Annotated in this window: 42 protein-coding genes (2 of these 42 running past the window's edge); 36 read left to right on the forward strand and 6 right to left on the reverse strand. The window is 33.7% G+C overall.

What is annotated here, in order from left to right; all coding sequences use genetic code 11:
• Positions 1 to 928: the 5' portion of a glycoside hydrolase family 32 protein gene (locus Q1W72_RS10545; RefSeq protein ID WP_099714300.1), read on the reverse strand. The gene continues 662 nt to the left of window position 1, outside the view; only the first 928 of its 1590 coding nucleotides appear in the window; it begins with the start codon at positions 926 to 928; the stop codon falls past the left edge of the window.
• A gap of 196 nt (positions 929 to 1124) precedes the next feature.
• On the opposite strand from Q1W72_RS10545, the gene Q1W72_RS10550 reads away from it, so the two are divergent.
• The 28 genes from Q1W72_RS10550 (at position 1125) to Q1W72_RS10685 (ending at position 43989) form a co-directional block, all read left to right on the forward strand.
• Positions 1125 to 3131, forward strand: coding sequence for a glycoside hydrolase family 65 protein (locus tag Q1W72_RS10550; RefSeq protein ID WP_099714301.1), 2007 nt, complete (start codon positions 1125 to 1127; stop codon positions 3129 to 3131).
• Positions 3132 to 3725: 594 nt separating this feature from the next.
• Positions 3726 to 6695 carry a SusC/RagA family TonB-linked outer membrane protein gene (locus tag Q1W72_RS10555; RefSeq protein ID WP_233206861.1) on the forward strand — a complete coding sequence of 990 codons (2970 nt, stop codon included), beginning with the start codon at positions 3726 to 3728 and terminating at the stop codon, positions 6693 to 6695.
• Between the two features lie 11 nt (positions 6696 to 6706).
• Positions 6707 to 8290, forward strand: coding sequence for a RagB/SusD family nutrient uptake outer membrane protein (locus Q1W72_RS10560; RefSeq protein ID WP_099714303.1), 1584 nt, complete (start codon positions 6707 to 6709; stop codon positions 8288 to 8290).
• A 159-nt stretch (positions 8291 to 8449) separates the two neighbouring features.
• Entirely contained in the window at positions 8450 to 11767 is a 3318-nt protein-coding gene (locus Q1W72_RS10565) for a VCBS repeat-containing protein (RefSeq protein WP_302135147.1), read from the forward strand.
• Positions 11760 to 15020: a VCBS repeat-containing protein gene (locus Q1W72_RS10570; protein ID WP_302135149.1), complete on the forward strand. Its 3261-nt coding sequence runs from the start codon at positions 11760 to 11762 to the stop codon at positions 15018 to 15020. Before Q1W72_RS10565 ends, Q1W72_RS10570 begins: the two co-directional genes overlap by 8 nt.
• Positions 15021 to 15054: 34 nt before the next feature.
• Positions 15055 to 16410, forward strand: coding sequence for a vanadium-dependent haloperoxidase (locus tag Q1W72_RS10575; RefSeq protein ID WP_302137937.1), 1356 nt, complete (start codon positions 15055 to 15057; stop codon positions 16408 to 16410).
• On the forward strand, positions 16410 to 17327 hold the full coding sequence (locus Q1W72_RS10580; RefSeq protein ID WP_302135151.1) for a hypothetical protein: 918 nt from the start codon (positions 16410 to 16412) through the stop codon (positions 17325 to 17327). The genes Q1W72_RS10575 and Q1W72_RS10580 overlap by 1 nt, the downstream gene beginning before the upstream one ends.
• A 134-nt stretch (positions 17328 to 17461) precedes the next feature.
• Positions 17462 to 18763 carry an MFS transporter gene (locus tag Q1W72_RS10585; protein WP_302135153.1) on the forward strand — a complete coding sequence of 434 codons (1302 nt, stop codon included), beginning with the start codon at positions 17462 to 17464 and terminating at the stop codon, positions 18761 to 18763.
• Between the two features lies 1 nt (position 18764).
• Complete coding sequence (locus Q1W72_RS10590) at positions 18765 to 19943, forward strand: glycoside hydrolase 100 family protein (protein WP_302135155.1); 1179 nt, start codon at positions 18765 to 18767, stop codon at positions 19941 to 19943.
• Complete coding sequence (locus Q1W72_RS10595) at positions 19944 to 20882, forward strand: carbohydrate kinase family protein (RefSeq protein ID WP_099714309.1); 939 nt, start codon at positions 19944 to 19946, stop codon at positions 20880 to 20882.
• 42 nt (positions 20883 to 20924) lie between these two features.
• On the forward strand, positions 20925 to 22139 hold the full coding sequence (locus Q1W72_RS10600; protein WP_099714310.1) for a sugar MFS transporter: 1215 nt from the start codon (positions 20925 to 20927) through the stop codon (positions 22137 to 22139).
• Positions 22136 to 24001 (forward strand): trehalase family glycosidase, encoded by a 1866-nt coding sequence (locus Q1W72_RS10605; RefSeq protein WP_099714311.1) that lies wholly within the window; start codon positions 22136 to 22138, stop codon positions 23999 to 24001. The genes Q1W72_RS10600 and Q1W72_RS10605 overlap by 4 nt, the downstream gene beginning before the upstream one ends.
• Before the next feature lie 70 nt (positions 24002 to 24071).
• Positions 24072 to 24497 carry a CBS domain-containing protein gene (locus tag Q1W72_RS10610; protein WP_099714312.1) on the forward strand — a complete coding sequence of 142 codons (426 nt, stop codon included), beginning with the start codon at positions 24072 to 24074 and terminating at the stop codon, positions 24495 to 24497.
• Positions 24498 to 24656: 159 nt separating this feature from the next.
• Positions 24657 to 26945, forward strand: a complete 2289-nt coding sequence (locus Q1W72_RS10615; protein WP_099714313.1) for an NADP-dependent malic enzyme — start codon at positions 24657 to 24659, stop codon at positions 26943 to 26945.
• A gap of 95 nt (positions 26946 to 27040) precedes the next feature.
• Positions 27041 to 27622, forward strand: a complete 582-nt coding sequence (gene ruvA, locus Q1W72_RS10620) for a Holliday junction branch migration protein RuvA (RefSeq protein WP_302135160.1) — start codon at positions 27041 to 27043, stop codon at positions 27620 to 27622.
• Between the two features lie 24 nt (positions 27623 to 27646).
• Positions 27647 to 34795: a cell surface protein SprA gene (gene sprA / locus Q1W72_RS10625; RefSeq protein ID WP_302135162.1), complete on the forward strand. Its 7149-nt coding sequence runs from the start codon at positions 27647 to 27649 to the stop codon at positions 34793 to 34795.
• Between the two features lie 92 nt (positions 34796 to 34887).
• Positions 34888 to 35268 carry a glycine cleavage system protein GcvH gene (gene gcvH, locus Q1W72_RS10630; protein ID WP_099714316.1) on the forward strand — a complete coding sequence of 127 codons (381 nt, stop codon included), beginning with the start codon at positions 34888 to 34890 and terminating at the stop codon, positions 35266 to 35268.
• Positions 35261 to 35638 (forward strand): VanZ family protein, encoded by a 378-nt coding sequence (locus Q1W72_RS10635; protein WP_302135165.1) that lies wholly within the window; start codon positions 35261 to 35263, stop codon positions 35636 to 35638. The genes gcvH and Q1W72_RS10635 overlap by 8 nt, the downstream gene beginning before the upstream one ends.
• 223 nt (positions 35639 to 35861) lie before the next feature.
• Positions 35862 to 36605, forward strand: coding sequence for a deoxyribose-phosphate aldolase (deoC, locus tag Q1W72_RS10640; RefSeq protein ID WP_302135167.1), 744 nt, complete (start codon positions 35862 to 35864; stop codon positions 36603 to 36605).
• 19 nt (positions 36606 to 36624) lie between these two features.
• A complete protein-coding gene (locus tag Q1W72_RS10645; protein WP_302137938.1) occupies positions 36625 to 38748 on the forward strand; it encodes a gliding motility protein RemB in 2124 nt (707 codons plus the stop codon).
• Positions 38749 to 38830: 82 nt separating this feature from the next.
• Positions 38831 to 39733 carry a heme o synthase gene (cyoE, locus tag Q1W72_RS10650; protein ID WP_302135168.1) on the forward strand — a complete coding sequence of 301 codons (903 nt, stop codon included), beginning with the start codon at positions 38831 to 38833 and terminating at the stop codon, positions 39731 to 39733.
• Positions 39734 to 39735: 2 nt separating this feature from the next.
• Entirely contained in the window at positions 39736 to 40323 is a 588-nt protein-coding gene (locus Q1W72_RS10655; RefSeq protein WP_099714319.1) for a cytochrome c oxidase subunit 3, read from the forward strand.
• 42 nt (positions 40324 to 40365) lie between these two features.
• Complete coding sequence (locus Q1W72_RS10660; RefSeq protein WP_099714320.1) at positions 40366 to 41343, forward strand: cytochrome c oxidase subunit 3; 978 nt, start codon at positions 40366 to 40368, stop codon at positions 41341 to 41343.
• Between the two features lie 18 nt (positions 41344 to 41361).
• Positions 41362 to 41712 (forward strand): cytochrome C oxidase subunit IV family protein, encoded by a 351-nt coding sequence (locus Q1W72_RS10665; protein WP_099714321.1) that lies wholly within the window; start codon positions 41362 to 41364, stop codon positions 41710 to 41712.
• A 75-nt stretch (positions 41713 to 41787) separates the two neighbouring features.
• Positions 41788 to 42429, forward strand: coding sequence for a hypothetical protein (locus tag Q1W72_RS10670; RefSeq protein ID WP_302135169.1), 642 nt, complete (start codon positions 41788 to 41790; stop codon positions 42427 to 42429).
• A gap of 6 nt (positions 42430 to 42435) precedes the next feature.
• Positions 42436 to 43122, forward strand: a complete 687-nt coding sequence (locus tag Q1W72_RS10675; protein WP_099714323.1) for an SCO family protein — start codon at positions 42436 to 42438, stop codon at positions 43120 to 43122.
• 2 nt (positions 43123 to 43124) lie between these two features.
• Positions 43125 to 43709, forward strand: a complete 585-nt coding sequence (locus Q1W72_RS10680) for a DUF420 domain-containing protein (RefSeq protein WP_099714324.1) — start codon at positions 43125 to 43127, stop codon at positions 43707 to 43709.
• The gene (locus Q1W72_RS10685; protein WP_099714325.1) at positions 43699 to 43989 is read left to right on the forward strand and encodes a hypothetical protein; all 291 of its coding nucleotides are present in this window, start codon (positions 43699 to 43701) and stop codon (positions 43987 to 43989) included. The genes Q1W72_RS10680 and Q1W72_RS10685 overlap by 11 nt, the downstream gene beginning before the upstream one ends.
• A 97-nt stretch (positions 43990 to 44086) precedes the next feature.
• Here Q1W72_RS10685 and Q1W72_RS10690 read toward each other — a convergent pair whose 3' ends face one another.
• Complete coding sequence (locus Q1W72_RS10690) at positions 44087 to 45496, reverse strand: DUF4403 family protein (protein WP_099714326.1); 1410 nt, start codon at positions 45494 to 45496, stop codon at positions 44087 to 44089.
• Positions 45497 to 45669: 173 nt separating this feature from the next.
• Here Q1W72_RS10690 and Q1W72_RS10695 point away from each other — a divergent pair, with 173 nt between their 5' ends.
• The 7 genes from Q1W72_RS10695 (at position 45670) to tsaB (ending at position 53550) form a co-directional block, all read left to right on the forward strand.
• Positions 45670 to 46371 carry an ABC transporter ATP-binding protein gene (locus Q1W72_RS10695; RefSeq protein ID WP_099714327.1) on the forward strand — a complete coding sequence of 234 codons (702 nt, stop codon included), beginning with the start codon at positions 45670 to 45672 and terminating at the stop codon, positions 46369 to 46371.
• Entirely contained in the window at positions 46364 to 47608 is a 1245-nt protein-coding gene (locus Q1W72_RS10700; protein ID WP_099714328.1) for an ABC transporter permease, read from the forward strand. Before Q1W72_RS10695 ends, Q1W72_RS10700 begins: the two co-directional genes overlap by 8 nt.
• Positions 47609 to 47610: 2 nt before the next feature.
• Positions 47611 to 48876: an ABC transporter permease gene (locus Q1W72_RS10705; RefSeq protein ID WP_099714329.1), complete on the forward strand. Its 1266-nt coding sequence runs from the start codon at positions 47611 to 47613 to the stop codon at positions 48874 to 48876.
• Positions 48877 to 48918: 42 nt separating this feature from the next.
• A complete protein-coding gene (locus Q1W72_RS10710; RefSeq protein ID WP_099714330.1) occupies positions 48919 to 50034 on the forward strand; it encodes an efflux RND transporter periplasmic adaptor subunit in 1116 nt (371 codons plus the stop codon).
• Between the two features lie 82 nt (positions 50035 to 50116).
• Positions 50117 to 51487, forward strand: a complete 1371-nt coding sequence (locus Q1W72_RS10715; protein WP_099714331.1) for a TolC family protein — start codon at positions 50117 to 50119, stop codon at positions 51485 to 51487.
• 6 nt (positions 51488 to 51493) lie between these two features.
• Complete coding sequence (locus Q1W72_RS10720) at positions 51494 to 52798, forward strand: efflux RND transporter periplasmic adaptor subunit (protein ID WP_302135178.1); 1305 nt, start codon at positions 51494 to 51496, stop codon at positions 52796 to 52798.
• Between the two features lie 83 nt (positions 52799 to 52881).
• Positions 52882 to 53550, forward strand: a complete 669-nt coding sequence (gene tsaB / locus Q1W72_RS10725) for a tRNA (adenosine(37)-N6)-threonylcarbamoyltransferase complex dimerization subunit type 1 TsaB (RefSeq protein ID WP_302135180.1) — start codon at positions 52882 to 52884, stop codon at positions 53548 to 53550.
• 7 nt (positions 53551 to 53557) lie between these two features.
• Here the strand turns inward: tsaB and Q1W72_RS10730 are convergent, their stop codons facing one another.
• From Q1W72_RS10730 to Q1W72_RS10745, 4 genes are all read right to left on the reverse strand, one after another.
• A complete protein-coding gene (locus Q1W72_RS10730) occupies positions 53558 to 54385 on the reverse strand; it encodes a mechanosensitive ion channel family protein (RefSeq protein WP_302135181.1) in 828 nt (275 codons plus the stop codon).
• An 81-nt stretch (positions 54386 to 54466) separates the two neighbouring features.
• Complete coding sequence (locus tag Q1W72_RS10735; RefSeq protein ID WP_199716385.1) at positions 54467 to 54976, reverse strand: YtxH domain-containing protein; 510 nt, start codon at positions 54974 to 54976, stop codon at positions 54467 to 54469.
• Positions 54977 to 55297: 321 nt separating this feature from the next.
• Positions 55298 to 55498 carry a dodecin family protein gene (locus Q1W72_RS10740; RefSeq protein WP_282714950.1) on the reverse strand — a complete coding sequence of 67 codons (201 nt, stop codon included), beginning with the start codon at positions 55496 to 55498 and terminating at the stop codon, positions 55298 to 55300.
• Positions 55499 to 55620: 122 nt separating this feature from the next.
• Positions 55621 to 56520: a NifU family protein gene (locus Q1W72_RS10745; RefSeq protein ID WP_099714336.1), complete on the reverse strand. Its 900-nt coding sequence runs from the start codon at positions 56518 to 56520 to the stop codon at positions 55621 to 55623.
• Between the two features lie 169 nt (positions 56521 to 56689).
• Here Q1W72_RS10745 and Q1W72_RS10750 point away from each other — a divergent pair, with 169 nt between their 5' ends.
• Positions 56690 to 57671, forward strand: partial view of a type IX secretion system membrane protein PorP/SprF gene (locus Q1W72_RS10750; protein WP_099714337.1) — the 5' portion only. 17 nt of this gene lie beyond the right edge of the window; the window shows 982 of its 999 coding nt (coding positions 1-982); it begins with the start codon at positions 56690 to 56692; its stop codon lies off the right edge, out of view.

The following is a 57671-nucleotide window of genomic DNA, read 5'->3' on the forward strand; positions in this document are numbered from 1 at the left end:
CGGTGCCGTTGTCAATCCATTTAATGTCTTTTTGGGTAGTTTTAAAACTTTTTCCATCATAATCACCTACAAAATATTGTGTTCCGGAACCACCATTAGGTGCGCCAGGATTGATACTGATGAGTAAAACCCATTTTTCTTCTTTAGAACTGGCAACTTTTAATTTGAAAATATCTGGGCATTCCCAAACACCGCCATGAGCACCTATTTTTTTACCAAATTCACTTTCGAATTTCCAATTAATTAAATTTTCTGAAGTGTAAAATTGAGCATGATCTCCGGCTACTAATACCATATTCCAAAGATTAGTTTCGCTGTTCCAAAAAACTTTTGGGTCCCTGAAATCCTTTAAAACAGAATTTTTGACAATAGGATTTTTTTCATATTTCAACCAAGTTTCGCCTTCATCTAGACTATAAGCTAATCCTTGCGTTTGATAATCCGTTCTGCCCGCTTTTTCGCCTGCCATGTCGTGATAGGTGAAAATCGCAATCATCGGTGGGTTTTCTTTAGTTCCTAAACCGGAGGTATTATTTAGATCCACCACTGCACTTCCTGAAAATATCATACCTAGTTTATCAGGAAATAAAGCAATTTTTTTGTGGGTCCAATGAATTAAATCGGTACTTGTGGCATGTCCCCAATGCATCGGTCCCCAAACAATATCATCTGGGTAATATTGATAAAATAAATGATAAATACCTTTATAGTACACCATACCGTTTGGGTCATTCATCCATTTTTTTTCTGGAGAAAAATGAAATTGTGGTCTAAACGGTTCTTTGTATTTCTCTGAAGAATCAATTTTTATTTTTTCAGAAGAGGTTATGGCAATAATTGCATTGCTTTCTTCTTTTTTACAAGAAAACAAGAATAATGTGCTGCCAAATAAGAAGAAAATCGATGCGATGTTATTTGCGAACTTCATTAAAAAAAGAATTTATTATTATATTATCTTCATAAAAATAGAATTCTATTTTTTAATTATTCAAAATAGTCTAATTAAAAACGTTTTCGATATGTCGAAAACGTTTTCGATTTGGATTCAATGTACTATATGGAACTATTCAATTTTTTAAGAAATAAATTATATAAGTTTGAAAATATTATTAAAAAATATAAATATGATTTCAACATTTAAGAGTCTAGTCTTCCTGCTTTTAACAGGTCCAATTGTTTTTGGACAAACTAAATCAGACGAATGGCATTTACAGGCAAATTCCAGAGAAAATTATTTTGGCGTAGCCATGGCAAATGGACAAATAGGAATTGTTACGGATGATACTCCTTTAAAAACAAAAGAAATTATTCTGAACGGAGTTTATGATGGTAGTCCTGAAAATGGAATTAGCAGAATTGTACGAGGAATTGAGTTTTTGAATCTGCATTTGAATATAAACAATCAAGAAATCAAATCAGATAATATTGATAATTGGAGTCAAGTAGTTTCTATGAAAGAAGGGACAAGTACCACTTCATTTTCATTTAAAGATTTAGCAACTATCAATTATACGATTTTGGCTAATAGAGCTGTTCCTTTTTCAGCAATGGCAATTGTCGAAATTACTCCAATTAAGGATATCGAAATTACCGCTAATAATTATATGGTGGTTCCTGATGAATTGAAAGGGGCTAAAAGTCAGTTTCGTGTTTTAAAAGACAATCAATATTTAATGCCAGTTTTTGGTACCGTCGCTAAAACGCTTACGGGGAAATATACGGTTGCGGCCTCAACAACATTTCTTTTTGACGGACAAGGTGAAACCTTAAAACAAACCAGAAATGAAGTTGGCTTTACTAAAAAATTAATGAAGGGTAAAAAATACCGTTTTGCAGTTGCAGGTGGAATTTGCACTTCAAAAGATGTTACTGATCCTTTGAATGAATCCGAAAGACAGCCAATATATGCTTTACAGGAAGGAATTGATAAATTATTGAACCGTCACAAACAAGCTTGGGCTGAATTATGGAATACCGGTGATGTTCAAATTGAAGGAGATCTTGATGCGCAACAACGGGTACGTTTTGCGTTGTACAACTTGTATTCATATATACGCCCGGAAACGAGGCAAAGTGTAGCTCCAATGGGATTATCATCGCAGGGATATAATGGTCATATTTTTTGGGACACGGAACTTTGGATGTATCCAACACTATTGGCTTTACAACCTGATATGGCAAAATCATGTTTAGATTATCGTTCAGACCGTTTGCAAAAAGCAAAACAAAAAGCTTTTATCTATGGATATAAAGGAGCAATGTATCCTTGGGAATCTGATGATACAGGAGAAGAAGCAACTCCAACTTGGGCATTGACAGGGATTTTTGAGCAACACATCACGGCGGATGTTTCGATTGCATTTTGGAATTACTACAGTTATACACAAGATAAATCTTGGTTGAGAAAAGAATGGGCGGTTCTGAAAGAAACAGCAGATTTTTGGGTAAGCCGTGTAGTTAAAAATCAAGATGAAAGTTATTCTATTTTAAATGTAGTTGGTGCCGATGAATATGCCCAACACGTAGATGATAATGCCTTTACAAATGCATCAGCTATTGAGTCTTTGAAAAACACGATTAAAGCGGCAACAATTTTGAATGAGCCAATCAATCCAAAATGGGCGGCAGTATCAGAGAAATTACTTATTCATAGAGAGAATGGGATTACTCAAAATTATAAAGGATATCAAGGACAAATGATAAAACAAGCCGATGTGAATTTGTTAGCGTATCCTTTACATATAATTACAGACAAAGCCCAAATTGAAAAAGATTTGGAATACTATGCAGAGAAAATAGATAAAAAAGATGGTCCAGCGATGGCTTCCGGAGTTTTATCTGTTTTGTATTCACGATTAGGAGACAGAGAAAAAGCGTATAGTTATTTTGTAAAATCCTATTTGCCAAATAGCCGTCCGCCTTTTGGAGTGTTTTCGGAATCTGCAAATAGTAACAATCCATATTTTGCCACGGGAGCAGGAGCAATGCTTCAAGCCGTTATTTATGGTTTTGGCGGAGTGGAACAAACGGATATGGGATTGAAATACAATAAAGGATTGTTACCCAAACAATGGAAATCGTTAAAGATTATTGGTATTGGAGTTGACAATAAAACAATTGTTATCAAATAATTAAGTTAAAGTTTTTTTTGCCACGAATACATGATTCAATCTGTTTGTAATGGATTTAATTACTGTATTCGTGGCTTTTTTATTTCTATTTTTTTTAGGGATTTAATCAAGTAATGTTCTTAAACTCTAAACGTATTTATCTAATGAATTTTATGTGTTTTTGTTACATTACTATTTTTTTAGGGTTATGAAATGGGAAATAAAGCATATGTGGTTTTTTTAGCCAAATGTTTTGAGGTATATTTATTTAACCAAATTCAGATTGTTGATTTATAGCAAAAAATGACATTGCTTTAAATAATTCGCAATGTTCTTTCTTAATAGACGTTTTTTTTGATTAAAACGCAATGATTTTTCGATGTAAAAGCGAAAATAATACAAGAATGATTTTTTTAGTACCTTTTTTTTATGTTTATTATAATTTTAGTATTAATTTTTTAAAGGATTAATTTTAAAATCGAAAACGTTTTCGGCACAACGAAAACGTTATAGTTTAGTAAAATCTTAATATTATCATAAATTTATAATTATGTTTGAACTTAATATTTAAAACAAACCATTAAAACAAATTATTAACCAACTTATTTATTACGTATGAAAAATAGTCTAATTAAAGGCTTGATGGTGTTTCTAACGATGCTATGTACAAGTTTGACATATTCGCAAGATGTGTCTGGAACTGTATCTGATGCTAGCGGTCCGCTTCCAGGGGCTTCTATCTTAGTAAAAGGAACAACAAATGGAGCGCAAACTGATTTCGATGGAAAATTTACTATCAAGAATGTTGGCTCAAACGCAGTTTTAGTTTTTAGTTACATTGGTCTTAAAACTCAAGAGGTAAATGTAGCAGGAAAAAGCACAGTTAATGTAGTGTTAAAAGAAGACTCAGCTGAATTAAAAGAAGTTGTAGTTATAGGCTACGGTTCAGTTAGAAAGAAAGATGCAACTGGTGCAGTTGATCAAATTGGTGCAAAAGATTTTGATAATGTATCTTCTCCTTCGCCTGCTCAATTATTGAGAGGTAAAGTTGCAGGTGTTCAAGTTACACAATCTAGTGGTGAGCCAGGTGCTGGTGTTGCTATTAGAGTTCGTGGTAACTCATCTATTCGTTCAGGAAACGGACCATTAATCGTTATTGATGGTGTGCCTTTGGATGGTGGAAATGTTTCTGGTGGAGGAGCTGATTTATTAGGAACTTCATCTGCAAGAAACCCATTAAACTTTATCAATCAAAATGATATCGAAAGTATGTCTGTGTTGAAAGATGCTTCATCTACGGCTATCTATGGTTCTCGTGGAGCTAATGGTGTTATTGTGATTACTACTAAAAAAGGTAAATCTAAAGAACCACAATTAACATATAGTACTTCATTTCAATTTAGTAAATTGTCAGGTAAACTGGATGTAATGACTGGTGATCAATTTGCAGAAGCAGGTGGAGATGATAAAGGATCAAGATCTTACAACTGGAAAGATGCAGTTTTAAGAAGTGGATTCTCAATGAATCATGATTTATCTTTTAGTAAGACTACAGAAAATTCTAATACAAGAATATCTTTTGGAGCTTCTAATACAGATGGAATTGTTAAAAACACAGGTTTAGACAAATACAGCGCATCATTTTATAACTCTAACGACTTTTTTGGAGGAGCTGTAAAAGTAGAGTCAAGAATTATTTATGCTTCATTGAAAGATCAAGCGACTCTTTTGTCTAATAATGCAGGTTTTATTGGTAACGTAATTGGTACTGCTTTATATTGGAACCCAACTTTGCCAATTTATAATGCTAATGGTTCATACAATGTAGTAGGAGATGATTATTTAAATCCAGTACAATTATTAAATTCATATACAGATTATACGAATACTAATAAATTATTAGGAAGTATCAATACTACATGGAAAATCAATAGTAAATTGAAATATCAATTCTTATTTGGTGTTGAGAGTTCTACTTCTAGCAGAAAAAGCCAGTTGTTGCCAACTATGGAAATTTCAGGAGCGGCATTTCAAGCAACAGTTCCTGGTTCAAGCGAAGTTAAATTTGGTACAGCTTTTATCAATAATCAAAATAAGTTTAATAAAACGTTTGAACATACGTTGAATTATAATAATGATTTTGGTGATAACTTTAATTTAGACGCGTTAGTTGGTTATTCTTATTATGATTATACTGCCGATGGAAATTTTGCAAGTGGTAAAGGATATGATGTTAACCAAACTAATTTGATTGATAACATTGAAGGAGGTCTTCAAAATGAGTACAGAGTATCTTCTTATAGAAACAGAGTGGAATTACAATCTTATTTTGGTAGAGTAAATGCTACTTTATTTAAAAAATTGATTCTTACTGCTACATTGAGATCTGATGGATCAACAAAATTAGGAATTAATAACAAATACGATTATTTTCCTTCTGCAGGTATAGCTTACAAAGTTATAGAAGATAAAGAAGGTTTGTTGAATAGCTTCAAAATTAGAGGGAATTATGGTATCACAGGAAACCAGGAATTTGCGCCAAACTCTGCAATTGCTAGAGCTTCTTATGGTAACAATGGTAATTTAAATGTTGATACAAACTCTAACGCTGATTTGAAATGGGAAACTACTAAATCATATGGTGTAGGAGCTGATTTTGAATTGATCAATAATAGATTAACAGGTTCGTTAGATTATTTCCAAAGAGATACTAAGGATTTAATTTTCCCGGTACCGGCAGCTGCAACTCAGCCTGGACCACCATCTCCACGTTTTAAAAACTTACCTGGAAACTTAATCAATAAAGGTGTTGAGGTATCTTTGAACTATAAAGTAATTGACACTGAAGATTTAACTTGGGATGTTTCAGGGAATGCATCATTCTTAAGTAATGAAGTTAAAAACTTCGCTGGTTTTATCTCTACTGGTGGATTGAATGGTCAAGGGTTAACAGATGCTTATGCTCAGGTAATTACAAACAATCAACCAGCATATACTTATTATTTGTATGAGTGGAGAGGATATGATGCAACAGGTAATTCAATTTATGCTGATGCAGCAGGTAATGATACAGGTTTAGGAACTGCAGCTAAAAAATTATTGGACAAACAACCTTTGCCAAAAATTAATGTTGGTTTTACTACTAATGTAGCTTACAAAGGATTTGATGCAAGTGCTTCTTTCTATGGTGCTTTTGGTCACTACATTTATAATAACACAACAAATGCTTATTTCTTTAAAGGAGCTTTCCTAGGAGGTAGAAATACAACTTTAGAAGCTGCAACTTCTCCTCAAGCACAAGGAGATCCGAACTCTCCATCTACTAAGTATTTAGAAAAAGGAGATTTCTTGAGAATGGGTAATCTAACGTTTGGTTATACTGTAAATTCTTTAGAAAGATTTAGAATTAAATCGGCTCGTTTCTTTGTAAATGCATCTAATTTATTTATTATTACTAGTTATTCAGGATCTGACCCAGAGGTTGATACTGATAAATCATTAAACGGAGTGCCTTCGGCGGGGATGGAGTATTTATCTTATCCTAGAGATAAAAGTGTATCAGTTGGACTTAACGTAACATTTTAATTAAAAAAACAATGAAAAGAATAAATATTATAAAAAGCATCTTGTTTACTAGTACTATTATTCTAGGAGTAAGTTGTACTAATCTAGATGAGGAAGTATTAGATGGTGTAGTCATTAGCAGTACTGGAGGTTCAACAGTTAATTCTGCTTCATTATTGGTTAGTGCTTATGAAGGATTAAGAGGTTTTCAAGATCAAGATAAAATGTTTGCCTTAGATGAAATGTCTACGGATGCATTAGTTGGACCTACAAGAGGTGGTGACTGGGATGATAATGCTAAATGGAGACAATTACATACGCATACTTGGGCACCAGATAATATTGAGATTAGAAATGCTTGGAACTCATTATTGTCACAAGTTTACAATTGTAACTTGGTTATAGAAAATGGTACTGCTACGCAAATATCTCAAGCTCGTTTTTTGAGAGCGTTTTACTATTATAATGTAATTGATTTATATGGTCAGGCACCTTACAGAGAAGCTGGTAGCTCTCTGGAAGCAGATCCTAAAGTTTGGACAAGACAAGAAGCTACAGCTTTTGTTATTAGCGAACTTGAAGCAATTATAGGAAGCTTGCCTGCTCGTGTTGCTGGCGATGCCAGTATTGTTAATGTAGATGCAGCTCACTTTTTATTGGCTAAATTATACTTGAACAAAGGGGTTTTTAATGCTGCTGATGCTGCAGGACCTTATACTTTTGATCCTGCTGATATGACTAAAGTTGTAACTCATGTAGATGCAATTAATAGTTCTTTAGCAACTGATTATTGGGATAATTTCAAACCAACAAATAATACATCTCCAGAAATTCTTTTCTCTTCTAAAAATATTAGAGGTGGTCAAGGTGGAGGTATTCAATCAAGATGGAGAATGGGTATGCATTACCAACAGACACCTGATGGTTGGAATGGTTTTGCAACTGTAGCTGAATACTACAATAAGTTTAATCCTAATGATAGACGTATTAAAAATTCAGATCAATATATTATTGACGCTTTTGGTAATAATGTTGGATTTCAAGTAGGTCAAATGAAAAATGGTAAAAACCGTGATGAATTTGGTAGAGATAAAGATGCGAGTGGAGCATTATACACTAACATACCAGCTGGTACTGTAAATTTAAAGGATAGAAAAGGTAATCCTTTAGTGTTTACTGCAGCCTTGACATTGATTACTGGAGGTGCTACACTTGAAACTGCAGGGATCAGAAGTCAAAAATACATTCCGGATGAAGCTAATGTTGGTACTCCTGAAAATGATTATGCGTTGATGCGTTATTCAGATGCGTTATTGATGAAAGCAGAAGCAATTCTAAGAGGTGGTACTGGAGTTAATGACTTAACAAAATTTGCTCAATTAGTATCTAGAACTAATGTAGCAGGTACAGTTCCAACTACTTTAGATGCTATATACACAGAAAGAGGTAAAGAGTTATGGTATGAAGGATGGAGAAGAAATGATATGATTCGTTTTGGAAAATTCTTGGAAGCTAGAGAGTTGAAACCTTATGTGTCTGATAATAGATATGTGTTATTCCCAATTCCAGCGGATGCTTTATTCAATGCAAATTTGAAACAAAATCCAGGTTACTAAAAAAATGTTTACAATTAATTATTTTTTGAGTTAGTTATAAAGAGGGTATTTATTACCCTCTTTATTTTATATCTATTTTATTCTTTTTTATTATCAATATTATATAAATTAGGCAATTCTAATCAACTGAAATTACCTAACTAAATTCTACAATATAATATGTCAAATCGTTTTGTCTTATTACCACTTATTATTCTCTTTTTTTCCAATTGTTCCAAAGAAAATTCAGAAAATAAAGACGCCTTATTCTCCAAGTTAGATGCTTCACAAACCGGAATTAATTTTCTAAATGAAGTTAAAAATGGCGCAGACATGAACATATTCAAATACAGAAATTTTTACAATGGTGGCGGTGTAGCTATTGGAGACATCAATAACGATGGTCTTTCCGATGTATATTTTACTTCAAATCTAGGGACGAACAAACTGTACTTAAATAAAGGAAATTTTAAATTCGAGGATATTTCTAAAAAAGCGGGTGTTGAAGGAACCAAAACCTGGTCTACGGGTGTTGTGATGGTTGATTTGAATGCCGATGGTTTACTCGATATTTATGTGTGTAACGCAGGAAATAGTTTGGGTGATAAACAAAAAAACGAACTTTTTATTAATAACGGCAATAATACTTTTACTGAAAAAGCAGCCGAATACAATCTAGCTGACACAGGAATTACTACGCATGCTGCTTTTTTTGATTATGATAAAGATGGTGATTTAGATGTTTATATTCTAAATAACAGTTTTATACCGGTAAGCAGTCTTAATTATTCTAACAAAAGAGATTTAAGGGATAAAGATTGGGATGTCGCTGAAATTCTAAAAGGAGGTGGTGACAAGTTGTTGCGCAATGACAACGGAAAATTCGTTGATGTAAGTGAGAAATCAGGAATCTATGGTAGTTTGATAGGCTTTGGCCTTGGAGTTACGGTAGGAGATGTAAATGGAGATTTGTATCCGGATATTTATATTTCGAATGATTTTTATGAAAGAGACTATTTATACATAAATAATAAAAACGGAACCTTTACCGAACAAATTCAGGGATGGACATCACACATCAGCCAATCTTCAATGGGAGCTGACATGGCCGATGTAAACAATGACGGGAAAGCCGATATTTTTGTAACGGATATGTTACCGGAACCGGACGAACGCTTAAAAACGACTACAAATTTTGAAAACTATGATTTATTTACAAGGAAAGTAAATCTGGATTTCTACTATCAATACATGCAAAATACGTTGCAAATAAACAATGGCGACAATCAATTTCTTGAAATAGCAAATCATGCCGGCGTTGCCAAAACCGATTGGAGTTGGGGAGCTTTATTATTTGATATGGATAATGATGGTTACAAAGATATTTATGTTTGTAACGGAATTTATAACGATTTAACCAATCAGGATTTTGTTGATTTTTTTGCTAATGAGTTTATGCAAAAAATGGTGGTTACAGGTAAAAAAGAAGAAATTCAGACTATTATCAGTAAAATGCCAAGCACGCCGATACCAAATTACGCCTTCAAGAATAACAAAAACCTGACCTTTAGCAATGAAGCTATGAAATGGGGATTAGATACTCCAAGTTTTTCTAACGGTGCCGCTTACGGGGATTTAGATAATGATGGTGATTTAGATTTGATTGTCAATAATGTCAATATGGAATCTTTCGTATATCGAAATAATTCAGAGAAAAACAAGAAAAATCATTACGTTAAAGTAAAACTAAAAGGAGATAATCAAAACAAATTTGGTGTTGGGAGTGTTGTTGAGTTATTCTCTGGTAAAGAAATTCTTAGACAAGAATTAATTCCTTCCAGAGGTTTTCAATCGTCTATTGATTATGTAATGACTTTTGGAATTGGAACTAAAAAAATTGATTCATTGCAAGTGATTTGGCCAAATGGTAAATCTGAGACGATTAAAAAAATTGCCAATAATTGTACTTTAAATTTGAATATTACAAATGCCAAAGTAGATTATGTTACTAAAAATGACAAGCCAAAACCATTGTTTGCTGAAAAGAAAAATCAATTTTTAGCACACAAAGAAAATAATTATGTCGATTTTGATCATGAAGGTTTAATTTCTAAAATGCTTTCTCAAGAAGGGCCGTCATTAGCAGTTGCTGATATTAACGGTGATGGGAATGAGGATGTTTTTATTGGCGGAGCCAAAGGGCAAGCCGGTAAAATATATTTAAATAAAGGGAATGGTAATTATTCAGTTACTGATCAGAAGGATTTAGATGCAGATGCTATTTTTGAAGATACTGCGGCCAGTTTTTTTGATGCTGATAATGATGGAGACATCGATTTACTTGTAGGTTCTGGCGGAAATGAAAAAGCGGATCAGGCGAATTATAAAAACCGTCTGTATTTGAATAACGGAAAAGGAGTTTTTGTGAAAAGCAAAACCAATATGCCAACAACAAACAATAATGTTTCGGTAATCGCTTCAAATGATTTTGATAATGATGGCGATACCGACGTATTTATAGGAAGTCGAAGCGTTCCGGGTGTTTATGGAATTGATCCTAAGCATTTGTTATTGGAAAACGACGGAAAAGGAAACTTTACAAACGTAACAGATAAAAAAGCATTCAAAATTAACTCGGTTGGAATGATAACCGATGCAATTTGGGAAGATATTGATAACGATTCCAAAAAAGATTTAATTTTAGTCGGGGATTGGACAGCGCCAATGATTTTCAAAAATAATGGACGCCGATTGGTGGAATATAAATCTAATCTTACTGGGTATCTTGGTTTCTGGAATGCTGTTAGCTGTGTTGACTTGAACAATGACGGTAAAAAAGATTTGATTTTAGGTAATAAAGGAACAAATACAAACTACAAAGCAACCAATACAAATCCGATGAAATTGTTTACCAATGATTTTGATAATAATGGAACCATTGAACAAATAGCAACCAGATCAATTGAAGGTAGAGATTTACCAATAAACCTAAAACAGGAATTGGCTAAACAGATTCCTTCGATTAAGAAGAAAAATTTAAGCTATGCGGATTATTCTAAGAAAACATTTCAGGAATTATTTGCTAAAGAAGTAGTCGATAATTCGATTCAGAAGACAGTAAATATTCAAGAAAGTGTAATCGCAATCAACAAAGGAAATGGTAAGTTTGAGATAAAAGCGCTTCCAAAAGAAGTTCAGTTTTCTTGTGTAAACACCATTAGTACTATGGATGTTAATAATGATGGAATTTTGGATTTAATCTTGGGTGGAAATCAATACGAGTTCAAACCACAATTCTCCAGATTGGATGCTAATTATGGCAGCATACTTTTAGGAAGCAAAAACGGAACTTTTTCATGGTTGCCTTATAATAAATCAGGTTTCTTCATAAAAGGGGAAGTAAAACAGGTTAAAATAATAAAAGATAAAAATAAAACGGTTTCAATTATAGCTGTTGTAAATGATAATACCCCTAAAATATTTAGACGCCATGAATAATTTTTTCAGAATAGGACTGGCTTCATTGCTATTTATTGGTTGTTCCAAAAAAGAGGGGCAATTATTTGAGAAATTGTCTTCAGAGGAAAGCAATATTACATTCAATAACCAATTATTAGAATCCAAAAACATTTCCATTTTAGATTACCTCTATTATTATAATGGTGGAGGCGTTTCCCTTGGCGATATCAATAATGACGGTTTGGTAGATATTTATTTCACTTCCAATCAAGGAAAAAATAAATTGTATTTGAATAAAGGGAAAAATAAATTTGAAGATATTTCAGTAAAAGCTGGTGTAGAAAGTCAAAGTGACTGGAATGCCGGGACTGTTATGGCTGATGTAAATGGAGATGGATATCTTGATATTTATGTTTGTGCAGTTGTTGGAATTAATGGTTTTGAAGGTCAAAACGAATTATTCATCAACAACAAGGACAACACATTTACTGAAAGTGCAGCAGAGTACGGATTAGATCTTGATAATTACAGTTCTTCAGCAGCATTTTTTGATTATGATTTGGATGGGGATTTAGACATGTATTTATTGAATCATGCCGTTCACTCTGAATTATCTTTCGGAAATGCTGCTATTAGGACTAAAAGAAGTTATGAATGTGGGGATAAGTTATTTCGCAATGATAATGGAAAATTTGTTGACGTAAGTGAGCTGGCAGGAATTTTTGGAGGTGCCAATGGCTACGGTTTAGGATTGGCGGTTTCTGATTTTAACTTAGATGGTTATCCAGATATTTATGTGGGGAATGATTTTCACGAAGATGATTACTACTATATAAATAATGGTGATGGAACTTTTACGGAAAGTTTAAAACAATATTTTGGACACACAAGTCGTTTTTCAATGGGAGTTGATGTTGCAGATGTTAATCATGATGGCTTTCCAGATGTTCTGAGCTTAGACATGCTTCCAGAAGACGAAAAGGTGTTGAAATCTTCATTGGGTGATGACAATACTCAAATGATAAAAATGAGAACCGAAAAACTAGGTTATCATTATCAGTATTCCAGAAATACGTTGCAATTAAATCAAGCAGGAGGCCATTTTACAGAAACTGCTTTATTGAGTGGTGTAGCAGCAACTGATTGGAGTTGGAGTACTTTATTTGGTGATTATGATCAAGATGGAGAACAAGATATTTTTATTAGTAACGGAATTCCAAAACGTCCGAACGATTTAGATTACGTGAAATATTATTCAAATGATCAAATAAAAAACAAAATCAGTACGACAAAGTTATTGGATAAAGAAGCGCTGAAGAGAATGCCAAAGGGAAATGTGACAAACTATGTTTTTCAAGGTGCAGCTGATTTACAGTTTAAAAACCGTTCAAGTGATTGGATAGAAAATGATTCTATAATTTCAAATGGTAGTGGTTATGCAGATATTGATAATGACGGAGATTTAGATGTAATTACCAATAATACCAATGCAATTGCATCCCTTTATATAAATAAAACGGATACCAAATCAAACTATTTAAAATTGAAACTACGGTTTACAGGAAAAAATACTTTTGGGATTGGAGCCAAAGTAATTTCTTATTCCAAAGAAAAAAAACAATTTAAGGAACTACAGACTACCAGAGGATTTCAATCTTCATCAGAACCAATTATCCATTTTGGTTATGGAAAAACAACTAAGGTAGATTCGTTAGTGGTGATTTGGCCGGATAAAACATATCAAACAGTAAAGAATGTTAAAACATGTCAAACGCTTACCATAAAAGCCAATCAGAATAGAAAAGCTTTTGATTATAAAAAATTGCATCCGGGTGTTTTGCCAATTTTCAAAAAACTGGAAACGGGTTTAGGAATCGACTTTATACATCAGGAAAATGATTTTATTGATATTTTGTCTCAAAAATTAATTCCATATCAACGTTCTGATCGTGGAGCAGCAACAGCAGTTGGAGATTTAAATGGAGATGGGAAAGAGGATATTTTCTTTGGTGGTTCCAAAGGTAAAAAAGCATCGATTTATTTTCAAAATGCTTCCGGATTTTCTAAAAAGAGATTTGCTGAAATCGAAAAAGATTCTATTTTTGAAGATGCTTCAGTTGTCATAGGCGATTTCAATAATGATAAAACAAATGATTTGTATGTAGCTTCCGGTGGAGGTGAAAATGCATCTAATTTGCAAGACCGTTTGTATCTAAATAAAAACAATCAGTTCCTAAATGCAGTTTTGCCTAAGCTGGCTCAAAATGCATCGGTTGTAAAGGCTTTTGATTATGATAAAGATGGTGATTTAGATATTTTTGTTGGTAACAATTCAATCAATAATAGATTTGGAAGCATGCCGGATTGCTATTTGTTGAACAACAATAAAGGAATATTCACTATTGTTCAAAATAAGACTTTTGAGAAAATCGGAATGGTTACAGATGCTGTTTTTACTGATTTTAACAAAGACGGAAAAACAGATTTAATTGTAGTTGGCGAATGGATGAAGCCTACTTTTTTTGCCAATAAAAACGGTAAATTCACGGATGTAACAGCAACAGTTTTTCCGGAAAAAAATAATGGATTGTGGCAATCAGTACTTCCTTTTGATATAGATCATGATGGTGATGAAGATTACTTGGTAGGAAACTGGGGAATGAATTCTAAATTTAAAGCTTCGCAGGATTTTCCAATGAAAATGTATTATGATGATTTTGATACTAACGGATCTTTTGAAACGATTGTGGCAATAGAAAAGAAAGGACAATATTATACTACATTAGGTCTGGATGAACTTGCAGAACAATTCAGCGGGATGCTAAAAAAGAAATTCAACAGTTACAAATCCTTTGCGGGTAAAACATTGGTTGAGATTTTTGATCCAAAAATGTTGGAAAAAGGAACTTTGTTTGAAGTTCATAATTTGAAATCTGGCTATTTGAGAAATGATAAAGGGAAGTTTACTTTTGTACCTTTTTCGAATAAAATGCAAGTGGCACCCATTACAAGTTTTCTGAAATCTAATTTTGATTCAGATGCGAAAGAGGAGGTTTTTGCAGCAGGGAATTACTTTGGGGTTTCACCCTATCACAGTAGGTTTGACGGATTTTCTGGAGCTTTGATTAAGAATGATAAAACTATCTTTTTAGGCAATCAAATAGGAATAGATTTGACTCAAAAGACAGTTAGGCACTTGGATATTGTCAATTTCAATGGAAAGAAATATATGTTGATTACTATCAATAATAAAAAAGCAGAATTGTATGAAATGCCTTCAGCTAAAAAATAATTTAATGACAAATAAAATAATTAAACCCAATAACATGAACTCTAAAATTTATCTTTTAGGACTTGTAATGCTTTTTTTTACTTCATGTAAAAAAGACACTCCTATTAAAGTGACTACAGATGATTTTTGTGCTGCAGTTGATACGGTAACAGGAATTATGGTCCATGATATATTTTCGCCTCCTGTAGCCAGTAGAATTTATGTTTATCCAAATGTTGCTGCTTATGAGATTATGGCTCAAAACAACACTAAATATGAAAGTTTACAAGGTCAGTTAAAAGGATTAGATTCTATTCCTAAACTTGATCCGAAAAGTGGAGTCAACAAAAATTTAGCAGCACTTATTGCCCATATTGAAGTGAGTAAACAATTGATTTTTTCTGAGGAAGCTCTAGAAAAATACAGAGATAGTTTGTATGAAAAATGGGGCTCCGAAAATCAAAAAGAATTTGATTTGTCTAAAGAATACGCTTTAAAAGTGGTGGACAGAATCAAAATGTGGATGGGAAAAGACAATTATAAGCAAACTCGAACTTTTTCTAAATTTTCAGTTCATGCAGATCAAGCTGGAAGATGGCAACCAACTCCGCCATCTTATATGGATGGTGTTGAACCGCATTGGGGAGAAATAAGGACTTTGGTTATGGATTCAGCATCTCAATTTAAACCCATTGCACCTTATCCTTTTTCTACGGATAAAAATTCTGCTTTTTATAAAGATGCAAAGGAAACTTATGATGTAGGAAATTTAATTTCTGAAAAATTAGTTGAAGTGGAGAAAAATTCAAGCAAACCAATTCCTGAAGAATCGGCTATAGCTTCCTTTTGGGATTGTAATCCGTATGCTACCGTAATACAAGGTCATATGATGTTTGCAAAAAAGAAAAATACACCAGATGCACACTGGATTAACATTACTAAAATAGCTTTGAAAAAATCTAAATCAGATTTTGAGACTACGGTTTTTGCTTATACTAAAACATCAATTGGAATTTTTGAGAGTTTTATCAGTTGCTGGGAGGAGAAGTACAGAAGTAATGTTGTGCGTCCTGAAACGTATATTAATCAAAATATAGATGAAAACTGGAGACCACAATTACAAACACCACCTTTTCCGGAATATGTAAGCGGACATTCTGTTGTTTCTTCGTGTTCAGCAATTATTCTCACCTCTATTTTTGGGGATAATTTTAGTTATATCGATGATTCAGAAGTTTCTTTTGGGTTGCCTAAAAGACCTTTTAAATCATTTAAACAAGCTGCTGCAGAAGCTTCAATTAGTAGGCTTTACGGAGGGATTCACTACAGAGCAGCAATTGAAAATGGTGTTGCACAAGGCAATAATATTGGAGGTTATATCAATAATAAATTAAAGATGATTAAAAAATAATGACTGTTAGAAAAAAAATTATAATTGGTTTTAGTGTTTTATTTTCATTGTTTTTAATTTGGTACCTCTTTATAAAGGAAGCAGATTATTCTATTTCGTTTAAAGTAAATGCAGCTACAGGGACTGTTTTTCAAGGGATTCAGGAATGGTCAAATGCTCAGGCTTTAAAGGAATCTGAAAGGTATGTAATTTTAGAAAAGAGAAATTTTGATTTCATCAAGCAAGAAATGAAAAAAGATGATGTTCAAATGGAATATAATTGGGACATTACGTATATAAATGATTCGGTGACAAAAATCAATGTTGGTGTCAAGGATTTGAAGCATAGCTTGTATAATAAACTAACGGCGCCATTTTTTAATACGAAGTTCAAACAGGAGCAAATCAGAAAAATAACTGATTTCAAGAAAGGATTGGGCGAACATTTAAAAAATTTTAAAGTGAAAATTGAAGGTGAAGGTGTTTCAGAAGAGACATTTGTAGCATACATTAATCTGAAAAGTATTTTACAGGAAAAAGGGCAAACTATGATTGCAAACGATGCTATCATTACTGGTTTTTTATTTGAAAATAAAATAAAAATAAAAGGGCGACCTTACTTAGAAATTATAAATTGGGATCTTGATAAAGAAACAATCGATTTTAATTATTGTTTTCCAGTTGACAAGCCCACAAATAGTGTTATAAATAATGTTGTGAAATTTAAAACTTTACCAGTAATAAAAGGGTTAAAAGCAACTTATTACGGCAATTTCAGAACCTCAGACAGAGCTTGGTTTGCCTTAATGGATTATGCAAAAAAGCACGATCTTAAATTGGAAAATAAAGTTTTGGAACATTTCTTGTCGAATCCTTTTAATGGAGGAGAAGAGTTACAATGGGAAACTAAAATAATTATTCCTTTTACTTCAAAATAAAGAAGAATTTTTTAGGTGATTTAAATTATCGAAAACGTTTTCGGGTCTTCCGAAAACGTTTTTGTTTTTATTCTGTATTTAATTGGCAATTTTAAAATTAATTTTAGAAAAAATTAACAAATTAACCACCTAGAATGAATTTAAAAGTAAAATTGAGCTTTTGGCAAATAATCAATATGAATGTTGGTTTTTTTGGTATTCAATACAGCTTTGGCTTGCAACAAAGTGCCGTAAATCCGATATATGATTTTTTACATGCAAGTCCAGATCAAATTCCTATACTAAATCTTGCGGGACCTTTAACGGGTTTATTGATTCAACCTATTATTGGCGCGATGAGTGATAAAACGTGGCATCCAAGATGGGGAAGACGAAAACCCTACTTTTTTATTGGAGCTATAATTTGTAGTATCGCTTTATTTTTATTTCCATTTAGCAGTTCATTGTGGATGGCTGCTGGTTTGCTTTGGATTCTAGATGTTGGGAATAACACTGCTATGGAGCCGTATCGCGCATTTATTGCTGACACATTAGACGAAGAACAACAGCCCGTAGGTTTTCAGGCTCAAAGTTTTTTTACTGGTTTTGGACAGTTTTTAGCCTATATTTCTCTATTCCTATTTCCAATTGTTTTTGTTGGCTACACAGGATCGTTACCCACTTGGATTTACGCCTCCTTCTTTCTAGGGGCGGTACTTTCTGTAACTTCCATTTGGTGGAGTATGAGTAAAACAAAAGAAATCCCACCAACTGCAGAAGAAATAGCAATTTTAAAAGCTGAACCATTACAGATTTTTTCTCCTTTCATCGATATTTATAAAGCAGTTTTAGAAATGCCAACAGTGATGTGGCAACTATTTTTGGTTTATTTGTTTCAGTGGTATGCCATGATGTGTTATTGGCAAAACAATTCAAAAAGTATTGCATTATCAGTATGGAATGTAACTCCAAAGAATGTAATGGGCTATGAAAAAGCAGTTGAGTGGAACGGATTAATCGGTGCTTTTGGATTTATAGTTACATTTTCTGTTGCTTTTTATTTGGCGAAATTAGCTAAAAAACATGGTGCGAAAATGATTCATTTTGTGTGCTTATTATTAGGAGCCGTTTCTTTTTTATGCTTTCCAATAGTCCAAAACCAATATGTATTTTTTGCTGTGATTATTGGCTACGGAATTGCTTGGGCAAGTATGATGGGCATTCCGTATTTGATGGTTGTTGCTGTAGTTCCAAAAGAAAGATATGGAGTTTATATGGGGATTATTAATATGATGATTGTTATTCCAATGATTATCCAAAACCTATCATTTGGTTACATTTTAAAAGACTTCTTAGATAACGATCCGCGTCAAGCTATCAGTTTTGCGGGTGTATTATTACTAATCAGTTCTTTTTGTACCCTTTTGATTAAAAGTAAAAAAGTTTCAAGAGAGTAATATGAATAGTGATTTAAATTATACAAAAGCAATTGAGTTGCTTGAGAAAGTGTCCTCGTCAGAAGGGTTTTTAGCCAGTGCCCAAAATATTTCTAACTATAAAAGAGTTTGGGCTAGAGATGGTGTGATTTGTGGATTGGCAGCTTTGGCTTCAGGAGATGAAAAACTAATCGAAACATTCCGTAAAACATTAGAAACATTAGCCAATAATCAACATCAAAACGGGACTATTCCTTCAAATGTGATGACAAATGGTGATCAAGTTGAGGTTAGTTATGGCGGATTGGCAGGAAGAGTAGATGCGGTGACTTGGTTTGTAATAGGAATTTGCCAATATGCTTATTATACAAAAGATATCACTTTCGTTGCAAAATATGATACTGAAATTGAAAAGTGTTTTGCGCTTTTGGAGGCTTGGGAGTTTAACAATAAAGGGCTTTTATATGTTCCATTATCAGGAAATTGGGCAGATGAATACATCACTGATGGTTATGTTTTGTACGATCAATTACTCCGAATTTGGGCTTTAAAAAGTTACAACCATTTTGCACATGACGATTTGATTGCTGCCAAAATTGTTGCAATAACAAAGCAACTTGAAATTAATTTTACTCCGAATTCTGTTGGAGAGAAATACCACGAACGAGCATATAATGAAGTTAATATTCAAAAATACATGCCGTGTTCATTTTCGCCGGCGGGATATAAAACACAGTTTGATGCTTTTGCAAATTCGCTCGCTTTGTATTTAAACATTGGTTCCGAAAGTTTTCAAAATACAATTTTAGAGTATTCAATTGCACTTAAAAACGAAATGAAATTGCAGCTGTTGCCAGCTTTTTGGCCACCAATAAAAGAAACCGATTTAGACTGGAATTTGCTTAAAAACAATTGCAAATACGAGTTTAGGAATTACCCAAATGAGTTTCATAACGGAGGAAGTTGGTCCATGGTCAATGGGTTTTATGGATTGGCTTTGCTTTCGAAAGAGAAAAATAAGGAAGCAGCAGCGCTTTTAACTGCAATAAACGAAGCCAACGCTATTGAAAATTTCAGTTTCTACGAAAATTTCAACAGTGAAACCAAAGCCCCAAATGGCGTTCCTTTTTGCGCATGGAGTGGTGCTGCAACGGTGCTGTTACACCAAAGTTTACATACAAATTTTAAATTTTTAGTTTAATTGGAAAAGACAATAGACATAATATGTGCTGGCGAAGTGTTGATTGATTTTATTGGTCATGAAATGAATACGTCTATAAATAGAACCAAAGATTACCATCGTTTTCTGGGAGGTTCGCCAACAAATGTTGCCGTAAATGCAACGCGTTTGGGTCTGAAATCAGTATTAGTAGCCACTTGTGGGGAAGATGGTTTAGGCGAATATATTGTTAGGAAGTTAAAGGCAAATCATGTGATTACATCGCAAATTAGAAAATCAGAAACTCATCCGACGTCAGTGATATTTGTTTCTAAATCGACCAGTACACCTGATTTTATTCCTTATCGAGAAGCAGATTGTCAAATTGAGGAAAGTCAAATACCAAATGATTTACTGGAAAGCGCCAAAATTTTCCATACGACTTGTTTTGCTTTAAGCAAAAATCCAGCTCGGACAACTATTGTGGAAAGTGCCAAACGAGCCAAAGCGTTAGGATTACAAACGAGTATTGATATTAATTTTTCGGAGAGAATCTGGCCAAACCGGGAAGAGGCGAAGCATGTTTTGAAAGAGTATCTGTCGACTAATCCATTAGTGAAATTAAGCGAAGATGATTGTTACCGCCTTTTTGCAGAAGCAAAAACCGAAGATTTTATTTTTGAATATTTTCATGGTTTAGGAGCTTCAACCATTTGCTTGACAAAAGGAAAAGACGGCGTGGTTTTGTCGAATGTTGATTATGGAATGTTTCATCAAAAGGCATTGCCTGTGGAAGATATCAAAGATACAACGGGAGCCGGAGATGCTTTTTGGACGGGTTTTTTATACGCACAATTATTAAATAAAAACTTTGAAGAAACGATAACTATTGCACAAAAATTAGCAGTATTGAAACTTCAGAATGTTGGCAGATTGCCAGAAGGAATAGATATTCAAGAATATTTAAATACCGATTTATAATTTAAATTCAAATAATAATTCAACTCAAATAATAGGTAAAAGATGAAAAAAAGTACGGTTAAAATTGCCATGTATCTCAATTACTTTGTATTTGCGATTCTGCTGAACAGCGTAGGAATTGTGATACTAAAGGCACAAAAAAATTATGGTGTAGATGAATTGCAAGCCAGCGTTCTGGAAGCTTTCAAGGATTTGCCCATCGCCATAGTTTCGTTTTTAATCGCTTCATTTTTGCCAAGAATAGGATACAAGAGAGCTATGCTTATTGGTTTGGCTTTGGTTTCTCTGGCTTGCGTTAGTATGTATTTTGGGAATTCTTTCGGAACGGCCAAATTACTTTTTGCTACCGTTGGTGTTTCTTTTGCATTGATAAAAGTATCTGTGTATTCCCTTATTGGAACAATAACGGAGAATCAGCAGGAACACAATAGTTTGATGAGTAGTATTGAAGGTGTGTTTATGATAGGAATTGCATTAGCGTATTTCTTGTTTCCCGCTTTTAATTCAGATGCGGATCCAGATGCTTGGTTGAACGTATATTGGTTATTGGCTGCGATTTCGTTAGTCTCTTTTGGTTTTTTATTTTTTACCAAATTCGAAAATCAAACCGAAATTCCGGGCGTAGATTTAGCAGATGACTTTAAACAAATGTTCAAATTATTTGCAAAACTATTAACCATAGTTTTTGTAATCAGTGCGTTCCTGTTTGTAATGATTGAGCAGGGAATTATGTCTTGGTTGCCTACTTTCAATAGTAAAGTGTTGCATCTACCGGAGAACATCAGCATTATGATGGCAAGTATTTTGGCTATTTCATTAGCTGTAGGACGTCTTTTAGCAGGTGTAATTACTAAAAGAGTCAATTGGATTTGGGTACTTAGTTTTTGTATTGTAGCAGCTATGCTTATTGTGGTTTTTGTACTTCCTAAAACGGTTGGATTGGATGTCAAAGAAATCAATTCGCTTGGCGATATTCCTTTAATAGGATTTGCTTTTCCATTGGTAGGACTTTTTATTGCGCCTATTTATCCGCTTTTAAATTCAGTGGTTTTAAGTGCTTTGCCTAAAAAACTGCACAGTTCGATGACTGGTTTAATTGTAGTTTTCTCTGCACTTGGCGGAACTTTGGGCTCCAGGGTTATTGGTTATTTATTTAAAAACGAAGGGCCGGAAAACGCCTTTTATTATACTTTAATACCAATGTCGTTATTGCTTGTTTCTTTCTTTATTTTAAAAAAACTTACTGCTAAACAATGAAATTCTTACTGAACATAGACAAAGTATTCCAGGAACTATTGCTTCAAGAGGATACAGATAAGGACAAAAAAATCACTAAAGATGATAATGGCCCTAAAAAATTTGTTTTGGTTGACGAAACTACCAAACAACAGGAAGCGATTGTCGGGACGTATCATTTGTCAAATTTATTACAGGAATTAGCCCAACTTAAGGACACAAATTCAGGAATGGGTGAAGTTGATTTGAGTCGCATTCAAGAGAATCCAGTACAACGAATTTCAAGAAAAATCAAAGATGATTATTGGGAGGAACTGACTCGGACTATTGATAAAAAAGGATTGACACAAATTATTGAAGACGAAAAGACCTCCAGTGATGTAGCTACGCTCTATGTTTCTGCCAAAGACAAACAGGGAGTTACTTATTTTCAGGAATTGGAAAAACAATTGCCAAATTTTAAAGTCGAAATTCTGCCAGAAAATTATTCGGTGGAATATTTGGAAACTTTAAATGAAAAACCGGGAATTCTGGCTTTGGCTTTGGAACAAAAAATATACAGTCTGCAAGGCGTTCCCTTTGTGGTTCCTGGCGGAAGATTCAACGAAATGTATGGTTGGGACAGTTATTTCATAGGTGTAGGCTTATTAATTGATAATCAATTAGACAAAGCAATTGCGATTGCTGAAAATTTTAAATACCAAATTATACATTACGGAAAAATTCTGAATGCGAATAGGAGTTATTATTTGACAAGAACACAACCTCCGTTGTATTCCTCATTGCTAATAGAAATTGCCAAAAAGAAAATACCAAGTTTAGACTGGTTAAGAAGCCATTTGGAAACGGTTATTTTGGAATACAACACGGTTTGGATGGTTCAAGGAAACCGATTGATGCCAACGGGTTTAAATCGATATAAGGCTGATGGAATTGGAATGCCGTTTGAGGTGGAACCGGGACATTTTGATGATGTTTTAGAACCGTATGCTAAAAAATATAATTTACCTATTCGAGAATTCGAAAAACAATATTTGCAGAGAACGCTTGTTGATGCTGAACTGGATGTCTATTTTGTTCACGACCGAAGCATGAGAGAAAGTGGACACGACACGACTAACCGACTCATTAATACGTGCGCCAATTTGAATTCAGTAGATGTCAACAGTTTTCTTTATAAATACGAAAAAGATGTAGCTTATCTAATTGCTACTTATTTCGGGAACAGTTTTCAAGTTGGTGGTGTAGCTCATACTTCGGAAGAATGGGAGCAAAAAGCGCTTTTTCGTAAAGATAAAATTAATGAATTGTGCTGGAACGAAAAAGCAAGCATGTATTTCGATTATGATTTTGTGAACCATGAGCAATTTCCATTTGAAGCTGCAACAACATTTTTTCCTTTGTGGGCTGGGTTGTGTGATGAAAATCAGGCTAAAAAATTAGTCGAGGTAGCCTTGCCACAATTTGTGAAAACAGGCGGAATTACGGGAAGTACTAAGGCGAGTATTGCTAATGCTCCAGAAGAAGCGCCTCAACGACAATGGGATTATCCATTTGGTTGGGCACCGCACCAAATGTTGTTGTGGGAAGGATTGATTAAGTACAATTATTTGGATAAAGCACAAGAAATGGTCTACCGTTGGTTGTGGTTAATTACCAGAAATGCGGTCGATTATAATGGGACGATTCCGGAAAAATTTGATTTGGAAATCAGTTCACATAAAGTTTTTGCCGAATATGGAAACGTAGGGACTGAATTTGATTACATCGCAAAAGAAGGTTTTGGCTGGGTGAATGCGTCCTATCAATATGGATTGCAAATTTTGAATGCGGAATTAAAAGAGAAATTAGGAGAACTGATTTCTCCCGATGACATATTTTAGTACTGAAAAATATTTTTGTTATTTGAATGTATATTTTTTTTAACTTTATAATTCACTAAATGAATCAATTATGACAGTTAATCAAATTTTAAGCACTAAAGGAAAGGAAGTTTTTTCCATACTTTCCACTAACACTGTATACGAAGCATTGACAGTGATGAGCGAAAAAAACATCGGGGCAATTCTTATTATAGAAGATACTGTTCTCAAAGGGGTTTTGTCTGAAAGAGATTATGCTCGAAAAATTGTTTTGAAAGCGAAATCTTCAAAGAAAGCCTTTGTTCATGAAATCATGGAAACAGATGTGGTAACGGTAAGTCCATCGGATAATTTAGAGTACTGCATGGAATTAATGAGTACAAAAAGAGTTCGACATTTGCCAGTTCTGGAAAATGAAATTGTAATTGGGATTATCTCTATTAGTGACGTTGTAAAAGCCATAATCGAGATGCAAAAAGATACCATTCAACATTTAAACTCTTATATTACACAATAAAAAGAATCAAAAAAGTTATAATTATAAAAAGCTGCCGGTAGTGCAGCTTTTTTTTTGGAATCAAAATACGCTTGTTTTTATACAAAAGAATGGGGGAAAAGTCCTCTTTTTTTAAATCAAGAGCCCTATCTTTGTACGCTAGAATAAAATCTAAAAACAATGGACAAAAATAGCAAAAGAAGAGAAGCATTATTATACCACGCAAAGCCTACTCCTGGTAAAATTCAAGTAGTTCCCACTAAGAAATATGCAACACAAAGAGATTTATCTTTGGCATATTCTCCTGGTGTAGCTGAGCCGTGTTTAGAAATTGCCAAAGATGTAAACAACGTTTATAAATATACTGCAAAAGGAAATTTAGTTGCCGTAATCACAAATGGAACTGCAGTTTTAGGATTGGGTGACATTGGTCCCGAAGCATCAAAACCAGTAATGGAAGGGAAAGGATTGTTGTTTAAGATTTTTGCTGATATTGATGTATTTGACATCGAAATTGGAACAAAAGATATTGAAGAATTCATTCAAACGGTTAAAAATATAGCACCAACTTTTGGTGGTATTAATCTGGAAGATATTAAAGCACCAGAATCTTTCGAAATTGAAAGACGATTGGTCGAAGAGTTGAATATTCCTGTAATGCACGATGATCAGCACGGTACTGCCATCATATCATCGGCGGCATTGTTGAACGCATTAGAATTAGCAGATAAAAATGCAGAAGATGTAAAAATGGTCGTTTCAGGAGCAGGTTCTGCTGCTTTGGCTTGTGCCGATTTGTACGTTTTATTAGGAGTAAAAGTGGAGAATATATTAATGTTTAACAGTAAAGGAGTTTTGACAAAAGACAATCCTTCTTTGTCTCTTTTACAACAAAAATATGCCAAAGATATTAAACCAATGAGTCTTGAAGAAGCATTAGTTGGTGCTGATATCTTTTTAGGTCTTTCCACAGGAGGAATTATGTCTCCGCAAATGTTACTTGGAATGGCAGATAATCCTATCGTTTTTGCGATGGCAAACCCAGATCCGGAAATAGATTATAATTTGGCTATTGCAACTCGTAAAGATGTTATTATGGCAACAGGACGTTCTGATTTTCCTAATCAGGTGAATAACGTTCTTGGATTCCCTTATATTTTTAGAGGCGCATTAGATGTTCGTGCAACCAAGATAAATGAAGCCATGAAAATGGCAGCCGTTAAAGCATTGGCTTTATTGACTAAAGAATCAGTGCCTGAACAAGTAAATATTGCTTACGGAGCTACAAAATTAAACTTTGGAAGAGAATATATTATCCCAAAACCATTTGATCCACGATTAATAACTATTGTTGCGCCTGCTGTTGCAAAAGCTGCTATGGACTCTGGTGTGGCATTGAATCCTATTACGGATTGGAAAAAATACGAAGAAGAATTATTAGACCGTTTAGGGAATGATAATAAAATGGTTCGTTTGATTACAAACAGAGCTAAGATGGATCCTAAGAAAATTGTTTTTGCTGAAGCAGATCATTTAGATGTTCTTAAAGCAGCTCAAATTGTATTGGAAGAAGGTATCGGTTTCCCAATTTTATTAGGGAACAAAGAAATTATTTTAGAATTAAAAGAAGAAATTGGTTTTGATGCCGATGTTCAAATTATAGATCCTAAAATTAAAGAAGAGGAGGCGCGTAGAAATAAGTTTGCAAATACCTATTGGTCTTCCAGACAAAGACGCGGTATTTCCTTTTTGGACGCACAAAAATTAATGCGCGAAAGAAACTATTTTGCAGCAATGATGGTCAATGAAGGGGAAGCAGATGCTTTAGTTACAGGACATTCCAGAAGTTACCCATCTGTGGTGAAACCAATGTTACAGCTTATTGAAAAAGCGCATGGAGCCTCAATTGTGGCTACTACAAATATGATGATGACGGCTCGTGGGCCAATGTTTTTATCGGATACCGCAATAAACATTAATCCATCTGCGGATGATTTAGCTAAAATTGCTATTATGACTGCAAAAACAGCTAAAATGTTTGGTGTTGAGCCAGTAATTGCAATGATATCATTTTCTAATTTTGGATCATCAACAAATGAAAGCGCAGGAAAGGTTAGAGAAGCGGTAGCTTATTTGCATAAAAATCATCCTGATATGATTATTGATGGTGAACTTCAAGCAGATTTTGCATTGAATCCTGAAATGTTAAAAGAAAAATTCCCTTTTTCTAAGTTGGCAGGAAAGAAAGTAAACACTTTGATTTTTCCTAATTTAGAATCAGCTAATATCACCTATAAATTATTGAAAGAATTGAATAAAGTAGACTCAATAGGACCTATCATGTTAGGAATGGGAAAACCAGTTCACATATTTCAATTAGGTGCAAGTGTTGAGGAAATGGTCAACATGGCGGCAATTGCGGTGATAGATGCGCAGGAAAAAGGAAAGAAAAAAGCAAATTTAATTTAGTTTAATAAGCTATAAATTATAAGCGAAGTTAAATTGATGAATATGATAAAATTATGTGCTAATTTTATTATATTTGGTGCTATATTTAAGAATTAATGATAGCACATTTACAAGGAAAATTAGTAGAGAAATTGCCCACGCATATAATTATTGATTGTGGAGGAGTTGGTTATCATGTAAATATTTCTTTACATACATATTCTTTGCTTCCAAATACGGATTTTATAAAAGTATATACGCATCTTCAAATAAAAGAGGATGCGCATACACTTTTTGGTTTTGTGGAAAAGTCAGAAAGAGAGATTTTCAAGATGTTATTATCCGTCTCCGGAATAGGGGCAAGTATAGCACGAACAATGCTTTCTTCATTAGACCCAAAACAAATTACGAATGCAATTGCATCTGGTGATGTGGTAACCATTCAATCTATAAAAGGGATAGGGAGCAAAACAGCGCAAAGAGTAATACTGGATTTGAAAGACAAAGTATTAAAATTGTATGATTTAGATGAAGTTTCTATGTCGCAAAGCAATACAAATCGAGATGAGGCGTTATCAGCTTTGGAAGTTTTGGGGTTTTTACGAAAATCTTCAGAAAGAGTGGTAGAAAAGATTGTCAAAGAAGACCCAGAGGCTTCTGTGGAATCAATCATCAAGAAAGCTTTAAAAAACCTATAGAGGTATTCAAGTAACACGAGTTGTATGCATAAAATTTGTACTTTTTTGCTTGTATTATTCTGTGGTTTTGCATCGCAAGCCCAAGTAAATCAAGCAGCTCAGGATACCGTTAAAACTGGATTTTCTATTGGAAAAGTCCAGATGAAAAACCCAAAGAGTATTCTCTCAGCCTATACCTATGACCCTATAACAGACAGGTATATTTACACAAATTCTGTTGATGGATTCTCTATCAATTATCCTATTATATTGACACCAAAAGAATACGAAAAATTGGTTTTGAAAGAATCCATGCGCGATTACTTCAAAAAAAAGGTGGATGCTATTGAAGGAAAAAAAGAAGGCAGCGAAGAAGCAAAAAAAGATTTATTGCCAAGATATTACGTGAAATCAGGGCTTTTTGAATCTATTTTTGGAAGTAATACCATTGATGTAAAACCGACCGGATCCATAGAAATGGATTTGGGAATGCGTTATACAAAACAAGATAATCCCTCTTTTTCACCTAGAAATAGGTCCAATCTTTCTTTTGATTTTGATCAAAGGATAAGTATGAGTTTGATGGGAAAAGTGGGGACAAGACTTAATGTAAACGCTAACTACGATACGCAATCAACATTTGCTTTTCAAAACTTAATGAAGTTGGAATATGCGCCCTCAGAAGACGATATCATCCAAAAAATTGAAGTAGGAAATGTAAGTATGCCTTTGAACAGTTCTTTGATTCGAGGCGCACAAAGTTTATTTGGTGTAAAAACACAATTGCAATTTGGAAAAACGACCATTACAGGAGTTTTTTCTGAGCAAAAATCACAAACGAAAAGTTTAATCGCTCAAGGCGGAGGGACAATTCAAGATTTTGACATGTTTGCATTGGATTATGATAATGACAGGCACTTTTTCTTATCCCAATACTTTAGAAACAGATACGATAAATCATTAGTAAATTATCCATTTATAGACAGTAGGGTTCAAATTACCCGACTTGAAATTTGGGTAACCAACAAACAAAATAGGGTAGTCGCTACTAACAATAACCTCAGAAATATTATTGCACTTCAGGATTTAGGGGAAGGACAATTAAATGGTCTGACGGATAATGAAGTAGTTGTTTTGGATCCTATTCCTTCCAGTCCTCCTTTTTTTATTGCAGGACCGGATACTCCAACAGATAATAAAAACAATGCCTACAATCCTGAATTAATACAAGCAGGTGGTGGTTTATTGAATCCAAATATTCGTGAAATTGTAACTTCAAACTCAGGTTTTAATGTTACTGTAAGCGAAGGACAGGATTATTCTAAATTAGAAAATGCTCGAAAGCTGAATCCAAATGAATATACGTACAACCCACAATTAGGTTATATTTCATTGCAACAAAGATTGGCTAATGATGAGGTTTTGGCAGTTGCTTATCAATATACAATTGGAGATCAAGTTTATCAAGTGGGGGAATTTGGTAATGACGGAGTTGATGCAACTGTTGTTACAGGAAACAGTCCTTCAAATCAAGCAATTATTTCTCAAAGTTTGATTTTGAAAATGCTGAAAAGTAATTTGACCAATGTTAAAAATCCTGTTTGGAACTTGATGATGAAAAACATCTATCAGATTCCGGGTGCTTATCAAGTAAAACAAGAAGATTTTAGATTTAACATTCTTTACACAGATCCTTCTCCTTTAAATTATATTACTGAAGTTCCGGGAAGTCCTTTTCCGCCGAATCCATTGCCTCAAAATGAAGTTGCCGAAACGCCTTTGTTAAAAGTATTTAACTTGGATAAATTAAATTATAACAATGATCCTCAAGCTGGAGGTGATGGTTTTTTTGATTTTATGCCCGGCTTAACTATGGATGCCCAATACGGAAGAATTATTTTTACTACCAAAGAACCATTTGGAGAATTATTGTTTTCGAAATTGTCAACTGGGGGAGAAAGTTATAACAATACCGGTTCTTATAATGAAAATCAAAAGAAATACGTGTTTCGTAGTATGTACCGAAACACACAATCTGGAGCTTTACAGGACAGCGATAAAAATAAATTTTTATTAAGAGGAAAATATAAATCCTCCGGTGGAGACGGAATACCTATTGGTGCTTTAAATGTGCCGCAAGGTTCTGTTGTGGTTACTGCTGCAGGTAGAGTTTTAGTTGAAGGAATTGATTATAGTGTAAATTATCAATTGGGAAGAGTTCAAATTTTAGATCCGTCGCTTCAAGCTTCTAATACACCTATCGAAGTGTCATTGGAAAATAATTCCGTTTTTGGTTTACAAACCAGAAGGTTTATGGGAGTGAATGTAGAACATAAAATTTCGGATAATTTCTTGATTGGGGGAACTTTCCTTAAGATGACAGAAAGACCATTTACTCAAAAATCAAGCTTTGGTCAGGAATCAGTTAACAATACTATTTTTGGTTTCAATACTAATTTTTCAACCGAAGTTCCTTTCTTGACTCGATTGGTTAATAAATTACCAAATGTAGATACTGATGTGCCATCTAATCTTTCTGTAAGAGGAGAAATTGCTTTTTTGAAACCTGACACTCCAAAAGCAGATCAGTTTCAGGGAGAGTCTACCATTTATGTAGATGATTTCGAAGGGTCGCAGTCTACTATAGATATGCGTTCCCCGTATGCTTGGAGTCTGTCATCAACACCGGAAAGAAATACCATGAGCACGTATGATTTCAATGCGAATGCAAATGATTTGAGTTATGGATTTAAAAGAGCCAAACTAGCTTGGTATTCTATTGATCCTATTTTTTATACTCAAAAGCCAGCAGGAATTTCAAATCAAGATTTATCCTTCAACAATACCAGAAGAATTTTTAGTGAGGAATTGTATCCTTTGACAGATATTGCACAAGGGCAGTCTCAGGTTATAAATACATTGGATTTAAGTTATTATCCTTCTGATAGAGGTCCGTATAATAACAGTTTGAATTCGTCTACAAATCCAAGAGATAATTTTGGAGGAATTATGCGATCATTAAATTCGACTAATTTCGAACAAGGAAATGTTGAATATATTCAGTTTTGGGTATTAGATCCTTATGTAGGAAACGGTCAGGTGCAACAATCTAATACTGGAAAAATTTATTTCAATTTAGGTGAAATATCTGAAGATGTTTTGAAAGATGGAAGAAAACAATATGAAAACGGACTTGGACCTGATCAGATATTGGTAAATCCACAGCCATTATGGGGAGATGTTCCGGCTTCACAATCACTAATTTATGCTTTTGACACTAATGTAGCAAACAGAACGAATCAAGATATTGGTTTGGATGGTTTGGCTAATGGCAATGAAGGAGCTGTATATACAAATTTTGCCTCAGAGTTAGATCCGGCGGCAGATGATTATACGTTTTATTTGAATGCTTCCGGAGGAATTTTGGACCGATATAAAATGTATAACGGCACTGATGGAAACTCTGCGGTTGATATTAGTGACCCAAACAGAGGATCTACAACTGTTCCTGATGTAGAGGATATCAACAGGGATAATACCATGAACACAATTAATGCGTATTACGAATATAGTATTGATGTACAGCCAAACATGAATGTAGGGGAAAATTATATTACTGACATAAGAAATACCCAAGTGACTTTACCGGATGGCTCAACTACTGATGCGAGATGGCTGCAGTTTAAAATACCGGTTTCACAACCCGAAAACACGATAGGAAATATTTCTGATTTTAGATCGATTCGTTTCATGAGAATGTTTATGACAGGTTTTAGTGAAGAAGTAACCGTTCGTTTTGGTGCTTTGGATTTGGTACGAGGAGAATGGAGACGCTATACCAATACGCTTGATTTTAATGATACTAATGTTGCTGATGATGATACTAATCTAGATGTTTTAGCGGTTAATGTTCAAGAAAATAATGAGAGATGTCCAATAAATTATATTGTTCCTCCAGGAGTGCAAAGGGAGCAATTATACAACAACAATACAGTTATCAATCAAAATGAGCAGTCGTTAGCGTTGAGAGTTTCCGGAAACGGATTAGAACCGGAAGATTCCAGAGCGGTTTTTAAAAATGTAAGTATAGATATGCGTCAATTTAAAAAACTGAAAATGTTTTTACACGCAGAATCATTACCAAATGAAGTTGTGCTGCAAGACAATCAAATGGTTGGATTCATCCGTTTTGGAAATGACTTTACTCAAAATTTCTATCAAATTGAAATTCCTTTAAAAGTGACGAGCCCAACTTCTGCTTCAAATACAGATTGTTCTCCTTTGAGCGCCGAGGAAGTTTGGCCAGAAGAAAATGAGATTGATTTGTCATTGGCTTTATTGACAAAATTGAAAATTCTCGCAATGAGTATTAATCCTAGTACATTGCCATTGGATGGTATTTATTATCCGGATAATGATCCGGCAAATACGGAAGGTGACGGAAGCGATAGATTACGATTGGGTATAAAAGGGAATCCTAATTTTGGATTAGTGCGAACGCTGATGGTTGGTCTAAAAAACAACGAATCCCGAAATGATATCAAAGGAGAAGTTTGGTTTAATGAACTGCGCTTAGCGGATATGGATAATCAAGGCGGGATGGCTGCTGTATTGAATGTTGATACAAATTTAGCTGATTTTGCTACAGTTTCTGCTTCAGGTAAAAAGAGTACTATTGGTTTTGGAACTTTAGAACAAGGACCAAACGAAAGAAACCGTGAGGATACAGAACAATATAGTATTGTGACTAATGTAAATCTTGGTAAATTATTGCCTCCAAAATGGCAAATTAATCTGCCTTTCAATTATGCTATTGGCGAGGAGACCATAACTCCGGAATATGATCCTTTTAATCAAGATATCAAACTAAAACAATTGCTTGCTAATACAGCTGATCAGAACGAAAAAGACAACATCGAAAAAAGAGCTATTGATTATACAAAACGTAAAAGTATAAACTTCATTGGGGTTAGAAAAGATCGAAGCCCAGAACAAAAACAGCGTGTGTACGACCCGGAGAATTTTACTTTTTCTCAGTCATTTAATGAAGTGGAAAGACATGATTTTGAAATTGAAGATTATGTAGACCAGCAGGTAAATACATCGGTGGACTATGCCTATACTTTTAAACCAAAATCAGTAGAGCCTTTCAAGAAGACAAAATTCATGAAAAAAAGTAATTATTGGAAATTATTAAGCGATTTCAATTTTAATTATTTGCCTTCTAATATATCGTTTAATACTAATATCATTAGACAATACAATCGTCAGCAATTTAGACAGGTAGATGTGGAAGGAATTGGGTTAGATCCTTTGTACAGAAGAAATTTTGCGTTCAATTATCAATATGGATTTAATTTTAATTTGACTAAATCTTTAAAATTAAACTATACGGCTTCTTCCAGTAATATTGTAAAAAATTATTTGAATGAAGACAATGAACCTATCGAAACTTTTACAATCTGGGATAGTTATTGGGATATTGGAGATCCAAATCAGCACATGCAGCAATTGGTTGTGAATTATGAAATTCCAATCAATAAAATTCCATTATTTAGTTTTGTCAAAGCTAATTATTCTTATACTGGAGACTATAGCTGGCAACGTACTTCTAATGCATTGTCTCAAATAGAAATTGATGGAAATAGTTATAATTTAGGTAATACGGTTCAAAATGCGAGTTCAAACAATTTGAATGCAACTTTAAATATGGATATGTTGTATAAATATTTAGGGCTAACAAAAAACGCAAATAAAACAGTTCCAAAACCTAAAACAACCGCTCCAAAACCAGGTGAAAAAATAGTAAATACAAATGCTAATCAAGTACCAAAAAATAATGAATTTGTAGATGGTTTTATAGGTATTTTAACCAGTATTAAAAACATCCAAATGAATTATACCTATAACAGCGGTACGGTTTTACCGGGATATACGCCAAGTGTAGGGTTTCTAGGTTCGTCAAGACCGTCGTTAGGATTTATTTTTGGGGCACAAGACGATGTAAGATATGAAGCTGCCAAAAATGGTTGGTTAACGAACTATCCTGATTTTAACCAAAATTTTTCTCAAGTAACTAATAAATTATTTAAAGCGACCGCAAATGTAGATTTGCTGCCGGATTTAAAAATTGATTTGTCATTAGATCGTGCTTATTCTGAAAATTCTTCGGAACAGTATGATGTTATTGACGGGGTTTATAATCCTAGATCTCCATATGATACAGGTATTTTTTCAATTTCAACGGTGTTGATAAAAACATCGTTTTCGGCTAGTGATGAAAATTCATCGGTTGCATTTGATGATTTTAGAATGAACAGACTTACGGTAGCCAATCGATTAGCTACACAACGAGGAATTGACATTACTAATCCGGGTAATTTGGACCCAGATGGATTTCCGATAGGTTATGGAAAAAACAATCAGGCAGTATTGTTGCCTGCGTTTTTAGCAGCTTACTCAGGCGGAAATGCTTCGGATGTTTCTCTTGGGATTTTTAGAAGTTTTCCAATTCCAAACTGGTCGATAAAATACAATGGTTTGATGCGTTATGGACTCTTTAAAAAGAATTTCAAACGGTTCTCTTTGCAACATAATTACAGGGCTTCTTATACGATAAATGCGTTTAGATCAAATTTTGAATACGACAAAGATCCAGAAGGAAAAGATGCGAGTGGTAATTTTTTCAATCAAACGATAATGTCAAATATAAACTTGGTGGAACAATTTAATCCGTTGTTGCGAATGGATTTTGAATTGAAAAGTTCCTTAAAAGTATTGGCCGAAATCAAAAAAGACAGAGCATTATCCATGAGTTTTGATAATAATTTGTTGACAGAAGTTAAAGGAATAGAATATGTGGTAGGATTGGGTTATCGTTTCAAAGACGTAATTTTCTCTTCCAGACTGGCAGATAATCCAACAGGAATAATAAAAAGTGACATCAATTTGAAAGCAGATGTGACTTATAGAAACAATCAAACGATTGTTAGATATTTAGATTATGACAACAATCAATTGGCTGGAGGACAAAATATATGGTCTTTGACGGTCAAAGCAGATTATGCTTTTAGTAAAAACCTGACGGCTATTTTCTATTATGATCACTCTTTTTCAAAAGCAGTAATATCTACTTCTTTTCCGTTGACAAATGTTCGTTCCGGAATCACACTTCGTTATAATTTTGGGAATTAATTTTTCTAAAAGGGAACAATTTTGAATAGAAGATTATTACATTTGTGGCATAAAATTTAAATTATCAATAATAATTATCAATTACAATTTATATGAACATACCAGTAAATTTAAAGTACACTAAAGATCACGAATGGGTTAGTATTGATGGCGATACTGCAACTGTAGGAATCACTGATTTTGCACAAAAAGAATTAGGAGATATCGTATATGTTGAAGTTGAAACTTTAGACCAGACTTTAGACAAAGATGAGGTTTTTGGTACAGTGGAAGCAGTTAAAACTGTTTCTGATTTGTTCCTGCCATTAACAGGTGAAATTATTGCATTCAATGATGCTCTTGAAAGTACTCCTGAAAGTGTTAATTCTGATCCTTATGGAGCTGGATGGATGATCAAGATAAAAATTGCAAATATGGCAGAAGTAGATGATTTATTATCTAGTGATTCTTACAAAGAACTTATTGGTGCCTAAACAAATATATTTTTTGGCCGCTTTATTATGGGCTGGAGTTATTGCTTTTTTTTGTTTGATTCAACTGAATAATGTTCCGCTGGGAGAGGTTTCAAATCTGGATAAATTAGTGCATGTCTTTTTTCATTTTGTTTTAACGATACTTTGTTTTTTGTTTGTTCAAAAATACACAAATGCGATTAACAGTTTAAAACCCATACTAATTTCTTTGCTGTTTTCTGTTTTTTTTGGAATAGGTATTGAAATAGCTCAAGAATTATTTACCACTACCAGGCATGCAGATGTATTTGATGTTTTAGCAAATTTATCCGGTGCAATTTTAGGAGTAGCAGTTATTATTTTATTTGATTTGAAAACAAAAATTACATAAAATTTAATTTAAATAGAGTCCCACTTTGGTGGGACTTTTTTATTTTATAGCATTCAGAAACACGAATGTTTATTTAGTTTGGTTTGTCTTTTTTTAAAAAGCATGTAAAAACTTCAGTTCTAGCGTTAAAAATACAAAATAGTGAAATTTTATAGTAAACTTATGTGCATATAAAATGTATTTTTGTGCGTGATAATCTACTCTAATTAAGAAATCAAAGCGCATGAATATCAAGCAATATTTAGATTCTACCTATTTAAAAACGGCAGAACAAGCGGGACTCAGCGAAAAAGAAAATACTTTGGTTGTCAAAGGATTTATCCAAGAAGCAATCGAGGAGCATTTTAAGCTTATTATGATTCGTCCTAATATGGTTTCTTTGGCAAAAAAAATGATACTAGAGGCAAATTCAGTTGTGGCAATAGGAACTGTAATTGATTTTCCGGAAGGGAAATCTTCATTAGAAAATAAACTTAGCGAAGCTCTTCAGGCGATACATGATGGTGCTGATGATTTAGATTTTGTGTGCAATTATGAAGCTTTTAAAAGAGGAGAAATAGCTTTGGTGAAAGAAGAAATTCTGAAATGTACTCAATTGGGTTTAGATAATAATAAGGTAGTAAAGTGGATTATTGAAGTGGCGGCTTTAAGTGATAAGGAAATTATCCAGTTGTCAAGTTTGATAAAAAATGTAATCGTTTCTAATTTTAAACAAGAGCTTTTCGCATCGGTTTTTGTGAAGTCCTCGACTGGATTTTATAAAACAGAAAATAATTTGCCAAATGGCGCCACTATTCCTTCAATAATGATGATGCTCGAAAATGCATTGCCCCTTCCGGTGAAAGCTGCAGGAGGCGTAAGAACGTATGAAGAAGCGGTTAAGATGATTCAATTGGGGGTTAAAAGAATAGGTACATCAGGTGCAAAAAGTATTGCTAACGGACAAAATTCACATAATGAATATTAAATTCACAAAAATTATAAACATGAAAAAAGGGTTGCTGGCTTTATTTTTATTTTCGTTTTCCTTTTTTGCATATTCCCAAGATTTCAATACGACTTCAGTACAATCTGGTAATTCGGCGGAGCGATTTCCTGTTTTTCCTGATTGTGTAAATTTGCAATCGAAAGTGCTTGAGAATTGCTTTTACAGTCAAGTTCAGGATTTTGTTTTTCAAAATTTCCAAGTTCCGGATGATTTAAAGCAAAATAATTTTAAGGGGAATGTAAAAGTTCTTTTTGAAGTGGACAGTAATGGTGTTTTTAAAGTGATTTATGTTGATGCTGTTGATGAGACGTTGATAAAAGAAACAAAAAGGGTTTTTGGTACATTTCCAAAAATAGAACCGTCTACCTATAACGGAAAACCTACCTATTCTAAGTTTACCATTACTATTGCCATACCTTTAAAAAGTAGAGCGGAAATCGAAGCAGAAGCTTTGGCGAAAGCCGAAATAGTTTCAAATAATAAACCGAAGCTTACTGAATTGGACAGTATTGTGTATAAAAAGTTTGCTAATCCGGAGTTTGAAAGCCATTTGAATGTTCCTTTTTCGCACAGTTACTATGCACAGTTTGATGGCTCTTTAAATCAAGTGGGAAGTAATAATCACACGGCTTCAAAGCCATATACGTATGCTGAGGTTTCAAAATATTACGACTTGAAAGCCGTTAATGAAAAGATAAAAAAGAAAGCTTCCGGTTGGTGGGCAAGAAAATTATGGAATGAGAATACTGTTGAAATTCAGGGCGAAGGATATTGGTTTACATTAAATCCTATACTGGATTTGCAGGTTGGTAAAGATTCAAAAAGTGAAGCCTCTTACAGTTATGTAAATACGCGCGGAATCAATTTTAGAGGAGGATTAGGCAAGCAGCTTAATTTTTCTACCACGGTTTTTGAAAGTCAAGGACGCTTTGCGGATTACTTCAATCGTTATGCGGAATCTATCAAGCCAGCGGGAGGAAATCCTGCTATTATTCCTGGGATAGGGATTGCCAAAGATTTCAAAACAGATGCTTATGATTTTCCTTTGGCTGAAGCCAATTTGACTTTTACGCCTAGTAAATATTATGATTTACAATTGGGTTACGGTAGAAATTTTATTGGTGATGGATACCGTTCTTTGTTAGAAAGTGATGGTGTCAGTCCGTATCCTTATTTTAAATTGAATACTAATTTTTGGAAAATAAAATATACTAATACCTACATGTGGCTCAAAGATGTTCGTCCTGAGGTAACATTAGAAAGAACATACGCTACAAAATTTATGGCAAATCATTATTTGAGTTGGAACGTTTCGAATAAATTGAATCTTGGTTTCTTCGAGTCGGTGATTTGGACCAATACGAATGACAGAGGATTTGATGTGAATTTTGTGAATCCAATTATATTTTATCGTTCGGTTGAATTCGCTTCTTCGGCAAGAAGTGGAAATGCAGTTTTAGGATTGACATTTAAGTACAAATGGAGCAATCAAATCAATTTTTACGGACAGTTTATTCTGGATGAATTTTCTCTTGGAGACATCAAAGAAGGAGACAATAGTTGGAAAAATAAGTACGGGTATCAGTTAGGTGTTAAATATTACAATGCTTTCAAAGTTGATAATTTACTGCTGCAATTAGAGTACAATCATGTGCGCCCTTATGTGTATTCTCATAGCATGCCAATCACAAATTATGCGCACAACAACCAGAGTATCGGACATCAATGGGGAGCAAATTTCAAGGAATTTATTGCTATTGCCCGTTATCATAAAGGAAGACTTTTTGCTGATGCAAAAGTTACTGTGGGGACTCGAGGATTTGATTTTGATACCGCCGAAGACGGTTTTAATTACGGAGGAAATATCTATAAGGATTATGATGAAAACAGAGCTCTTGATAGTGGTGTAAAAGTAGGTCAGGGAAATAAAACGGCTGTTTTTATAGCTGATTTTCAAGGAGGGTATTTAGTGAATCCGTCGACGAACCTGAAACTTTTTGGAAGTTATATTTACAGAAGTTTTGATCCTGCAAAAAACACCGCAACCACTTTCACTGAAAGCACTAATTGGTTTACTTTAGGATTGAGAGCTGATATTTTTAATTGGTATTTTGATTATTAATCTTTTTGTGAATTGTTTTTTGTCAAATCCCTTTTGATACACTACTTTTGCAAAAGTTTTTCAAAACAAACAAACTCTAGTATTGAACGCAACACAAAATACATTTTCATTAAAATCCATTTATATTGATTTCCGAGAGATCACTAAGGCGCGTTTAGCTATTAGTGTCGTGTTTTCGTCTATCGCGGGATTTATGCTTGGGATTTATGATTTGCATTCATTGGATTGGATGGTTTTGCTAAAATTGGCAGTTGGTGGCTATTGTATGGTAGGAGCATCAAATGCTTTTAATCAAGTTATCGAAAAAGATTTAGATGCCTTGATGGATAGGACTAAAAATTGTCCCGTTCCGGCTGGCAGAATGTCTCAGACTACGGCTTTGATTATAGCGAGTCTTTTAACAGTTGTTGGAATTGCATTGTTGTATACAATCAATCCAAAAACTGCTATGTTTGGCGCCGTTTCAATATTTTTATATACAAGCGTTTATACTCCTTTGAAAACGATGACTTCATTGTCTGTTTTTGTTGGTGCTTTTCCCGGGGCAATTCCTTTTATGTTGGGTTGGGTTGCGGCAACAGGAGAATTTGGGATAGAAGCTGGAACCTTGTTTTTAATTCAGTTTTTTTGGCAATTTCCCCATTTTTGGGCAATTGGGTGGTTTTTGTATGAAGATTATGAGAAAGCCGGTTTCTTTATGTTGCCTACAGGTAAAAAAGACAAAGGGACAGCCTTGCAGATTATTTTATATACAGTTTGGTTAATTTTAGCGTCACTTTTACCAGTTTTGGGATATACTGGTCGTTTGTACATGACGCCAGTTGCTGCGATTGTTGTATTTTTACTTGGATTATGGATGCTTTTTTATGCTGTTCGATTATACAAATTAAGAACTGCAAAATCGGCCAGAACTTTAATGTTAGTTAGTGTTTCTTATATTACATTGTTACAATTGGTTTATATATTTGATAAATTTTTAAGATAGTTATGGAGATGATAATGACAACTGAGGAACAAAAATCTAGAACTGCAAGATCATATAAGTTGATTTTGTTGTTTGCAATGGTTAGTATGACTATGATGTTTGCTGGGCTTACCAGTGCTTTTGTAGTGAGTAAATCCAGAGCAGACTGGTTGAAGGATTTTCAATTACCAATAGCGTTTTATTACAGTACTGCAGCAATAATAGGATGTAGTGTTGCTTTTCATTTGGCTAAAAAAGCGATTCAGAAAAACAATCAAAGTAAAACGACAATTTTTCTTTTGACTACATTAGTTCTAGGAATATTGTTTGTAATTTTACAGTTCGTAGGATTTGGTCAAATAGTGGATAATGGGTATTATTTCACCGGAAGTGGAAGCTCAATAACCACTACTTTTTTATACGTTGTTACGGTTGTGCACTTGATTCACCTTGCTGGTGGCGTGATTTCACTTCTAATTATAATTTATAATCATTTTAAACAAAAATACAATTCATCTCAAACCCTTGGAATTGAACTAGGTGCAATGTACTGGCACTTTCTTGACTTATTGTGGGTTTATTTGTTTTTGTTTTTATATTTCTTTAAATAAGAAAAAAACGTAAATTTGGGAACTTTTTAACGAATAACTTTTATGGAAGCGACAGTTACTACTGCAAATAGTGAAGAAAAAACTTGGGGAGGCGGCAATGAGCCAATGGGAGCAAGTTATGGCAAATTAATGATGTGGTTTTTTATCGTATCGGATGCTTTAACGTTCTCTGGATTTTTAGCAGCTTACGGTTTTTCTCGATTTAAATTTATTGAAACTTGGCCATTGGCCGATGAAGTGTTCACTCACTTTCCATTTATGCATGGAGTATCTGCTCCGATGTATTATGTGGCATTAATGACTTTTATTTTGATTTTTTCATCTGTAACAATGGTTTTGGCTGTTGATGCAGGTCATCAAATGAAAAAAAACAAAGTAGTTATTTACATGTTCCTGACCATTATTGGTGGTTTGATTTTCGTAGGATCTCAAGCATGGGAATGGAAAAATTTCATCAAAGGTGAATATGGTGCTATTGAAACAAAAGGAGGAAGTTTACTTCAGTTTGTGGATAAAGAAGGTAACCGTGTTGCTTTAGCTGAGTTTGCAGCTACTTTACCTGAAGAAAGAGAACAATTGACAAGAAGTAAAGGAAAATGGTTTATGGATGAACCAAGCTTGCCTTCTTATTCAGTTGCTGAAGTTCAAGCAGGTTTCAAAGCGCATCCTGAACTTTTAATCAGAACTGAGGTAATAACCAAAGAGAAGAAAAAAACAATTCTTTCAAGAGAAGAGTCTGAATTAAGATTGAGCCAAGCACATTATGTTGTTGAAGGCGCAAACTTGAAAAGAAACGAATACGGAAGTAAATTATTTGCTGACTTCTTTTTCTTTATCACTGGATTCCACGGATTCCACGTTTTTTCTGGAGTAATCATAAATATTATCATATTTTTTAATGTGTTAATTGGAACTTACGAAAAAAGAAAAAGTTATGAAATGGTAGAAAAAGTGGGTCTTTATTGGCACTTTGTCGATTTAGTTTGGGTATTTGTATTTACAGTTTTCTATCTAGTTTAATTTCAAAAAGTAATTATCATGTCACACGAACACGTATCTAATATAGGTAGAATCTGGAAAGTTTTCGGAATATTATCTGCCGTTACTATTGTTGAAGTTTATTTGGGTATTTTGAAACCAGATTTTCTTTTCATGAATGATTTTTTAAGTATGAACTTACTTAATTGGATATTCTATGCTCTTACTATTTTTAAAGCCTATTACATTGTATATGCATTTATGCACATGGAAGGTGAAAAAAGTTCTTTAAGAAGTGCAGTTGTTTTTCCAGTAATTTTTCTGATATTATATTTACTCTTCATTCTTTTGACAGAAGGGGATTATATTTATGAGGTTTTTAAGAATTCTACCATAAAATGGAATTTTTAACAAGATATTAATTCAAAAAGAGGGTACGCATTGCGTACCTTTTTTTATTTTTGTACTTTAATAAGTATCATTACAATGAAAAAAAATATTGTCCTTTTCGTTCTTTTTATTTTACCTATAGTTGCCTACCTTTTTTTTGCTTCAGGTGTCAACGGATTTACTAAATTACCAACAATAACTCCTAATACTGCTGATTTAGGGAATTGGCAATCTTTAGACGGTCAAAAAGTTAGTTTGAATGGCAAAGTAACTATTCTCGGTTTTATGGGTACTGAGCTTTTAAAAAACAGAGGAAATCTTTTCAATTTAAATCAAAAAATTTATCAAAGGTATCATGAGTTCAAAGATGTTCAGTTTGTGATGATTTGTCCAACCGGAACTGAAAAAGATGCTAAAAAAGTGGTCGATGCTTTGGGCGCTTTTACTGATGTTGCCCAGTGGCGATTTGTATTCGCACCTACGGAAGAAATTAACGCCTATTATTCCCAATTAAAATTAGTGGAGAAATTAGATGAGAATTCTGGTACGCCAAAAGTTTACATTATTGATAAAAAACGAAATCTTCGCGGTCGAAAGCTTGTTAAAGATGCTAAAGAAGGGTATAGTACATTTCACCCGGCGGAGTTAAGTAACGAAATGCTGGATGATTTTAAAGTCATTCTTTATGAATATCGTGCAGCCCTTAAAAAGAACAATAACGCCACCAGAAAAATTTAATATTTTATGTTCAAAAATAAATCATACATAGGAATCTCTTTTATTATTTTGATTTTTGGGATTTATGCAGTTCCAAAAATAGTAGAGAGAATTAAAAACGATAAAGTGGTTCAAGGGGATAGATTAGACAGTGTTAATCCAGTAACTGCAGAAGAAGGGCAGTTAATTAAAATAGGTCCTGCACCTAAATTCGAATTAATAAATCAAGATAATAAGAAAATTACTAATGAAACGTACAAAGGGAAAGTGTATGTTTTAGAATTTTTCTTTTCTACCTGTCCAACGATTTGTCCAAAAATGAATGAAAGCATGTTGGTCTTGGAAAAGAGTTTTTTTGGAAATCCTAATTTTGGAATTGTTTCTATTACTATTGATCCAGAACATGACACGCCACAATTATTAAAAGAACATGCGAATTTTTTAGGAGTAAAATCGTCTAATTGGAATTTTTTAACTGGAGACAAAGCCTATATTTTTAATTTAGCCAATAAAGGTTTTAATCTTTATGCTGGTGAAAACAAAAAAGTTGCCGGTGGTTTCGAGCATTCAGGATTGTTTGCATTGATTGATAAAAATGGAAACATCCGTTGTAGAAATGATGATTTTGGAAATCCAATTTTATATTATGATGGTTTGGATAAAAAAGGAGTAAGAAACATTCAACAAGATATTAATATTTTATTAGAAGAATAATAATGGAAAATAATTCGTTAGAGCAGAGATTCAGTAAGTTCATTATTGCAGTTTCAATTTTAATACCCGTTGTGGTTGCCATACTTTTTGGGGTTAAACTAAAAGATTTTGGATATAATGTAGAGCCACTTTCATTTTTGCCACCAATCTATGCAACTACCAACGGAATCACAGCTATTATTTTAATCGCGGCTGTTGTAGCCATTAAAAACGGAAAAAGAAAACTTCATGAAAGGTTGATGACGAGTGCAATTGCCTTGTCTGTTGCTTTTCTAGTGATGTATGTGGCATATCACATGACTTCTGATTCTGCTGTATTCGGAGATTTAAATCATAACCGTTTATTGGAAGATTCTGAAAAATTAAGTATCGGATCTTTGAGAATAGTTTATTTGCTAATTTTAATTACGCACATTGTTTTGTCAATTGCTATTATTCCGATGGTTTTAATAACGTATGTTAGAGCATTGGCAGAAAATTTTGATAAGCATAAAAAAATCTCCAAAATTACTTTTCCAATCTGGTTGTATGTTGCCGTAACTGGAGTAGTTGTTTATTTAATGATTTCACCGTATTATGTATACTAACTATTTAAGTAATAAAAGTAAAGTGGTTAAAGCTTCTGGAAAAGTAAAAAGAAATGGTAAATCGTACCTTTTTTCTTTATTGTTAATTCTTGTTTTCAATCTCTTTTCGCTATCAGCAAATGCGCAATGTGCCATGTGTCGCGCCGCCTTGACCAGTAAAGAAAATACAACTAAAGCAGCGGCGGTAAATGACGGGATTGTTTATTTAATGGTAATTCCTTATCTTCTTGTTGCAGGAATTGGTTATGCTATTTATCGAATGAAAAAGAAAAAATCCTAAAAATTTCAATAGGAATATCAAAAGTCAATCTGAAAATAGTGTATTTCTGTTTAAAGGATATGGTTTACTCATTACTAAAAACTGACCACTGATCAATCTATTTCAATCCATCTACGGAAACATTTACGGTTCCTTTTACTTTTATAAAAGCAATAATAGCTTGGTTTGTCAATTGGATTTTCTGAAATTGAATCTCTTCCATTTTTCCATTTACAAAAACACCTTGCATGGGAGAGTAGTTTTTTAAATAAGTCATCATGCTTTTTTGACCTTCTTCAAGATTTGGTTTTATGGAGTAGCGACAACTTTGCTCTATTTTTCTTAAGATTAATCCTTGCGCTAACCAATTAGCAGTTCGCATTAATTTATTTTTTGTGTCCAAAGCATAATCCAATTGATCAAAATATACTTCTTTGGTTTTGTCGTTATATTGTGGAAAACCGGCTAAATAGATGGTTCCGTTTACAGAACCCAATACATCTAATGCAATTATCATTTTTCCGTTTTTGTGCCAAATAGCAACATTCTGAACTTTTACTTTCTTGGATCCTGAACCAAATTCTTGTCCGGCAAAATTCTTGGTCATTAGTTTTGATGCTTCCAGATAAGTAGAAACAGCAACAATGTTTGCCGTTATCTCCTGAGGGATTTTGGATACTGGTTTTAAAACAATTTTACTGGCATTAAATTTAGATTCCGGTTGCTTTCCTATTAATGTTTCCATGTTGCATTTCATTCCCATTTCCAATACAAAAGTGTCGTTTTTGAGTTTGGCATTGGTAGAATAAATTTCAATAGGAACAATTCGAAGCCAACTTTCATACGCATCGCTCATTTGAAAAGGAACACAAATTTTCTCTAAAGCCGCCAAAACATTTGGTTTGAAATCCATTGATTTTGCAATAGCATCATCAATTTTCTTTTCTATTTTTGATTTGAAAAGCTTTATTCCGGGATTGATAAGATAGGTTACAGGAACATTTTTTCCAAAAACGGTCATTGTCGGACTTTCATTCCAATCCAATGATTTTAATTCCGTTTTAGTATTCATTTTCCAATTGGTCAAACCTACATCACTCAGTAAAGTTACGACGCCATCAAGATTAAATTCTTTAGTGTTGTATAATTCAACGCCCATTTTCTTAGTTCCAATCCTATATTTTACGATAGCTTTCAAAGGTAAGACGGTTCTAATTTTTTGACCATTGGCTCCGTTGTCATTCTTGATTGTGATTGGTGCCAATTTCCAAATCTTCATTTCAATATCATCATCTTCAATATTGTTGTCTTCATAAATTAGCCCATTCAGGAGTGAGTTCGTTTGATTTTCTATATCCTTCAATTTTACGCTGATGGGCAAATTGATAAAGGAAGGAGTGTTCTCGTAAACCAAAGGTGTGGCATCGTCCGGTTCTGGTTTTAGAGTAGCTATTTTATTAGTTGTTGAACAGCTTGTTATCAGTACGATAGACAGGATTATAAGTAGAGCTGAAAAGTATTTATGCATTTTATTTTAGTTTGGTGAGGCAAAATTAGCAAAACAATTCTTTTTTAGGATTAATGTGTAACATTTTCACAACAATTAAGTCTTATGATTAAATTCCTGATAAAGGTATTAACGTTTTCTTATTACAATTTCTTTTAGAGAAGAATTAATATTGTTTTAAAATTAACATAATTATGATTGAAATTAAAGATTTGCATAAATCCTATAAAATGGGAAATTCCGAATTACATGTATTAAAAGGAATTAATTTCAACATTAAAGAAGGGGAATTAGTGGCTATTATGGGGTCTTCTGGTTCAGGAAAATCTACACTGCTTAATATTCTTGGGATTCTTGACGAAGCGGATTCAGGGAATTATATTTTGGATAGTGTGCCTATTAAAAATCTCAACGAAACTATTGCTTCAAGATATCGTAACAAGTTTTTAGGTTTTGTTTTTCAATCTTTTAATTTGATTAATTATAAAAGTGCTTTGGATAATGTGGCGATGCCATTGTATTATCAAGGTATAAAAAGAAAAGAACGCAATGAAATTGCCATGAATTTTCTGGAGAAAGTAGGTTTGTCTTCGCATTCTCATCACTTGCCAAATGAACTTTCCGGTGGGCAAAAACAGCGTGTCGCTATTGCAAGAGCATTAGCATCAAATCCGAAAGTATTATTGGCCGATGAGCCTACAGGAGCTTTGGATACCAAAACATCTTATGAGGTTATGGAGTTGATACAAGGGATTAATGACGAGGGAAAAACCATTTTGATTGTAACACACGAGCCTGATATTGCTGCTATGTGCAAAAGAAATGTAGTTTTAAAGGATGGTTTAATCATCGATGATAAATTAGTAGAACAAGTAAGAGCATCCGCTTATGTTTAATGTAGAACGCTGGCAGGAAATTTTTGAGGCAATTGCCAAGAACAAACTGAGAACGTTTCTCACGGGAATTTCTGTGGCTTCTGGAATTTTTATATTAGTCATTCTTTTGGGTGCGGGCAAGGGACTTCAAAACGGAATTGAAAAACAGTTTGAACGTGATGCCGATGGATTAATTTCTGTGTGGTCTGGCACGACAACAAAAGGCTATAAAGGGTTGAATCCGGGTAGGCAAATTCAATTCAGAAATAGTGACTATGCTATTTCAGTTCAGAAATTCGGAGATCAATTAAACATAAAATCTGCGAATTATATTTTCTGGAACGGGGTTATGACATATGGTAAAGAAACTGGAAATTACAGATTTATTGGGGTTTATCCCGATTATGTAAATGTTGAAAATGCAACTATTGTTCAAGGAAGATTTATCAATGAAAATGATTTAAAAAATAGCGAAAAAGTAACCGTTATTGGACAAAAAGTAAAGCTGGATTTATTTAAAGAAAAAAATCCTATTGGTGAACAACTTGTGATTAATAATATCACCTTCAAAGTGGTTGGTGTTTTTACAGATCCAGCTGGAGAAAGAGAGGAGTCCAGGGTTTATTTGCCAATAACCACAACTCAGCAAGCCTTTGGCGTAGGTGATAAAATCAGTAATTTGGATTTTACGCTCACAAAAAAAGACACTTATGAGGAAGCTTTAGCGCAATCAACAAAATTTACGGAAGAGTTAGGACAATTATTGAGAAGTAAAAATATAATTGCACCGGATGATGAAAGTGCCATAGGAATTAATAATTCCATAAAAAATGCAAAACAGTTTTATGATTTAAATCTGTATATCCGATTGTTTTTTTGGTGGGTTGGAATTTGTACCATAATAGCTGGAGTCGTTGGAGTTAGTAATATTATGTTGATTATTGTAAAAGAAAGAACCAAAGAAATTGGTATTAGAAAAGCACTTGGAGCATCTCCGGTTTCTATTATTGGAATGATTTTGCACGAATCCATTTTTATTACGACAATAGCAGGATTTGTGGGGCTTTTATCAAGTTTATTATTGTTGGAATTAGTAGGTCCGCTAGTATCAAGCGATTATTTCTTGAATCCCGAAGTTGATTTTAGTATCGCTTTAACCACCTTGATATTATTAGTTGTAGCTGGCGCTTTAGCTGGATTTTTCCCTGCATACAGAGCCGCCAAAATAAAACCCATTGTAGCACTTAGAGACGAATAATTATGTTTGACAGAGATAAATGGAACGAGATTTTAGAGGCTTTAACTGCTAATACATTCAGGACGATTCTTACTGCGTTTGGTGTTTTTTGGGGGATATTTATTTTGGTAATATTACTCGCGGCAGGAAACGGATTAGAAAATGGCGTTAAAAAAGGGTTTGACGGAATTGCTACCAATACCATGTTTATGTGGTCACAAACTACTTCAAAACCGTTCAAAGGATTGCCTGCAACCAGACAATTTGACTTTAAAAACGTCGATGTTACTGCTTTGAAAGAGAATTTTCCAGATTTATTATACGTTTCACCCAGAAATCAATTGGGTGGTTTTGAAGGAGCAAATAATGTAGTCAGAGGAACAAAAACGGCAGCTTATACTATTTATGGGGATTACCCAGAGTTGATTAAGCAAGAATCGATGGATATTATAAAAGGACGTTTCGTAAATCAACAAGATATAGTATTGAAGCGTAAAGTTGCGGTTATTGGTCAGGGTGTAATAAGCGAAATGTATGAAAAAGCAGAAGAGGTTATTGGAACTTATATCAAGATTAACGGAGTGAATTTTATGGTTGTGGGTGTTTATAACTCAAAATCCAGAAATAATGGTGATGCTGAATCTGCACAAAAAAATATTTTCATGCCATTTACTACCTTTCAACAAGCGTTTAATTATGGTGATACAGTAGGATGGATGGCGCTTACAGCTAATGATGATGCTTCAATTACGGAGTTAAAACCTAAAATTTTAGACTTCATGAAATCCAGACATTCGATACATCCTCAAGATGACAGGGCGATTGGGAATTTTGATTTGTTTCAGGAGTTCAGTAAAATACAAGGCTTGTTTCTTATTCTAAGATTCATTGCTTATTTTGTAGGGACATTGGTATTGCTTTCGGGCGTAATTGGTATTTCTAATATCATGTTGATTGTTGTCAAAGAACGTACAAAAGAAATAGGAATTCGAAGAGCTTTAGGTGCAACACCGGGCGCGATTCGTTCCCAAATATTATCAGAAGCTATTTTTCTGACTATCATAGCAGGAATGTTTGGAATTGCATTGGCCACAGGATTATTAGCAGTTTTAAATATGGTTTTAGAGTCGATGCCAAGTGAAGGAATGATGTTCGCGAATCCAAGTGTAGATTTGACAGTTGTATTTATTGCTTTGTTCATACTCATTGGTTCAGGTTTATTAGCAGGATTAATTCCGGCTCAAACTGCCATAAATGTAAAACCAGTAGACGCATTAAGAACAGAATAAAGTATCAATCAAAAATTATTTAATCGATTAAACATAAGCAAAATGAAAAAAGGATTAACCATAACTATTTTAATTACAATCGCACTAGTCTTCTTTGGTGCTTTGTATTATTTGTATGCCAAGAATCAGGAATCTCCAATTGTTTTTGAAACCGATAAGGCAGAAATAAAAACGATTGTAAAAAATACCATTGCAACCGGTAATATTGTTCCAGATGAAGAGGTGCTTATCAAACCTAATATTTCAGGTATTATTGAGGCGGTTTATATTAAGGCCGGTGAAAATATCAAAGCGGGTGATTTAATTGCAAAAATTAAAGTTGTTGCCAATGTATCTAACTTGAGTAATTCTCAAAACCAGGTTCAAACCTCCAAAATTGCTTTAGACAATCAGGAGAAAGTGTTTTTGAGACAAAAAACGTTGTTTGATAAAGGCGTTATTTCGGCAAATGATTTTGATGCGGCACAATTAGCGTATAAGCAAGCCAAGCAGAATTATAGCGCATCTCGACAAGGATATGATATTGTAAAAACAGGAACAACTTCTGGATTGGGAAGCTATGCCAATACTTTGATTCGTTCTACAGTAAATGGAATGGTGTTGGATGTTCCGGTAAAAGTAGGAAACCAAGTGATTGAAAGTAATAATTTCAATGAAGGAACAACAATAGCAAGTGTTGCCGATGTTGGGCGTATGATATTCGTTGGAAAAATTGATGAATCAGAAGTAGGTAAAATAAAAGAAAAATTACCAATCGAAATTACTGTTGGTGCTATTGAAAACAAAAAATTTGATGCGGTTCTGCAATATATTGCTCCAAAAGGTAAAACAGAAAATGGAGCAATTCAATTCGAAATAAAAGCATCTTTGACCAATAGAGATGATACTTTTATCAGAGCAGGTTTAAGCGCTAATGCCTCGATTATTTTGGAAAAAGCGGATAAAGTTTTAGCAATAAAAGAATCATTGATTCAATTTGATAAAAAAACACAAAAACCATATGTAGAGATTGAAACCGGAGTACAAAAATTCACAAGAAAAGATTTAGTCTTGGGTGTCAGTGATGGGATTTATGTCGAAATCAAAAGCGGAATTAAAGCTTCGGATAAAATAAAAGTATGGAATCAAGGGCTGAAAAATGAAGAAGTGAAGCCTTAAAAATACACTCAAAAAAGAATTTTAGTTTTTAAAAAAATGTTAAATATGTGTAGTACCTTTGCTACACTTTCATTCAAAATATATGAAAAAAAATAGTTGTATCAGTTTCGTTTTTATCGTGCTGTTTGGTTTGTCCGTTCAGGGACAATCCAAAAAATGGACTCTGGAAGAATGCGTAAAGTATGCCATACAAAATAATATCTCCATCAAACAATCCGAGTTAGATACTAAAACGGCGGCCATTGATAAAAAAGGAGCGATTGGGAATTTCCTTCCATCATTGAACGCCAGTGCTTCTCATTCCTGGAATATTGGTTTGAATCAGGATATTACAACAGGACTTTTGCGTAATCAAACGACTCAGTTTACGTCTGCTGGAGCAAATGTGGGAGTGGATATTTACAAAGGTTTACAAAACCAAAACACATTGCGTAAAGCCAATCTTTCGATTGTGGCGGCGAAGTATCAGTTGCTTAAAATGCAGGAGGATGTTGCATTGAATGTTGCCAATGCTTTTTTACAGGTGCTTTTTAATAAGGAAAACTTAAAAGTGCAAAAAGAACAATTGGGAATTAATGAAAAACAATATGCACGTTCAGAAGAATTAGTTAAAGCGGGATCTATTCCACGTGGCGATTTATTGGACATAAAAGCTACTGTAGCATCAAACAATCAAAATGTTATTGCTGCTGACAATGCGTTATTGATTTCAAAATTAAGTTTAGCTCAATTATTACAGTTGAAAGACTTTGAAAATTTTGATGTTGTTGATGATACTGATGTTAAAGATGAAAATAATATTATGGCACAATCTCCAGCGGCCATTTATGATAAAGCTAAAGAAGGCAGAACAGAATTGAAAATTGCCAGAACTAATTTAGAGATTGCACAAAAAAATGTAGAAATTGCCAAAGGAGCTTTTCAGCCTACTTTACAAGGGTTTTACAGTTTTAACAGTAGGGTTTCGTATGCAGATGTTCCTGCATTTGACAGTATGGGAAATATAATTGGAACAAAAAGTCCAGCACCATTTTTTGATCAATTCAGTGATAATAAAGGACAATCTTTTGGAGCTCAGTTATCAATTCCTATCTTTAATGGATTTTCGGCAAAAAATAATGTGGAGCGTTCTAAAGTAAGTTTAGAGAGATCAAAAATTGCTGTTGAGCAACAAGATTTAGATTTACAAAGAAATGTTTTCACGGCATTTGCTGATGCAAAAGGCGCCTTGAATGCTTACGAATCTTCGGTTGTAGCACTTGAATCGAGACAAGGAGCGTATGATTATGCCAAAGAAAAATATGCAGTTGGTTTGATGAATTCTTTTGATTTTAATCAATCTCAAACCTTACTTACAAATGCACAATCAGATGTTCTTAGAACCAAATACGATTATATTTTTAAAATTAAAATATTAGAATTCTATTTTGGAATTCCACTTATCAAAAACTAATTTATCATGTCAAAGAAAACAATTTATATCCTAATAGGTGGAGCAATAGTACTTATCGCAGCGTTGATAGCACTTTCAAAATCTGGAGTTATCGGAAATAAGGACAAAGGAACTGAAGTTGAAATTGCCCAAGTTATCCCAACAACTATTGTTGAAACAGTTTCGGCAACAGGGAAAATTCAACCAGAAATTGAGGTTAAAATTTCATCTGAGGTATCAGGGGAGATTATTTCTTTAAACGTAAAAGAAGGACAAGTCGTAAAGAAAGGGGACTTATTGGTCAAAATAAATCCAGATTTGTATACTTCGGGTTACAATCGTTCGGTTTCAAATTTATCAGGAACCAGAGCAAATTTGAGTCAGGCCGATGCTTCGTTCAAGGAATCTAAATCAAGTCACGACCGAAATAAAACATTATTCGATAAAGGAATTATTTCAAAGTCGGATTGGGATAAAGCTGTTGCCTCTTATGAAGTGGCTAAAGCTGCAAAGCAAACAGCTTATTTTAATGTTCAAAGTGCTTCCGCAACTGTAAATGAGGCCAAAGACAATTTAGGACGTACTACAATTTATGCACCGGCAGATGGAACAATTTCTATGCTAAACGTAGAATTAGGAGAGCGTGTTTTAGGAACACAACAAATGACCGGGACGGAGATTTTGAGAGTGGCCAACTTGAATAATATGGAGGTTGAAGTAGATGTCAATGAAAATGATATTGTGAAAATAAAAGTAGGTGATGATGCTAATGTTGAAGTTGATGCGTATCTAAAAAAACAATTTAAAGGTGTCGTAACTAGTATTTCTAATTCAGCGAGTTCCGCTTTGACAGCAGATCAGGTTACTAATTTTAAAGTTAAAGTAAGAATCCTTAAAGAATCGTATCAAGATTTATTAGAAGGAAAACCGGATACATATTCCCCTTTTAGACCAGGAATGACTGCAACTGTTGATATAATTACAGAAACAAAAACGAATGTATTGTCTGTGCCAATTAGTTCCGTTGTGGTAAAATCAGATACGACAGCTGTAAAAGAAATTAAAGTCGAAGATCCTAATGAAGAGCAAAAAGGAGCTGCGCCAAAAAGTGATAAGAAATTTGAATGCGTATTTGTAAAAGTGGGTGATAAAGCTAAAATTAGAATCATCAAAACCGGAATTCAAGACGATACAAATATTGAGGTTTTAACAGGTCTTAAAAAAGGAGATGTTGTTATAACCGGACCTTACAGCACCGTTTCGAAGGACTTAAATTCTGGAGATAAGGTAACGCTAAAAACGGATAAGGATAAAGCAGAAAGCAAGAAATAAAATAATACACTAATATTTTAAAAATCACAATCATGGAATACATTTCATGATTGTGATTTTCAAGTTAAAATAAAATCTGAAAATTGGAATACATTCTCAACATCGAAACCGCTACAAAAAACTGTTCTGTTGCTCTTGCAAAGGGCGGAAAAACTATTGTGTGCAAAGAAATTGCCGAAGAAGGATATTCTCATGCAGAACGACTTCATGTTTTTATTGAAGAAGTTATAAAGGAGGCGGGAATTACGCTCAATGATTTATCTGCCATCGCAGTGAGTCAAGGTCCAGGTTCTTATACTGGATTGAGAATAGGAGTTTCAGCAGCCAAAGGACTTTGTTACGCACTGGATATTCCATTAATTGCGGTAGATACTTTACAGGCTTTGGCGTCACAAGTGACCATTTCCAGCGGATTGATTATCCCTATGATTGATGCTCGAAGAATGGAAGTGTATAGCGCTGTTTTTGCTCCAAATTACGAGCGAAAAAGAGAAGTTCTTGCCGAAATAATTACAGAGAATTCATTTGAGGATTTGGAGGAAACACTTTATTTTATTGGTGATTGTGCTGAAAAATGCAAGTCGGTTTTGACTAAAGAAAATTATATTTTCCTTGACGAAATTGTATATCCTTCTGCTAAAGAAATGAGTGCGATAAGTTTTGAAAAATTCAAAAAAAGCGACACTGTAGATGTCGCCTATTTTGAACCGTATTATTTAAAAGACTTTATGATTACCACTTCAAAGAAGTAATTTTTGATTAAGAATTTTCCGGGGATGATTCTCTTACATAAGGTTGTATAACTATTCCAGCAGTATCAAATGCTAGTTTGCAGCTTTCTAAAGTTTCAGAGAAAACGATACCATAATCTTCATTATTTGCCCATGGCCTCACCGCAAGCTGAATGGCATTGTCAGTTAAGTTTTTTACAGAAACTTCGGCAGCTGGAGTTTGAAGTACTTTTGGATTGTTTTTTAAAATAGCAGTAATTATCTCTTTCACTTTTTTAATATCCGTATCATAGGAAATAGCGATGGTCAAATCGGCTCTTCTGATTTTTTGCAAAGAATAATTGATAATGTTTCCATTTGACAAAGCTCCATTCGGCACAAAAATAGTTTGATTATTAGCTGTAATTAGTTTGGTTACAAATATTTGTATTTCACTCACGGTTCCAATTACTCCTTGTGCTTCAATGGTATCATGTACCTTGAAAGGTTTGAAGAGAATAATCAACATACCACCAGCAAAATTTGATAACGAACCTTGAAGTGATAAGCCTACTGCAAGTCCCATTGCACCTAAAATGGCAACAAATGACGAAGTTTCTATTCCTAGATTTGAAATGAAAGTCACAAACAAGAGTACTCTCAAAACCCAAAGTAAAATATCGGCAAGGAACTTTGTCAAAGTAGGATCTAAATCTCTTTTTATCATTAGTTTTCTAATGAATCTATTGATAAGCCGAATGGCGTAAAGACCAATAAATAAAATGACAAAGGCAGAAATAATTTTTGGCGAATAATCAACCAGTACAGTGATAAATGTATTGGCATAATCAGTTAACTGATTTGGATTTAAGTTCATTTTTTATCTAATAAAAAACCTTCCCAAAAGAGAAGGTTAAGTTTGAAGTGCAAAAATACAAATAAATTATTTTTTTATAAATTAATCTGCGTCTTCTTCTATTTTATTTATGGTTTCTTTAGCTTTTTCAGTGGCGTCTGCATCACCGTCATTTGCTAATTCACTTGCTTTTTCAGAAACAGTTTCGACAGCATCAGTAGCTATAGTTTTAGTTTCACTTGCTATTTCTTCTACTTTTTCTGTTGCTGTAGCCGTTTTTTCTTTTACGGATTCTACTACTTTCTCAGAATGTTCAGTGACAGTTTCTTTTGCATGACCAGCAAAATCTTCTACTTTATCTATAATTGGAGCTGCAGTTTCTTTTACTTTTTCAAATGTTTCTTCTACAAAAGTTTCGGCTTTTTCAAGGTAAGGAGTTGCAGTTTCTTTTGCTTTTTCAAATGTTTCTTCTGCAAATGTTTCTGCTTTTTCTAGGTATGGTGCAGCAGTTTCTTTTGCTTGCTCAAAAGTAGTTTCGGCTTTGTCAGCTAATTCGCTGGCAGTTTCTTTGGCTGAGCCAAATAAATTTTTAAAAAATGAAGATAGTCCCATGGTATTTTTATTTGATTAGTCTTACAATATTAAACAATTTTTTCTAGGATTACTTTATTAAACCATTAATAATTTGCTGAAAATCAGTATTTGGCATCAACTGTGTCCACTTTTGGCAAACATAAAACAACGTTTGTGTATTTGGCGTACAAATAAAAAAGGAAGACTTGATGTTTTTTGGTTCCAGCCAGTACCATCCAGTTTGAAAATACAAATGAATATCTGATGCTAGAAAGTATTGCAACAAATAACTGTAATAACCGCTAAAAATAAAAAAAGCGTTCGCCACGGCGAACGCTTAAATGAATCGGTCAAATTAATCTATTCGAGTTCGAAAGTTAATTTTAGGTTTACTCTATATTCTGTGATTTCACCTCCACTTACGGCTGCACTGTGGTCTTTAATGTACACAGAACGTATGTGGTTTATGGTTTTAGCTGCCTTTGCAACTCCTTTTCGAGCTGCATCTTCCCAACTTATATCTGAACTGGAAAGCACTTCAATTACTTTTAATACTGACATAATTTCTATTTGTTAAGTTAAAGATTAAATGTACCTATTTTATTTAAAATTTCAATTTAAAAAGGCAATTATTTTAATGTAACTATAACATTGTCAATTAAATATGTATTTTTTTGTTTTATTTATGCGTTTACAGCTTCCACTTTAATTCCCTCGTCGTTCAGCATACTTTTCAGCATGTTTTCGATACCGCTTTTTAGAGTAAATGTTGATGACGGGCAACCGCTGCAAGCTCCTTGAAGGATTACTTTTACGGTCTTATCAGTTTCATTATACGAATCGAATGCAATATTTCCACCGTCAGCTTGTACGGCCGGTTTTACATATTCCTCTAATATGTTGATGATTTGTTGTGAAGTCACATCCAGATTATCAAACTCTTTAGCTTTAGTATCTTCTTCAGCTGTTACTGCTTGAATGAAATTTTCATCTAGGACTGTTCCGCCATTTTCAATATATTGCTTGATGAAGCTTCTTAATTCCAATGTTATTTCCTGCCATTCATTGATTTCATATTTAGTTACCGAGATGTAGTTTTCATCAATGAAAATCTCTTTTACATAAGGAAATTTAAAAAGCTCTTTTGCTAATGGTGATGCACCTGTTTGATCGATGTTTTTGAATTCAATAGCATTCTTAGTCAACATTTTGCTCACTACAAACTTCAATGCTGCTGGATTTGGAGTGGTTTCTCCATAAACGGTCACAGGCTGTTTTTTGGTTTTGTTTTCGTCAATAGTAATGATTGTTCCGCCATTGTTTACAAATGTCTCCATTTGTTCCGCTACGGCATCCTTAACATCGTCCCATTCAACAATACTATATTTTTCGATTGCTATAAAATTTCCTGAGATGTAAATTGTTTTTACAAACGGAAGATAAAATAATTGTTGCGCTAGTGGAGACGTTTTAGCTTCATCAATGTTTTTGAATTCAAAACTTTCATTTTGAGTTATAAAATCTTGAAATTCAAACTTTAATATAGTTGGGTTTTGTGTTTCTTTTATGCTAACTTTGTTCATGACTTTTAAATTTTTACAAATTTAGTAAAGTTATTTTCTACGAATAACTATATTTGAGTTTTTAATGAATAAATTAACTTTAGTTTAATTTTTAGATAAGCTGTTTGTCCTTGTTTCCATAAAACTTTTATTGATTTAGAATTATTCATTCTTATTAAAAAGTAATTAAATGTATAATAAAATTAAATTTTTATCTGCTCTTTTTTTTATATCCTTTTATTCCTTTTCGCAGGAAGGAATCCCTGTTTATTCAGATTATCTTTCAGACAATTATTACTTAATTCATCCTTCAATGGCCGGTGCGTCAAATTGTGCCAAAATTAGGTTAACAGGACGTAAGCAATGGTTTGATCAGCAAGACGCTCCAGAGCTTCAAACATTAAGTTTTAATGGAAGAGTAGGGGAAAAAGCAGGTGCCGGAATTATACTTTTTAATGATAAAAACGGATATCATTCTCAAAAAGGAGTCAAATTTACCTATGCCTATCACTTGATGTTTTCAAGAAATGAAATTGATTTGAACCAATTGTCTTTTGGAATCAGTGCAGGATTAATTCAAAGTCAATTAGACGAAACGGAGTTCATGCAATCTGGTGATTTTGATCCAATTATTGATGGAACTGTCGTGCAAAAAGATTCTTATTTTAATGTAGATATCGGAGCATCATACAACTACTTGGATTTTTACGCTCATGCTACGGTAAAAAATGCTATAGAAACCAGAAGAGATATTTACACTGAATATGAAAGTGATAATTTAAGAAAGTACTTGTTGAGTGCCGGTTATATATTTGGTGACAGAGATAAAATATTATGGGAACCTTCTATTTTATTCCAAATGGTAGACCAAACGAAAGAAAAATCCATTGATATTAACTTTAAAGCCTATAAGACGTTAGATTTTGGAAAGCTTTGGGGTGGATTATCCTATAGAAGAAGTTTTGATGGTGCAGAATATATGAATGGAAATTCTATTTCGAAACAAAAGCTCCAATATATTACTCCAATAGTTGGTGTTAACTTTGATAAATTTATGTTTGCCTACACGTATTCTCAATTAACGGGTGCGGTTAAATTCGATAATGGTGGTTATCACCAAATTACTTTAGGAATCGATTTGTTCTGCAAACCTGTGAAATACGATTGCAACT

It is taken from the genome of Flavobacterium sp. ZE23DGlu08, assembly GCF_030505335.1.
Classification (GTDB): domain Bacteria; phylum Bacteroidota; class Bacteroidia; order Flavobacteriales; family Flavobacteriaceae; genus Flavobacterium; species Flavobacterium algoritolerans.

Excerpts from the sequence above, each read along its gene's own strand:
- Q1W72_RS10550 (WP_099714301.1), top strand. The coding sequence starts at position 1,125 with ATGATTTCAACATTTAAGAGTCTAGTCTTCCTGCTTTTAACAGGTCCA.
- Q1W72_RS10555 (WP_233206861.1), top strand. The coding sequence starts at position 3,726 with ATGAAAAATAGTCTAATTAAAGGCTTGATGGTGTTTCTAACGATGCTA.
- Q1W72_RS10560 (WP_099714303.1), top strand. The coding sequence starts at position 6,707 with ATGAAAAGAATAAATATTATAAAAAGCATCTTGTTTACTAGTACTATT.
- Q1W72_RS10565 (WP_302135147.1), top strand. The coding sequence starts at position 8,450 with ATGTCAAATCGTTTTGTCTTATTACCACTTATTATTCTCTTTTTTTCC.
- Q1W72_RS10570 (WP_302135149.1), top strand. The coding sequence starts at position 11,760 with ATGAATAATTTTTTCAGAATAGGACTGGCTTCATTGCTATTTATTGGT.
- Q1W72_RS10575 (WP_302137937.1), top strand. The coding sequence starts at position 15,055 with ATGAACTCTAAAATTTATCTTTTAGGACTTGTAATGCTTTTTTTTACT.
- Q1W72_RS10580 (WP_302135151.1), top strand. The coding sequence starts at position 16,410 with ATGACTGTTAGAAAAAAAATTATAATTGGTTTTAGTGTTTTATTTTCA.
- Q1W72_RS10585 (WP_302135153.1), top strand. The coding sequence starts at position 17,462 with ATGAATTTAAAAGTAAAATTGAGCTTTTGGCAAATAATCAATATGAAT.
- Q1W72_RS10590 (WP_302135155.1), top strand. The coding sequence starts at position 18,765 with ATGAATAGTGATTTAAATTATACAAAAGCAATTGAGTTGCTTGAGAAA.
- Q1W72_RS10600 (WP_099714310.1), top strand. The coding sequence starts at position 20,925 with ATGAAAAAAAGTACGGTTAAAATTGCCATGTATCTCAATTACTTTGTA.
- Q1W72_RS10605 (WP_099714311.1), top strand. The coding sequence starts at position 22,136 with ATGAAATTCTTACTGAACATAGACAAAGTATTCCAGGAACTATTGCTT.
- Q1W72_RS10610 (WP_099714312.1), top strand. The coding sequence starts at position 24,072 with ATGACAGTTAATCAAATTTTAAGCACTAAAGGAAAGGAAGTTTTTTCC.
- Q1W72_RS10615 (WP_099714313.1), top strand. The coding sequence starts at position 24,657 with ATGGACAAAAATAGCAAAAGAAGAGAAGCATTATTATACCACGCAAAG.
- ruvA (WP_302135160.1), top strand. The coding sequence starts at position 27,041 with ATGATAGCACATTTACAAGGAAAATTAGTAGAGAAATTGCCCACGCAT.
- sprA (WP_302135162.1), top strand. The coding sequence starts at position 27,647 with ATGCATAAAATTTGTACTTTTTTGCTTGTATTATTCTGTGGTTTTGCA.
- gcvH (WP_099714316.1), top strand. The coding sequence starts at position 34,888 with ATGAACATACCAGTAAATTTAAAGTACACTAAAGATCACGAATGGGTT.
- deoC (WP_302135167.1), top strand. The coding sequence starts at position 35,862 with ATGAATATCAAGCAATATTTAGATTCTACCTATTTAAAAACGGCAGAA.
- Q1W72_RS10645 (WP_302137938.1), top strand. The coding sequence starts at position 36,625 with ATGAAAAAAGGGTTGCTGGCTTTATTTTTATTTTCGTTTTCCTTTTTT.
- Q1W72_RS10655 (WP_099714319.1), top strand. The coding sequence starts at position 39,736 with ATGGAGATGATAATGACAACTGAGGAACAAAAATCTAGAACTGCAAGA.
- Q1W72_RS10660 (WP_099714320.1), top strand. The coding sequence starts at position 40,366 with ATGGAAGCGACAGTTACTACTGCAAATAGTGAAGAAAAAACTTGGGGA.
- Q1W72_RS10665 (WP_099714321.1), top strand. The coding sequence starts at position 41,362 with ATGTCACACGAACACGTATCTAATATAGGTAGAATCTGGAAAGTTTTC.
- Q1W72_RS10670 (WP_302135169.1), top strand. The coding sequence starts at position 41,788 with ATGAAAAAAAATATTGTCCTTTTCGTTCTTTTTATTTTACCTATAGTT.
- Q1W72_RS10675 (WP_099714323.1), top strand. The coding sequence starts at position 42,436 with ATGTTCAAAAATAAATCATACATAGGAATCTCTTTTATTATTTTGATT.
- Q1W72_RS10680 (WP_099714324.1), top strand. The coding sequence starts at position 43,125 with ATGGAAAATAATTCGTTAGAGCAGAGATTCAGTAAGTTCATTATTGCA.
- Q1W72_RS10685 (WP_099714325.1), top strand. The coding sequence starts at position 43,699 with ATGTATACTAACTATTTAAGTAATAAAAGTAAAGTGGTTAAAGCTTCT.
- Q1W72_RS10690 (WP_099714326.1), bottom strand. The coding sequence starts at position 45,496 with ATGCATAAATACTTTTCAGCTCTACTTATAATCCTGTCTATCGTACTG.
- Q1W72_RS10695 (WP_099714327.1), top strand. The coding sequence starts at position 45,670 with ATGATTGAAATTAAAGATTTGCATAAATCCTATAAAATGGGAAATTCC.
- Q1W72_RS10700 (WP_099714328.1), top strand. The coding sequence starts at position 46,364 with ATGTTTAATGTAGAACGCTGGCAGGAAATTTTTGAGGCAATTGCCAAG.
- Q1W72_RS10705 (WP_099714329.1), top strand. The coding sequence starts at position 47,611 with ATGTTTGACAGAGATAAATGGAACGAGATTTTAGAGGCTTTAACTGCT.
- Q1W72_RS10710 (WP_099714330.1), top strand. The coding sequence starts at position 48,919 with ATGAAAAAAGGATTAACCATAACTATTTTAATTACAATCGCACTAGTC.
- Q1W72_RS10715 (WP_099714331.1), top strand. The coding sequence starts at position 50,117 with ATGAAAAAAAATAGTTGTATCAGTTTCGTTTTTATCGTGCTGTTTGGT.
- Q1W72_RS10720 (WP_302135178.1), top strand. The coding sequence starts at position 51,494 with ATGTCAAAGAAAACAATTTATATCCTAATAGGTGGAGCAATAGTACTT.
- Q1W72_RS10730 (WP_302135181.1), bottom strand. The coding sequence starts at position 54,385 with ATGAACTTAAATCCAAATCAGTTAACTGATTATGCCAATACATTTATC.
- Q1W72_RS10735 (WP_199716385.1), bottom strand. The coding sequence starts at position 54,976 with ATGGGACTATCTTCATTTTTTAAAAATTTATTTGGCTCAGCCAAAGAA.
- Q1W72_RS10740 (WP_282714950.1), bottom strand. The coding sequence starts at position 55,498 with ATGTCAGTATTAAAAGTAATTGAAGTGCTTTCCAGTTCAGATATAAGT.
- Q1W72_RS10745 (WP_099714336.1), bottom strand. The coding sequence starts at position 56,520 with ATGAACAAAGTTAGCATAAAAGAAACACAAAACCCAACTATATTAAAG.